This window comes from Mesobacillus maritimus, from assembly GCF_023715205.1.
Lineage (GTDB): Bacteria > Bacillota > Bacilli > Bacillales > Cytobacillaceae > Mesobacillus_B > Mesobacillus_B maritimus_C.
On sequence record NZ_JAMBNR010000011.1, the window covers coordinates 1 to 57,671 of the forward strand.

Annotated in this window: 57 protein-coding genes, 1 tRNA gene, 1 pseudogene and 3 riboswitches (1 of these 62 running past the window's edge); of the genes and pseudogenes, 35 read left to right on the forward strand and 24 right to left on the reverse strand. The window is 38.9% G+C overall.

What is annotated here, in order from left to right:
• On the forward strand, nucleotides 1-220 hold a 220-nt coding region (locus M3182_RS16090), incomplete at its 5' end, for an IS3 family transposase (RefSeq protein ID WP_251558963.1).
• Nucleotides 221-263: 43 nt separating this feature from the next.
• Here the strand turns inward: M3182_RS16090 and M3182_RS16095 are convergent.
• From M3182_RS16095 to M3182_RS16105, 3 genes are all read right to left on the reverse strand, one after another.
• Nucleotides 264-575 carry a hypothetical protein gene (locus tag M3182_RS16095; protein WP_251425978.1) on the reverse strand — a complete coding sequence of 104 codons (312 nt, stop codon included), beginning with the start codon at nucleotides 573-575 and terminating at the stop codon, nucleotides 264-266.
• 4 nt (nucleotides 576-579) lie between these two features.
• A complete protein-coding gene (locus tag M3182_RS16100) occupies nucleotides 580-768 on the reverse strand; it encodes a hypothetical protein (RefSeq protein ID WP_251425979.1) in 189 nt (62 codons plus the stop codon).
• A 532-nt stretch (nucleotides 769-1,300) separates the two neighbouring features.
• Nucleotides 1,301-1,471 (reverse strand): aspartyl-phosphate phosphatase Spo0E family protein, encoded by a 171-nt coding sequence (locus M3182_RS16105; protein ID WP_251425980.1) that lies wholly within the window; start codon nucleotides 1,469-1,471, stop codon nucleotides 1,301-1,303.
• A gap of 268 nt (nucleotides 1,472-1,739) precedes the next feature.
• On the opposite strand from M3182_RS16105, the gene M3182_RS16110 reads away from it, so the two are divergent.
• Nucleotides 1,740-2,447: a cytochrome c biogenesis CcdA family protein gene (locus M3182_RS16110; protein WP_251558965.1), complete on the forward strand. Its 708-nt coding sequence runs from the start codon at nucleotides 1,740-1,742 to the stop codon at nucleotides 2,445-2,447.
• A 101-nt stretch (nucleotides 2,448-2,548) separates the two neighbouring features.
• Entirely contained in the window at nucleotides 2,549-3,037 is a 489-nt protein-coding gene (locus M3182_RS16115) for a CcdC family protein (RefSeq protein ID WP_251425982.1), read from the forward strand.
• Between the two features lie 352 nt (nucleotides 3,038-3,389).
• On the opposite strand, the gene M3182_RS16120 is transcribed toward M3182_RS16115, so the two are convergent.
• The 3 genes from M3182_RS16120 to M3182_RS16130 all read right to left on the reverse strand — a co-directional run bounded on the left by M3182_RS16120 (nucleotide 3,390) and on the right by M3182_RS16130 (nucleotide 4,896).
• Nucleotides 3,390-3,704: a DMT family transporter gene (locus tag M3182_RS16120; protein WP_251425983.1), complete on the reverse strand. Its 315-nt coding sequence runs from the start codon at nucleotides 3,702-3,704 to the stop codon at nucleotides 3,390-3,392.
• Nucleotides 3,704-4,045, reverse strand: a complete 342-nt coding sequence (locus tag M3182_RS16125; RefSeq protein WP_251425984.1) for a DMT family transporter — start codon at nucleotides 4,043-4,045, stop codon at nucleotides 3,704-3,706. Before M3182_RS16125 ends, M3182_RS16120 begins: the two co-directional genes overlap by 1 nt.
• A gap of 75 nt (nucleotides 4,046-4,120) precedes the next feature.
• A riboswitch (guanidine-I (ykkC/yxkD leader) is annotated at nucleotides 4,121-4,222 on the reverse strand.
• 245 nt (nucleotides 4,223-4,467) lie between these two features.
• Nucleotides 4,468-4,896 (reverse strand): DUF2621 domain-containing protein, encoded by a 429-nt coding sequence (locus M3182_RS16130; RefSeq protein WP_251558967.1) that lies wholly within the window; start codon nucleotides 4,894-4,896, stop codon nucleotides 4,468-4,470.
• A 146-nt stretch (nucleotides 4,897-5,042) separates the two neighbouring features.
• Here M3182_RS16130 and M3182_RS16135 point away from each other — a divergent pair.
• The 6 genes from M3182_RS16135 to M3182_RS16160 all read left to right on the forward strand — a co-directional run bounded on the left by M3182_RS16135 (nucleotide 5,043) and on the right by M3182_RS16160 (nucleotide 9,904).
• Nucleotides 5,043-5,139: transfer RNA gene (locus M3182_RS16135), tRNA-Sec, on the forward strand.
• A 203-nt stretch (nucleotides 5,140-5,342) separates the two neighbouring features.
• Nucleotides 5,343-6,074: a metallophosphoesterase family protein gene (locus M3182_RS16140; protein WP_251558969.1), complete on the forward strand. Its 732-nt coding sequence runs from the start codon at nucleotides 5,343-5,345 to the stop codon at nucleotides 6,072-6,074.
• Between the two features lie 336 nt (nucleotides 6,075-6,410).
• Nucleotides 6,411-6,992 carry a hypothetical protein gene (locus tag M3182_RS16145; protein WP_251558970.1) on the forward strand — a complete coding sequence of 194 codons (582 nt, stop codon included), beginning with the start codon at nucleotides 6,411-6,413 and terminating at the stop codon, nucleotides 6,990-6,992.
• A gap of 319 nt (nucleotides 6,993-7,311) precedes the next feature.
• Nucleotides 7,312-7,467: a hypothetical protein gene (locus tag M3182_RS16150; protein WP_349775459.1), complete on the forward strand. Its 156-nt coding sequence runs from the start codon at nucleotides 7,312-7,314 to the stop codon at nucleotides 7,465-7,467.
• Nucleotides 7,468-7,744: 277 nt separating this feature from the next.
• Nucleotides 7,745-9,214: a S8 family serine peptidase gene (locus tag M3182_RS16155; RefSeq protein WP_251558974.1), complete on the forward strand. Its 1,470-nt coding sequence runs from the start codon at nucleotides 7,745-7,747 to the stop codon at nucleotides 9,212-9,214.
• A gap of 246 nt (nucleotides 9,215-9,460) precedes the next feature.
• Nucleotides 9,461-9,904 carry an SRPBCC family protein gene (locus M3182_RS16160; protein WP_251558976.1) on the forward strand — a complete coding sequence of 148 codons (444 nt, stop codon included), beginning with the start codon at nucleotides 9,461-9,463 and terminating at the stop codon, nucleotides 9,902-9,904.
• Nucleotides 9,905-10,357: 453 nt separating this feature from the next.
• On the opposite strand, the gene M3182_RS16165 is transcribed toward M3182_RS16160, so the two are convergent.
• Nucleotides 10,358-11,002: a response regulator gene (locus M3182_RS16165; RefSeq protein WP_251558978.1), complete on the reverse strand. Its 645-nt coding sequence runs from the start codon at nucleotides 11,000-11,002 to the stop codon at nucleotides 10,358-10,360.
• A complete protein-coding gene (locus tag M3182_RS16170) occupies nucleotides 11,002-11,829 on the reverse strand; it encodes a sensor histidine kinase (RefSeq protein ID WP_251558980.1) in 828 nt (275 codons plus the stop codon). The genes M3182_RS16165 and M3182_RS16170 overlap by 1 nt, the downstream gene beginning before the upstream one ends.
• A 420-nt stretch (nucleotides 11,830-12,249) precedes the next feature.
• Here M3182_RS16170 and M3182_RS16175 point away from each other — a divergent pair, with 420 nt between their 5' ends.
• The 8 genes and pseudogenes from M3182_RS16175 (at nucleotide 12,250) to M3182_RS16210 (ending at nucleotide 22,369) form a co-directional block, all read left to right on the forward strand.
• Nucleotides 12,250-13,521, forward strand: coding sequence for a right-handed parallel beta-helix repeat-containing protein (locus tag M3182_RS16175; RefSeq protein ID WP_251558982.1), 1,272 nt, complete (start codon nucleotides 12,250-12,252; stop codon nucleotides 13,519-13,521).
• Nucleotides 13,518-14,015, forward strand: a pseudogene (locus M3182_RS16180) (nitrous oxide reductase accessory protein NosL); the annotation flags it as partial. The gene M3182_RS16175 and the pseudogene M3182_RS16180, both read left to right, overlap by 4 nt.
• A 212-nt stretch (nucleotides 14,016-14,227) precedes the next feature.
• A complete protein-coding gene (locus tag M3182_RS16185) occupies nucleotides 14,228-15,040 on the forward strand; it encodes an ABC transporter permease (protein WP_251425995.1) in 813 nt (270 codons plus the stop codon).
• On the forward strand, nucleotides 15,037-15,732 hold the full coding sequence (locus M3182_RS16190) for an ABC transporter ATP-binding protein (protein ID WP_251558984.1): 696 nt from the start codon (nucleotides 15,037-15,039) through the stop codon (nucleotides 15,730-15,732). Before M3182_RS16185 ends, M3182_RS16190 begins: the two co-directional genes overlap by 4 nt.
• A 319-nt stretch (nucleotides 15,733-16,051) precedes the next feature.
• Nucleotides 16,052-17,989, forward strand: a complete 1,938-nt coding sequence (locus M3182_RS16195) for an IucA/IucC family protein (RefSeq protein ID WP_251558986.1) — start codon at nucleotides 16,052-16,054, stop codon at nucleotides 17,987-17,989.
• Nucleotides 17,990-18,130: 141 nt separating this feature from the next.
• Nucleotides 18,131-18,210: riboswitch (glycine riboswitch) on the forward strand.
• A 141-nt stretch (nucleotides 18,211-18,351) separates the two neighbouring features.
• Nucleotides 18,352-19,707 (forward strand): amino acid permease, encoded by a 1,356-nt coding sequence (locus M3182_RS16200; protein WP_251558988.1) that lies wholly within the window; start codon nucleotides 18,352-18,354, stop codon nucleotides 19,705-19,707.
• Between the two features lie 175 nt (nucleotides 19,708-19,882).
• Complete coding sequence (locus M3182_RS16205; RefSeq protein ID WP_251425999.1) at nucleotides 19,883-20,095, forward strand: hypothetical protein; 213 nt, start codon at nucleotides 19,883-19,885, stop codon at nucleotides 20,093-20,095.
• 69 nt (nucleotides 20,096-20,164) lie between these two features.
• Complete coding sequence (locus tag M3182_RS16210; protein WP_251558989.1) at nucleotides 20,165-22,369, forward strand: transglycosylase domain-containing protein; 2,205 nt, start codon at nucleotides 20,165-20,167, stop codon at nucleotides 22,367-22,369.
• A 144-nt stretch (nucleotides 22,370-22,513) separates the two neighbouring features.
• Here the strand turns inward: M3182_RS16210 and M3182_RS16215 are convergent, their stop codons facing one another.
• Entirely contained in the window at nucleotides 22,514-23,026 is a 513-nt protein-coding gene (locus M3182_RS16215) for a DUF2269 family protein (RefSeq protein WP_251426001.1), read from the reverse strand.
• A 346-nt stretch (nucleotides 23,027-23,372) separates the two neighbouring features.
• Nucleotides 23,373-23,924, reverse strand: coding sequence for a PepSY domain-containing protein (locus tag M3182_RS16220; protein ID WP_251558991.1), 552 nt, complete (start codon nucleotides 23,922-23,924; stop codon nucleotides 23,373-23,375).
• Between the two features lie 228 nt (nucleotides 23,925-24,152).
• On the opposite strand from M3182_RS16220, the gene M3182_RS16225 reads away from it, so the two are divergent.
• Nucleotides 24,153-24,998, forward strand: a complete 846-nt coding sequence (locus M3182_RS16225; RefSeq protein WP_251558993.1) for a sulfurtransferase — start codon at nucleotides 24,153-24,155, stop codon at nucleotides 24,996-24,998.
• Nucleotides 24,999-25,228: 230 nt separating this feature from the next.
• Nucleotides 25,229-25,603 carry a nucleotide excision repair endonuclease gene (locus M3182_RS16230; protein ID WP_251559157.1) on the forward strand — a complete coding sequence of 125 codons (375 nt, stop codon included), beginning with the start codon at nucleotides 25,229-25,231 and terminating at the stop codon, nucleotides 25,601-25,603.
• Nucleotides 25,604-25,701: 98 nt separating this feature from the next.
• Here M3182_RS16230 and M3182_RS16235 read toward each other — a convergent pair whose 3' ends face one another.
• Together M3182_RS16235 and M3182_RS16240 are read right to left on the reverse strand one after the other, a co-directional pair.
• Nucleotides 25,702-26,157, reverse strand: coding sequence for a GNAT family N-acetyltransferase (locus M3182_RS16235; RefSeq protein WP_432806714.1), 456 nt, complete (start codon nucleotides 26,155-26,157; stop codon nucleotides 25,702-25,704).
• A 57-nt stretch (nucleotides 26,158-26,214) separates the two neighbouring features.
• Nucleotides 26,215-26,667: a GyrI-like domain-containing protein gene (locus tag M3182_RS16240; protein ID WP_251558995.1), complete on the reverse strand. Its 453-nt coding sequence runs from the start codon at nucleotides 26,665-26,667 to the stop codon at nucleotides 26,215-26,217.
• Between the two features lie 293 nt (nucleotides 26,668-26,960).
• Here M3182_RS16240 and M3182_RS16245 point away from each other — a divergent pair, with 293 nt between their 5' ends.
• Nucleotides 26,961-27,179 (forward strand): hypothetical protein, encoded by a 219-nt coding sequence (locus M3182_RS16245; RefSeq protein ID WP_251558997.1) that lies wholly within the window; start codon nucleotides 26,961-26,963, stop codon nucleotides 27,177-27,179.
• A 94-nt stretch (nucleotides 27,180-27,273) separates the two neighbouring features.
• Here the strand turns inward: M3182_RS16245 and M3182_RS16250 are convergent, their stop codons facing one another.
• The 9 genes from M3182_RS16250 to M3182_RS16290 form a co-directional block, all read right to left on the reverse strand.
• Nucleotides 27,274-28,005 (reverse strand): YwaF family protein, encoded by a 732-nt coding sequence (locus tag M3182_RS16250; RefSeq protein ID WP_251426007.1) that lies wholly within the window; start codon nucleotides 28,003-28,005, stop codon nucleotides 27,274-27,276.
• Between the two features lie 245 nt (nucleotides 28,006-28,250).
• On the reverse strand, nucleotides 28,251-29,903 hold the full coding sequence (locus tag M3182_RS16255; RefSeq protein ID WP_251558999.1) for a LysM peptidoglycan-binding domain-containing protein: 1,653 nt from the start codon (nucleotides 29,901-29,903) through the stop codon (nucleotides 28,251-28,253).
• Nucleotides 29,904-31,056: 1,153 nt separating this feature from the next.
• Complete coding sequence (locus M3182_RS16260; RefSeq protein ID WP_251426009.1) at nucleotides 31,057-31,479, reverse strand: hypothetical protein; 423 nt, start codon at nucleotides 31,477-31,479, stop codon at nucleotides 31,057-31,059.
• A 285-nt stretch (nucleotides 31,480-31,764) separates the two neighbouring features.
• The gene (locus tag M3182_RS16265) at nucleotides 31,765-32,682 is read right to left on the reverse strand and encodes a nucleoside hydrolase (protein WP_251426010.1); all 918 of its coding nucleotides are present in this window, start codon (nucleotides 32,680-32,682) and stop codon (nucleotides 31,765-31,767) included.
• Nucleotides 32,683-32,989: 307 nt separating this feature from the next.
• The gene (locus M3182_RS16270) at nucleotides 32,990-33,919 is read right to left on the reverse strand and encodes a nucleoside hydrolase (protein ID WP_251559001.1); all 930 of its coding nucleotides are present in this window, start codon (nucleotides 33,917-33,919) and stop codon (nucleotides 32,990-32,992) included.
• 23 nt (nucleotides 33,920-33,942) lie between these two features.
• Complete coding sequence (locus tag M3182_RS16275; RefSeq protein WP_251559003.1) at nucleotides 33,943-35,124, reverse strand: NupC/NupG family nucleoside CNT transporter; 1,182 nt, start codon at nucleotides 35,122-35,124, stop codon at nucleotides 33,943-33,945.
• Between the two features lie 122 nt (nucleotides 35,125-35,246).
• Nucleotides 35,247-36,164 (reverse strand): pseudouridine-5'-phosphate glycosidase, encoded by a 918-nt coding sequence (locus M3182_RS16280; RefSeq protein WP_251426013.1) that lies wholly within the window; start codon nucleotides 36,162-36,164, stop codon nucleotides 35,247-35,249.
• A complete protein-coding gene (locus tag M3182_RS16285; RefSeq protein WP_251559163.1) occupies nucleotides 36,148-37,260 on the reverse strand; it encodes a PfkB family carbohydrate kinase in 1,113 nt (370 codons plus the stop codon). Before M3182_RS16285 ends, M3182_RS16280 begins: the two co-directional genes overlap by 17 nt.
• A 100-nt stretch (nucleotides 37,261-37,360) precedes the next feature.
• Nucleotides 37,361-38,296 (reverse strand): EamA family transporter, encoded by a 936-nt coding sequence (locus M3182_RS16290; RefSeq protein ID WP_251426197.1) that lies wholly within the window; start codon nucleotides 38,294-38,296, stop codon nucleotides 37,361-37,363.
• A 483-nt stretch (nucleotides 38,297-38,779) separates the two neighbouring features.
• Between M3182_RS16290 and M3182_RS16295 the strand changes: the two genes are divergently transcribed.
• Nucleotides 38,780-39,868 carry a PfkB family carbohydrate kinase gene (locus tag M3182_RS16295; protein WP_251426015.1) on the forward strand — a complete coding sequence of 363 codons (1,089 nt, stop codon included), beginning with the start codon at nucleotides 38,780-38,782 and terminating at the stop codon, nucleotides 39,866-39,868.
• Between the two features lie 221 nt (nucleotides 39,869-40,089).
• Here the strand turns inward: M3182_RS16295 and M3182_RS16300 are convergent, their stop codons facing one another.
• A complete protein-coding gene (locus M3182_RS16300; RefSeq protein WP_251559005.1) occupies nucleotides 40,090-40,632 on the reverse strand; it encodes a helix-turn-helix domain-containing protein in 543 nt (180 codons plus the stop codon).
• A gap of 289 nt (nucleotides 40,633-40,921) precedes the next feature.
• Here M3182_RS16300 and M3182_RS16305 point away from each other — a divergent pair, with 289 nt between their 5' ends.
• A complete protein-coding gene (locus tag M3182_RS16305; RefSeq protein ID WP_251559166.1) occupies nucleotides 40,922-41,701 on the forward strand; it encodes a DODA-type extradiol aromatic ring-opening family dioxygenase in 780 nt (259 codons plus the stop codon).
• A 36-nt stretch (nucleotides 41,702-41,737) separates the two neighbouring features.
• Nucleotides 41,738-42,148 carry a DoxX family protein gene (locus M3182_RS16310; RefSeq protein ID WP_251559006.1) on the forward strand — a complete coding sequence of 137 codons (411 nt, stop codon included), beginning with the start codon at nucleotides 41,738-41,740 and terminating at the stop codon, nucleotides 42,146-42,148.
• A gap of 328 nt (nucleotides 42,149-42,476) precedes the next feature.
• On the opposite strand, the gene M3182_RS16315 is transcribed toward M3182_RS16310, so the two are convergent.
• Both M3182_RS16315 and M3182_RS16320 read right to left on the reverse strand, forming a co-directional pair.
• On the reverse strand, nucleotides 42,477-43,388 hold the full coding sequence (locus M3182_RS16315) for a ferritin family protein (RefSeq protein WP_251559008.1): 912 nt from the start codon (nucleotides 43,386-43,388) through the stop codon (nucleotides 42,477-42,479).
• Nucleotides 43,389-43,515: 127 nt separating this feature from the next.
• Entirely contained in the window at nucleotides 43,516-43,905 is a 390-nt protein-coding gene (locus M3182_RS16320) for a DUF1259 domain-containing protein (protein ID WP_251559011.1), read from the reverse strand.
• 328 nt (nucleotides 43,906-44,233) lie between these two features.
• On the opposite strand from M3182_RS16320, the gene M3182_RS16325 reads away from it, so the two are divergent.
• The 12 genes from M3182_RS16325 to M3182_RS16385 all read left to right on the forward strand — a co-directional run.
• Nucleotides 44,234-46,165, forward strand: a complete 1,932-nt coding sequence (locus tag M3182_RS16325) for a TRAP transporter permease (RefSeq protein WP_251426022.1) — start codon at nucleotides 44,234-44,236, stop codon at nucleotides 46,163-46,165.
• 34 nt (nucleotides 46,166-46,199) lie between these two features.
• Nucleotides 46,200-47,189 carry a TAXI family TRAP transporter solute-binding subunit gene (locus tag M3182_RS16330; protein WP_251559013.1) on the forward strand — a complete coding sequence of 330 codons (990 nt, stop codon included), beginning with the start codon at nucleotides 46,200-46,202 and terminating at the stop codon, nucleotides 47,187-47,189.
• A gap of 555 nt (nucleotides 47,190-47,744) precedes the next feature.
• A complete protein-coding gene (locus tag M3182_RS16335; protein ID WP_251426024.1) occupies nucleotides 47,745-48,956 on the forward strand; it encodes a quaternary amine ABC transporter ATP-binding protein in 1,212 nt (403 codons plus the stop codon).
• Complete coding sequence (locus M3182_RS26210) at nucleotides 48,953-50,680, forward strand: glycine betaine ABC transporter substrate-binding protein (protein ID WP_285868502.1); 1,728 nt, start codon at nucleotides 48,953-48,955, stop codon at nucleotides 50,678-50,680. The genes M3182_RS16335 and M3182_RS26210 overlap by 4 nt, the downstream gene beginning before the upstream one ends.
• Before the next feature lie 348 nt (nucleotides 50,681-51,028).
• Nucleotides 51,029-52,207 (forward strand): glycosyltransferase family 4 protein, encoded by a 1,179-nt coding sequence (locus M3182_RS16350; protein ID WP_251559014.1) that lies wholly within the window; start codon nucleotides 51,029-51,031, stop codon nucleotides 52,205-52,207.
• A 315-nt stretch (nucleotides 52,208-52,522) separates the two neighbouring features.
• On the forward strand, nucleotides 52,523-52,705 hold the full coding sequence (locus tag M3182_RS16355; RefSeq protein ID WP_251426026.1) for a hypothetical protein: 183 nt from the start codon (nucleotides 52,523-52,525) through the stop codon (nucleotides 52,703-52,705).
• Between the two features lie 47 nt (nucleotides 52,706-52,752).
• A riboswitch (cyclic di-AMP (ydaO/yuaA leader) is annotated at nucleotides 52,753-52,891 on the forward strand.
• Between the two features lie 9 nt (nucleotides 52,892-52,900).
• Nucleotides 52,901-53,077, forward strand: coding sequence for a hypothetical protein (locus tag M3182_RS16360; protein ID WP_251559016.1), 177 nt, complete (start codon nucleotides 52,901-52,903; stop codon nucleotides 53,075-53,077).
• Between the two features lie 252 nt (nucleotides 53,078-53,329).
• Nucleotides 53,330-54,742: an alanine/glycine:cation symporter family protein gene (locus M3182_RS16365; protein ID WP_251559018.1), complete on the forward strand. Its 1,413-nt coding sequence runs from the start codon at nucleotides 53,330-53,332 to the stop codon at nucleotides 54,740-54,742.
• A gap of 257 nt (nucleotides 54,743-54,999) precedes the next feature.
• A complete protein-coding gene (locus M3182_RS16370) occupies nucleotides 55,000-55,182 on the forward strand; it encodes a Fur-regulated basic protein FbpA (protein WP_251426029.1) in 183 nt (60 codons plus the stop codon).
• 143 nt (nucleotides 55,183-55,325) lie between these two features.
• A complete protein-coding gene (locus M3182_RS16375) occupies nucleotides 55,326-55,697 on the forward strand; it encodes a hypothetical protein (protein ID WP_251559020.1) in 372 nt (123 codons plus the stop codon).
• Nucleotides 55,698-56,000: 303 nt separating this feature from the next.
• Entirely contained in the window at nucleotides 56,001-56,999 is a 999-nt protein-coding gene (locus tag M3182_RS16380) for a DnaD domain-containing protein (RefSeq protein ID WP_251559022.1), read from the forward strand.
• Nucleotides 56,996-57,671: the 5' portion of a replicative DNA helicase gene (locus tag M3182_RS16385; protein WP_251559023.1), read on the forward strand. 605 nt of this gene lie beyond the right edge of the window; the window shows 676 of its 1,281 coding nt (coding positions 1-676); the start codon lies at nucleotides 56,996-56,998; its stop codon lies off the right edge, out of view. Before M3182_RS16380 ends, M3182_RS16385 begins: the two co-directional genes overlap by 4 nt.

The following is a 57,671-nucleotide window of genomic DNA, read 5'->3' on the forward strand; positions in this document are numbered from 1 at the left end:
GTCACGTAAAGCAACTTGTGCAGACAATGCCTCGATGGAGAATTTCTTTGGTATTTTAAAGCAAGAAATGTATTATGGGGAAAAACTAGTCAGCTATGAAGAATTGAAAAGACGAATAGAAGAATATATCTACTGGTATAACAATGAACGATCAAAAGCAAAATTGGCTGGACTGAGTCCAGTAGAATACCGAATTCAATCTAGCCAATTAGCTGCATAATAAAACTCTAACTTTTTGGGGTAACCACCTAAACCCTCTTTTTTTATTCTGTATACTCTTTTCCATTTAAAATATAGGATTCTAATAAAACCTTATCTGTTTTACTATCTCTATAGTAATAATATTTTTTGTCATCTTCTTTTATTTTCACATAAACTAACCAATTTTTATCACCTTTCAAATTCGCAATAAAAGGATCTAATTCTTCAATATCTTCTTTATCAATATTTTGTTCATTTAATAAATAATCTTCAACAGCTTTTTTAACAGAATATTGCTTATAATTTATGTAACCCACAACACTACCTATCCCAATTAATAAAATTAGAATTATAATCATATATTTTTTTTTCACTAATTCAAACCTCTTTTCTATAAAAATCCTCATTTTTGGTACTGTACCCCTTATAAAGCTCTTTTTCTAAAAGGCTCATAATAAACTCCTTTTTACTTACCCCTTCCTCAATACACTTTTTTGCAAAATCTTTATATAACTGTTCAGGTATATCCGCACTTAGACGTTTAAACCTATTTGGTGCTTTAGGCAATTAGTTCCTCCCCCGTTTCGTGTGTTGGTGTATTCGTGTGTATAATATAACAAAATATTCTATAAAAAACAATTTTTAACAACATTATTTTCATGCCAATAACGCCTCATTATGTTAACTAGCACCTTATATTCTAAGATCACTGTATTACTCTGATCAATACAGTTAATAGACGCTTAAGATCGCCCTTTAAATGATTTTAAGGTTATATTGTTATTGAAATAAGAGAAAATCAAAACAAGCCCCTTAAAAAGCCAATATGGAGCTCTCAGAGGTATATTGAGATAAAAAGAAACAAATTTTTATAGGTACTTTTGACACACCCAGAGGGTCTTGGTGAGGTGAGTCTGTCCACTCCTTAATGCTCCTTCGGTCCGCTTACCATGGACAGACGCCATATAAGGCTCATATAGCCCTTTAAAGAAGTCGCCCCTTGTTTTATACAGCATTATTGTTTGTTCAAGTGCAACAAGTTTGAGAAAAGACAACTAAAAAAACAGCTGTGGGCCTTCACCGGCTTTCAGCTGTTTTTTTAGGAGGTTTTACTGGATTGGAGATATTTTCGGTTGTAGGTATTTAATAAATGATCAAGTTCTTGACTATAGCGGATTGCAACCGAGGAAGTTAATCCATTGGTAGACGCGACTTCGATGAGTTTGGAGCGTTTCTGCTCAATGAGTTTAACTAGTTCGTTTTTCGACATGAGGTTTCCTTTCTGTACAATATCCTTAAATCTGTAAATCTATTGAAAAAATTTGAAGAAATTGCAAGGCACGAAATCTAGTATAAGCTATAATTAGTTAGATTTCAAAATGTTTCTTTCGACGAATTATGAGGGAATCCGGCATTTTCCTTCAAAAACGCTCAGCTATGCATGTTTGCTAAATTGTTCACAGGTATATTGATATCTTTTAGACGTTGGATTTGTTAGAATGGTATGGAATTGATGGAATTAGGAGATGGATGTAACAATGACGGATGTAAACGTTTTGCTCGCATTTGGAGCTGGATTTCTAAGCTTTATTTCTCCATGCTGCTTGCCACTTTATCCAGCATTCCTATCTTATATTACGGGAATGTCCGTTGGAGAAATTAATAGTGAGAATGCCATGCTGCAAAAGCGAAGTATGCTTCACACGCTGTTTTTCCTAGTTGGTTTTTCAATTATTTTCATTGCCTTAGGATTTGCAACTTCTTTTGTTGGACAAATCTTCGGCCAATACAATGATTTGATTCGACAAATTGGTGCGATTTTTATCGTATTGTTTGGGCTAATGGTAATCGGAATCTTCCAACCGAAATGGTTGATGAAGGATCATAAGTTTGAATTTAAAAACCGCCCTTCAGGGTACGTTGGATCCGGTTTAATTGGAATGGCCTTTGCTGCGGGGTGGACACCATGTACGGGGCCGATTCTCGCATCCGTTATTTTGTTGGCTAGCTCGAACCCTGGGTCAGGAATGCTTTATATGATCGCCTATATTCTCGGATTTGCAATTCCATTCTTCATCCTTAGCTTCTTTATTGGAAAGATGCAATGGATCCGGAAGAATAATGTAAAAATCATGAAAATTGGTGGCTACATTATGATTGTGATGGGGGTTGTCCTCTACTTCGATTGGATGACAAGAATTATTGCATTTTTATCTCCACTATTTGGTGGATTTACCGGTTTTTAAGGGAGTAGGAGGGAAAGGCATCCATTGCTTTTCCTTTCTTAATTTTTAGTAGATATTACTGTATAATAATAGTGTAAACCTAACTAAAAGGGATGAAAACAATGGACTATGTTCTACTCTCGACGATTGGAGCAATTGGGATGGGTTCCCTTGCCTTTATTGTTCGAATGAAAGCAGCAAAAAAGCCAACAAATGCAAAAAAAATTATACTGCCACCACTATTTATGAGTACGGGTGCACTAATGTTTATCTTCCCGATGTTTCGTGTTGAGTTCCTCCAGGTCCTTGAAGCACTAACGGTGGGAATTCTGTTTTCGATTTTATTGATTAAAACATCCAAATTCGAAATCAAGGACAATGATATTTACATGAAACGTTCAAAAGCTTTCATGTACATCTTAGTAGGGCTGCTTGTCGTCCGATTGATAGCGAAGATGATTCTCAGTTCGTCGATTGATGTTGGCGAGTTAGGTGGAATGTTCTGGATTCTAGCCTTTGGGATGATTGTTCCTTGGCGAATTGCGATGTATCTTGAGTATAAAAAGCTTTTCCGTGAGTTGCATGGGAGTGGAAAAATTTCGACGATATAGAGATTGGAAATGACGTGCGGATCAACTCGGACGTTAATAGGAGGCTTTTTCTCAATCATTGTTGCTTTTTAAAGAAAATTTGGATGATTAGCTATGATTCCAAATCAAATTCGTTTATAAGAGTAGAAAAGAGCTTGAAAACTAAGTAGTATCGCAGAGAAAAGCTTATTTCTGTTAAAATCGGCTTTAGGATTTTAACAACAAACTTTACGAAAACAGCCTAATAGGAAAGCATACCTAAAATAAAAGCCAAATCATGAAGTCCCTTGATAGCAAGCTAGAAGGGAGCATTCATGATTTGGCTTTTTGTTTTGAACGGTGTTTTTCTTGATGCATGTTAAGTTAGATGTATTTACGAAACAAGCTTCAATCCAACTGCGGCACTAAGAACGATGGCAATAAATAGAATTCGTTTCCAGTCTTTAGACTCTCCGTAAAATAATATCCCTAGGAGCGCTCCACCAGAGGCACCGATACCGGTCCATATCGCGTAGGCAGTCCCCATCGGCAAGCTTTCCATCGCAACCGATAAGAAAGAGAAACTAGCACCAAATGCAATGATTAAAAGCAATAGGGAAAGCCATTTTCGATCCTTTGTGTATTGGTTCATCATGGCCACACCTGCCATTTCACAAATTCCAGCAATAATGAGTGATACCCATGCCATTAGGATTTCCCTCCTTCCACTGCTTTGTCATCGGTGACAAGTTTTAATCCAATCACACCGATTAATAAAAGAGCGATTAAGAGAACTTTTTCCAGTACAAAAGGTTCACCGAAGAAGAGAATATCTGCGGCAGTTGTTCCGGCTGTCCCAAGGCCAACGAAGACCGCATACACCGTCCCAACAGGTAAATTACGCCCTGCGTCAATCAGTCCATAGAAACTAACGATAATAGCAAGTACCGTTCCACTCCACTCAAGGAGACCATCTGCGTGTTTTAAGCCAATGACCCATAGGACTTCGAAAACCGCAGCAATCAATACTTTTATCCAATCGCGATTCATTTTATTTCCTCCTCATGCTTTTTAGCGTACCCGGGAAACAACAAAAAGCCCGGGAGATTCTCATGAAATATCAGAATCTCCCGGGCTTTTATCCCTCCGTGGCACAGGCAAGCTGTGAGTTTTCTCTCGGACCAGACCAAGGATCTCAAACCTTGCGGAACCCTAGAAAACTTTTAAGCTATGCAATTTATCGTCTATTATACAAGGTGAGTGGCGGAAGTTCAAAGGAAAATCCTTCATTTTGATAAAAAATGTTTCTCTGATAGGAATTAGTTTATAAAAGGTAGTCTGTTAAACAGAACATCATGATCCTTGTCCACAAATTAATAAAACAGCCTGCGCTCGGGCAATGGTTGTTTTTTATCCATTCAAAAATCAACAATTAAAGAGCCTACACAAAAAAACTACCCAAAGTGGATAGTTTAAAATAAATGTTCATATGGTTCTGTACTAATATTGCTGTCAGCTAATTTCTGACGTAAAAACTTGTGATCTCGTTTTGGTGTTGCCAAAATGTAACCACGAATGACTATGTCTTGTGTAATTTTAGAAACTTTTTCTTTTAGCGCAAGCTCGCCGATTTTTCCGGCAATTTTTTGTCGAGCAACATCACGGAAGAGCTCTGGTACAGGACTCACCAAATCTTCTAGAAATTCTTTCTGATCTTCAGACCAAAGGTGTGAGGTCTCTGTTACATAATATTCTTCCCAATCCATATCAGACCTGCCATCTTGTTTTGGTAGCTTTTTTAAGAATTTACGGAACATAAAAAAGCCGCCAATGGCCATTAATCCGACCATGACTATCGTCCAAAATACGATAAATAACATAAACCAACCATCAAGTTGCATGTTCCAATCCCCTCTGTATCACTAATTCTCTTATGTTTCATTATAATATCAGCATGTTCGATAAGACAAGTAAGGGAATTTATGTCTAATTGGTGAAGATGGTTGAAAAAAAGGCAGTGTCGAATTATAATAGATTATGTCATTACGGGGCTGGATGGGGTACTGGTGTCCTCCACGGTCTTCAAAACCGCTTGAGACCTGCGTGCCAGGTCTGGTGGGTTCGATTCCCACGCAGTCCCGCCAAAATCATCATACCGAGGATTTTCACGAATCCACTACATACATTGACCGAGGTGAACTCGGTCTTTTTTTTGTGCCTTTCATGGTGTTTTAGGATAGTTGTATGTTTGTTTAGATATTTTAATATTTAGAATTTATAGTATTATTATGTAATATAGAGTTCTACCTACAAATTATATAAATTCCCATATCGGGGAGGTGAAGGAATGAGACGAATCGCAATATCTGATATTCATGGTTGTGCAGTGGAGTTAGACCAATTGTTAAAAAAGACAAATGCACAACCAGAGGAAGTGATCTTCATAGGAGACTATGTTGATTCAGGACCTGATAGTATTGAAGTTTTGGATAAGGTAGCAGAATGGTGTCGCGAAGGTGCAACGGCATTATTAGGAAACCATGACGATTTGTTTTTGCAATGGCTTGATGAAAAGGAAAATATTCTTTATTATGGCGGTCGGAACGGTGGGATGGCGACGATCAATAGCTGCCTCCTTAGACTTGGGATGGAGAAGGTTGCAATTTCACAATTGCTGTCCGACGTTTTCAAGGAAAATCAAATTAGAAAAATAATCCAAGATCGGTTTCATGCACACATTTCCTTCTTACAATCCCTCCCGTTATATAAAAGAGAATCGGAACTGATTTATGTTCATGCTGGCATCAATCCGAGACACGGGCCGGAAAAAACGACGAAACTTGAGCTTCTCCATCTTCGTGATGAATTTATTCATGGATATAATCAGCCTGAGACGGTAATTTTCGGCCATACACGAACTAGAAACATCCATAATCAAGATAGCGTTTATTTTGGTTCAAATCGGGTCATTGGGATCGATGGGGGCTGTGCCTTCGGAGGTCAGTTAAATGCCTTAATCATCGATAATGGTGAGTTTCGTACGACATCAGTAGTAAAAAATGAACTCTACCATTCATGATGTCAACTGCATGAATGGTAGAGTTAGAGGGAATAACTCGCTATACTAATACCAAAATTGGTGATAGGAAATGGCACTATTCTGTTAAAAGTGAATTGTTTTCTTTATTCTTTTTCTTATTTACCATTCTAGCTTATTGCAGCCTTACGAGGACGTTTGGACAATCAAGCGTTCCTACATAAATTTGGGGTCCATTATACCAATTAACTACAGAAAAACTCGGTCTTTTTTAGTTTTGGTCCCTGTAAATAAAAGATCAGTTCAATTTGCAAAATTTGGGTAAATAGAACAAAATAGTACAGATGGAGTATGACATTTTCACGGGGGAACAAAACGATGAATGTATATGTAGACACCAATGAAAAAAGAGAAGAATTTATGAATCTATGGAGTCAAATTGCTAAAGAGAGAAAATATCAAGTAACCGACCTTAAAGAAAACTCTGAGGCTTTTATCCTAAAGGCGAAAGATGGGACAAGCATTGGAACCATTGAATTTGTTCCATGTGAAGAGAAACTGTTAGATATGAACGATTTAGTTGATATTTCCAATGATACCCGTATTTTGAACGATTTGAAGCATTCTTATCAGGTTCGAAAAATGGGCGTGAAAAAAGAGTTTGCAACGAAAAATGTTTTATTGGATTTGTTAAAACTGGCTGCCATGCATGCTAAAAATAACCAAGTTCACTATTATGTTAGTTATTTAGAGAAAAATCATTACAATAAATTAACGGAAAAGTTTAAATTTCGGATAGAAAAAGTTGGTGAGGATGTCAAGATGGGCAAGAAAACCTTCGTTCCGGCCTTTATTGATGTGGAGGATGCTATTAACAACACACAAGGATATCCAATCTACATTAAATCTATTGCCTATTTGGTGCAAGGAACGAAAAAGGTAAAAGCGTTTTTTGCGTAAGAATATCCTGCGAATTTTTTTGCAAGATAATTGAAGTTAACTCGTTACAAGCGGGCGTTTCCCATTCAAGGGATATGCCCGTATTTAGTTTAGAAGGAGTTCAATCACATAGGTGATAAAAGGAATTTTATTTTAAAATAAGCTATGGACAAATTCGCCCTCTCGTCTTTTAAGCAGGCAACATAAATTGATAGTAGCCTGTCTTAGATGAAGGGAGGGATTAGGGATATGGATCGACGCAGAAAAAAATCTAATGGTCTTTGTTTACCAGGTTATCGATATTGAGGGCCAGGTTGCAGTGGGCCGGGGGCTCCAATGAATGAGGTCGATGCTTGTTGTATGCAGCATGATCGATGTTATCGAAGGTATGGTCCATCTAGAAGATGTGATGAACTCTTTCTTAACTGTCTTCACTCAAAGATCAATCCATACAGTAGAACTGGAAGACATGCTAGGTTGTTTTACAACTTCATGAAACTCCGCAATCGTTTTCGTCTTGATTGAAGTTATTTCAATCAATCTTGTACCTAGTATACCTTGCCATTTTCACCGCACAGTGACCTCACTTGTGCGGTTTTTGTCCTTGTGGAACATTCAATCTGTGAAACAAGATTTTTCGGGGCGTCACAGTGACCTTCCATTTCGTTTATTACAACTGAAATGAGTTATCGCAAAATTTGAATAATAGAGTGATCTCTATTAAACTAGTATAGGTTGAGGAAAAATATCCCATTACGATAAGGAGGAGGACTATGAGGAAAAAAATATTAAAATCCTTGCTTTCTGTGACAGTTGGTTTTGGTTTATTAGTAGGTGGTGCAGCATCTAGTTTAGCTGTTGAACCTCAAGTAACAGAAGCAGCAGAGAAGAATTTGTATGTGGTTGCATTCAAGAACAATTTGCCCAAAAATTATCAGGAAGTCATTGAAAAAGCAGGAGGGAAAGTAGTAAAAGCCCTTCCTGAAGTGGGAGGAATCCAAGCACAGTCGGATGACCCTGCATTTCTAAAAAATCTCAAAAAAGTGTCATCCATTGAGGTTGCCAACAAAGAAATCCCGCTAGCACTAAGTCAACCAGCAACAGTTCCAAATGTAGCTGATACAAGTGCGGTGACAAATGAGGAAGGTAGCTTATGGGATGCACAATGGGACATCCAAAGAGTAACAAATGATGGAAAATCATACGAAATTGAGACCGGCGGCTATGAAAATGAAGCGGGGGAAAAAGTTCATAAAGCGGTTGTTGGGGTGATTGATACGGGGATTGACTCTACACATCCAGATTTACAGCAGAACGATCTTGGTGGACGAAATTTAGTCCCTGCTGGAATGGATGAAACCGAAACAGGTGATCCAAATGACATCATGGACCGAAACGGTCATGGAACACATGTTGCTGGAATTGTTGCGGCAAACGGAAAGGTCAAAGGAGTGGGACCAGACCTAGGAATTCGTACATACCGTGTATTCTATTCCGATTTAGCTCTCACTCTACCATCTTTTATTATTGATGGCATTATTGCCGCTACGAATGATGAAGTAGACGTTATCAATATGTCTTTAAGACTCTATAATCCTATGAAAACCATCATAGAAGGCGAAACCTATAAAGGAACGGCCGATACCTTATTATGGAAGCGTGCGATTCAATACGCTGTGAAAAACGACGTGACTGTAGTAGCGGCAAGTGGAAATGAAAGTTTAAACTTGGATGACAAGAAAGAAGTGACGGAATACTTAAATGCGCTCTATGAACCATTCGGGATTTCGATTAAAGGACCAACAACCGTTGTCCCATCGCAATTGCCTGGCGTAATCAATGTTTCTGCTTCAAACAAATGGTCTACTGAAGAACTAGCATTCTTCTCCAATTACGGAAACAGTGCGATTGATGTCGCTGCTCCTGGAGGAGACTTAGGGGCCAGATATGCAGAAACACTTGATCCAGAAACAGCTGATGTGACAAGTTTAATCCTTAGTACATGGCCAACCTACTTGGTAGAGGGAATGCCATATTCCTTTAACGCTGGTACATCAATGGCTGCTCCGCAAGTAGCTGGAATTGCAGGAGTCCTTAAAGCGGCAAACCCTCATTTAAAGCCATCACAAGTCTCAGCGATTATTAACCAAACCGCGATTGACTATGGAGAACCAGGGCAAGATGCCTTATTTGGTTCTGGGGAAGCCAACGCTTATCGCGCATTAATGAATATAAAGAAATAAAGATAGAGATCAAAAATACTATGAACAGGGCCTTTCCTTTACAAGAGGGAAGGTCCTGTCTTTGTTTGTGTCCGTGAAACATCTCTGTGAAACAAGATTTTTCGGGCTTCCCTGTGACTTTTATTTAGTCATACCTCAAATCTTAGTTTCATATAGTTATTATTGGGTCCATTAGGGGTAGGAATAGATCATTCATCTACTAAACCGCCTATACAACTTGATCATAACAAATGAGGTGAAGGAATCATGGAAGGGAAACATTCGATTGAATTGTCTATGTCGATTGAGGAGATATGGGCTTACATAAGCGATATTAATGCTTGGGCTTCTAGTGTTCCTGGTTATGTAAGTCATGAGATTATGAATGATAAGCATTCCAAATGGGCGATTAAAGGTGACATGGGAATTCTAAAGAAAACGGCTAACCTGCAGGTTGAGATTACGGAATGGACAGAGCCATGTGTGGTTGCTTTTCAGTTTAAGAGCATATCGGGGGATTTCTCTGGCAGTGGGCGGTATGAAGCCGAAGCAATAGCGGACAACCGTACTCGAATTACGGGGTTTCTAGAAATTAAACCTGAAGCAACTAGTGGTCCAATGGCAACGATGCAAAATAAGATTTTGAAGAAATTTGTACCGAAGACAACAAAGGAAATGACAGACGCGGTAGCTGGTCAAATTATAGCGTAATCTGCTTATTTTATTGTTGCACGGTCAGCTAGTTCCACTCTCGGTGACCGTTTTGCTTGTTTTCTCATCGAATGGTCAACGATAAAGCGGCCTCGTTACCCGTTCGGCTTTTGTAAATGGTCACATGGTCAACGAGGCGGTCACTCGTTACCCGTTCGGCTTTTATAAATAGCCACACGGTCAACGAGAAGCGGTCTCGTTACCCGTTCGGCTTTTGTAAATAGCCACACGGTCAACGAGGCGGTCACTCGTTACCCGTTCGGCTTTTATAAATAGCCACACGGTCAATGAGACGAGCTCTCGATTCCCCGAATCGCTTTTATAAATAGCCATATGATCAAAGAGTTCCATTCTCCGTGATCGTTCCTACTTTTTTACATGTACGCCTTTTCAAAGTTTCACTCTTTCCATAGGCTCTTAAAAAAGCGAGCAGTCGAATCATGACTGCTCGCTTTATTCATCCATCAACCCTTGTTGAAAAGCATAACTCGTGAGTTGAACTCGGTTATCTAAATGGAGTTTACTTAAAATATTTTTCAAATGGCTTTTAACGGTATGTTCCGAGATAAACAGCGCTTCGGAAATTTCTTTGTTGGAAAGTCCTTTGGCCACAAGTTGCAACACTTCTAATTCTCTTGTGGATAACGGGATGTTTTCTTTTGATTTGGTCTTGTTTTGTGGGAACTCTTTCAAAATCTGAAACGCAATTTCTTTGGACATTGGAACTTCGTCGATGGCAAAGGCCCTTAAATGTTCAGCCCACGCTTCGGATTCAAGATTTTTAACTAAGTAACCTTGAGCCCCTTTCTTTAAGGCATCAAACAGATCGGTGATATCATCGGACACCGTAATCATTACAATTTTGACATAAGGGAATTTGAGTTTGATTGTTTTCGTTGCTTCTAGTCCGTTCATGACGGGCATTTGAATGTCCATCAGAATAATATCAGGCATTAACTCTTCTGTTAATTGAATGGCTTCCTCGCCGTTCTTACCTTCCCCAACAATTAGAAAGTCTTCATATTCTTCTAGGATTTCTCGTATGGCCTCTCTTGCATGGGCATGATCATCCACAATTAAGATTCGAAAAGGTTGCATCACTTGTTCTCCTTTTTGATTTCAATAATAGTTGTATCCTCTTTTCTCTTAATCGAAAACGCCCAATTCATATCTTTGACTCGATCTTTGATGATTTGAAGTCCATAGCCATTGTTAAATGGAATCTTTTCAGTTGCGAATCCAATGCCCTTGTCTTTAATTTGGCAAACCCACCCGGTATCTAGTTCGTTTGCATAAATCCAGATTTGATTTGTCTTTGCGTGTTTTATCACGTTCATGACGGCTTCTTTTACACAAGCAAACAGTTCCACCTTCTCTTTTGATGATAAGGTATCTTCTTGAATGCCCCATTCTAAATGTACCTCCATGAAATGCTGCTTCTTGATTTCAGCGATAAACTGATGAATCATTTCAGTCCAACTCAGTGGCTCTTCATTTGGTGAATATTTTAAGTTGGTAATCGCTTGTCGGGTATCTTCGTGAACATGCTGCAAGGTTTGTTTAATTTTTTGAAAATCAGGGTCCTGTTCCAGTTGATTCTTCCGCCCAAATTTATTCATTTTTACCGATAAAAGAAACAGAGATTGAGCAATTCCGTCATGAAGTTCCCTCGCTAATTTTTCTCTCTCAATGAGAGCTGCTTTCTTCGTTTTCGTTTCTCGTAGCTCTTCTTGCATTCTTTCTAAAACAGAAAACAAATGTCGTAAGAAGATGAGTGTAACGAGAAAGACCAAGATAGGAGATAAGATATTTCCTAAGTCCATTGAGATATAAGGAAGAAGAAAGGCATGCCGAATGTATTCCCATAGAGCAATCGTAATGGTTGGCGTAAGTAAGATCAGCCATTTAATTTGTTTGTATTTCATGCCTTCTCCTCATTTCCATGGCTTTTTGAGTCTATTCATAATCGATAAAATTCCAACAAGTCAGAATGACCCATCTTGGTAAAGACAATAAGAGAATCACTAATCAAGAAGCTCCTGCCTTCCAATCCCCTTACTGAATCTAAACATCAATTTAATCGTACCAGCCTTTTCACATGTAAATGTGTCTATATTTTAACATCTAGGATAAAAATTATGATCATTTTGCGATTAAATCACTCTTAAGGGTTATTAAAGAGAAAAAACCTTATGAGTATAATGTTTTAGAAGAATTGGTCTGAGATTAAAAGGTTGAATGGAAATGTAAGATTGGGCCTCTTAGGTGATGTCTAAACCATCATACAATGAAATCTTTTAATTTGATAAAAATGTTTAGGATTTGAGAGGGAGGTGAGGATCAGGATGAAAAAGTTCACAATGGCTCTCTTGGTGTTCAGCTGTTTGTCTATTCCTACCGGTTCCGAGGCGTCAAGTCCGATACAATCCATCATCGACACAACTCCAGCAGGAGGAACAGTTGAAATTGAAGCTGGAGAATATGAGGAGACGATTGTCATTGATAAACCGCTCATAATCGTTGGAAAAGGGGACGTTCTGCTTCGCTCTTGTGAAAAAGAGCCAGTCGTGATCATTGCAGGTGAGGGTGTAAAGATTAAAAATATCACCCTCGAGCATTGCGGGGCAGAGGAAGAAGATACGGCGGTATCTATCACTGGATCACATCATCTTCTCGACGGAATAAAAATCGAGACGAGACGTTTTGGAATCATGCTTGTGGAAGTGAATGATGTGACAGTGCAAAACAGTGAGCTTAAAGGGAGAAATCGTGGAAACGGGATTGATTTATGGAAGTCCGACCAAAATCAGATTGAGAATGTGAAGATCACCAATGTGACGGACGGGATCTATCTAGAGCAAAGCCATGAGAATGTTCTTTCAAAAAATAGCATTGAAAATTCTCGTTATGGAATGCATCTTATGTATTCCAATCAGAACGTTCTCCAAGAAAATTCTTCAACCTCAAACATAACGGGAGCTATGCTGATGGAAACGGACAAAACTTCGGTTCGGCACAATATGTTTGAGGCAAATAAAAGCAATGTGAATGCGCAAGGATTATTGCTTTATGAGGCATACAATACCGAAGTGATCGAGAATGAAATTAGAGGAAATCGCGTTGGGGTCTATATCGAAAAAGCGGAAAAGAACCAGCTTGTTTCAAATAAAATCATCGACAATTTTATTGGTGTCCAATTTAAAAATGCCAATGAGAATAAAATCTCACAGAATACGTTCATTGGAAACGTCAATGAAGCACAAGCCATCGAAAGTTCGGCTAATAAAGTGGACAACAATTATTGGGACGCAGCAAGCCTGGTGGATATGGATGGGGACGGCAAAAGTGAGATTCCTTATCATGCTGACCCGTATTTCCTTACTCTGACAAAAAGTGTCCCAGAATATCAATTGTTTTTCCAAGCACCAGGATTAATTTTGTTGCAAAAACTGTTGAAAAGCCCAGATGATCAGCTATTAACTGATTCGGCTCCTTTAATGGAAATGAGTCTGACCGTTGAAAAAGAAACCACTTCAAGGGTTGGTTTATGGGTGATGAGCATCTTAATGATCATAGCTAGTACTAGTGTATTTATTTTAGGGAGGAAAAGAAAATGAAGAAAACATTCTTACGATTATTCGGTTTGGTGGGGTTGATTCTACTTCTTGCAGGATGTGGGAATGAGGAAGTCAAGCCAGTTGAGATCAACGAATCAACAGATACCTGTGAAGTTTGTAATATGATGGTTGCGAATGACCAACATGTGACCCAAATCGCTCTAGAAAGCGGTCGGACCTTGGTGTTTGACGATTTAGGTTGTATGTATGAGTGGCTGGATGGCCATGCTGAAGAAAAAATTGCGGCGGAATTTGTTCGTGATTATCACAATAAAGAATGGGTTTTAGTAGACGAGGCGACATTTGTTTACAATCAATCTGTTAAAACACCTATGGCGTACAATGTGATCTCATTCAAAGACAAGCAAACAGCAGAAGAGTTTGCGGCCGAACATGAAGGGAGTACCGTGATGACCGCAACTGAACTAGCTGAACATAGTTGGAAACGCAATCAAGAAATGATGATGAAAAATAAAATGGAGCACCATTCACATGATCAAGCCGAAGGAATGGATCATAGCGGTGAGACTGAAAATGATGACCCACAAACTGAAGAGAGCGATTCTTCTCATGGGGAGGATACGCATTAAACGGTTCATGCCTCCCTCTTTTTACTGAGATGGCGATGATTGCAAATATGGAGTCATCAAAAACACTCTTACAGGAAAGAGCCTTTTGAAAAGATTGTTGGAAAAGAGGAAAGTACATGTGGAATATATGGCGCTCTGAACTGCGCATGAGTTTACGGCAACGTTCCTATTATTCTTTTATCCTTTTATGGGTTGCGGTTATTTCTTTATTATTTTTATTGCAAGCAAGTGCTCCTTCGCTCACAGGATACACCAATATGACAGGGACCGTTGTGAATATTGCATTGTATCTCATCCCGTTGTTTATGTTGATTATCGGTTCCTTTTCAATTGCGAATGAGATGGAAAATGGCCAGTGGCGATTATTAACCACATATCCGTTATTTTCCCTTTCGTATATTGTGGGCAAAATCGGGGGCCAATTTACTTCTCAACTGATTGTGTTTACATTCAGTTATGGACTTAGCTTGGCAATTGGCTTGCTAAGTGGAAATGGTTTTTCTAGTGAATGGCTGTTGTCCATCTACTTATTTTCCATTAGTCTCTTATTTTTCTTCCTTGTGATTGGCGTTGTGGTTGGGTGTCTGGTGTCAACGAGGTGGCAGGCTCTTTCCATTTCAGTCAGTTTATGGTTTTTCCTAATTATGATTTGGCCGACTGCAATCATCGCACTGTTAGGCTTGGTCCCTTATACGTGGATTGCGCCGTTAATGGAATTTGCTTTGTTTGTCAATCCAGCTGAGTTTATTCGGGTTTCATTTGTTCTTTCCCTTGATGCTGGAGCGGTTTTTGGACAAACTTATGATTCGCTGATGACATTCTTAGGGTCTCCGTCAGGATTTTTAATTAAAATCATCTATTTCATCGGATTTATGACCTTTATGCTCTTATTTTCAATGAGCATGCTCGAATGGAGGAAAAGACGATGACCAGATTGTGTGTAGAAGATGTTTCAAAGGTTTATAAAAATAAGACCGCACTGCAACCTTGTTCATTTGTGGCAACCGAAGGAACTTGTGTAGTTCTTTGTGGGGGAAATGGTGCTGGAAAAAGCACCATGCTCCAAATCATTGCTGGGGTTCTTACTCCATCCAGTGGGACCACTTTAATCAATGAAATAGACATGAAGCATGCTCGCGAAAACTATTTAAAAGAAATTGGGTTCATGCCAGATGACTTCCATGCTCAAGAAATGATGACGGTTGAAGAATTTCTTCGTTTTTATGGATCGTTGCGAAAAGTGAGTCATGAACGAATCGACGAAGTGATTTCCTTAATTGGGCTACAGGAGAAAAAAACGGAATTGGTCAAACGTTTATCGAAAGGCATGAGACAACGATTATTATTTGGACAATCGATTTTAGCGAAACCGACTGTTTTATTATTGGATGAGCCGACGAACGGGTTGGACCCTTACTGGGTAAACCAGTTCGTGACCATTCTCAATGAGATGAAAAAAAGCGGAACTATTATTGTTTTTTCTACTCATATGATGGATGTCGCTGCTGAAACAGGGGATCTAATTTTGTTCATGCAACAAGGAGAAGTGATTCAAAAAATTCAAAATGACAACAACACCGTAGAAACAACCTTGAAACTGATGAAGCTTCACCGTCAATAAGGGAGAGATGGTTTCGAATTGGAATTTCTCATGGTCCTGTTTGCAAACAGGGCCATTTTATTATTTCCACATACAAAAGTGTTCAATTATTTCTAGGGAAATATTCCTACCAACATGAAGTTGACGTTCTAATCATAGGCAAACCATACATAGTTTAAAAAATAGGCAGGGCAGAAATTTTTCTATTTCTTTAAAGGAGAAGGGATGAAAAAAGAAGAATTATAATGTTTAAGGAGTCTTTCAATATAGCTCATGATTGTCGAATACCTGATGAGTTTTAAATGCAGAAAGAGATCATTTTACAGGCTGGAGGGAGAAAATGTTAAGTACAGATCTTAAGTTAGCGAAAGAAGAAACGATGATATATCAATATATTGAATCGAAGTTCCCTCATTTGGTTGATCAATATTTAGTTAGCGTACCAGAAGCACGGTTGATGATTATGGAAAGAATGGTTAACGCGTTGTTAAGGGAAGGTTTTTTTGAAACAGAGAAAATTGAACGGCAGTTTACTTCATCTAAACAATTAGAATTTTCATACATAAAAGGGAAACTCATTTTTCCAATTACGGAAAGGTGTAGTTTTAACAGATACAAGCTAGAAGGAAATCCGATTTTAATCACTGCAGATACGATGACTGAAATTCTCCATCCTGATGTTTTACTCAAAGTAATTCTAGGGGAAAAGAAAGAAGCAAACGTGTATACGAATATTCAGGGATTACAATCAGAGCTAGCAAACAGTGTGGCGAATATGGGGCTGGCCGTTTGGTTTCAAAAAGTGAGAATGGCAGAATGGGAGCCATTGATTGCTAACAGGAAGGTAACTTCAATTTTTGATTTGATGGAGGTTCTTAGCAAGCAGGATCCATCTTTTGATGAAGCGTTATTTTTTGAACAATTATGTGTGACCGGTCATCTGTTACATCCATGCACAAAGTCGAAAATCGGTTTGAGCATTGAAGAAGTCATGCGCTATTCAGCGGAGTTTGATTCAACGGTACCAGTCCAGTTTGTCGCGATTCATAAGGAGATTGCTTATCATAATCCGAAAGTCACGAGTGAAGAAATTCACCACTTTTGGCGAGCTGAATACCCTGGACTGCTCCAAGAATTGAAGAGATGCTGCAGTGAACACAACCAAGATTTTGAGAACTTTTTCTTGATTCCAATCCATCCATGGCAAAAGGAACATACACTGCATTCCCTTTATCCCGAGGAAATCGCAAAAGGTCAGATATTCTTTATTGACTATGAAATTGTCACAAAACCAACATTATCGGTTCGGACCGTATTGCCGCTACAGAAAAAGTTTCATTTTAAGTTGCCTATCAATGTACAAATGACAAGCGCTGTTCGAACGATTTCGCCTAACTCTGTACATAATGGTCCTGAAATCACCTTGATGGTTGAAGACATTTTAAAAAGAGAAGCTTATTTTCACGATACGTTGAACATCATTGGGGAAGAGATTGGGGTGCGCTTCCAATCAAATGACCAATCTGAAGTGAATTTTATAGACCGGAATAAAAACTTATCTTATCTTATTCGAAAAACACCTGCCGCTTTTCTCAATGAAGGAGAGCAAGCAATTGTTGCCTGCGCTTTGTTTAATGTTTCACCTGTTACCAATGATCTTTTACTATACGAAATGATCGAGCAATTCCATCTGCGGAATTCGGAGAATACTCTCATAGAAAATGTTGTTCTCTTCTTTAAAAAATATATGAAGGTCGTGCTAACAGGTGTCATTCCACTCATGACAAAATACGGAATTGGGTTAGAAGCGCATTTGCAAAATACATTAATCGTTTTGAAAGATTGGGAACCTGTAAAAGTCCTGCTTCGGGATTTAGGTGGTGTCAGAATTGATACCACTCGGTTGGAACGAAAAGGATATCAGGGCACCTATTTCCCTGGATCGGCGACGATTAATGAAGATGCAGTTGGGATGCAAAACAAAGTCATTCATACTGTTTTTCAAAGTCATATTGGTGAGTTAACAGCTAGTTTGGCAAGAAAATATGGAATCGGTGAAGCTACTTTTTGGAAAATCGTGAAAAGAATCTGTATCGATCTTTTCCGAGAGCTCAACAAAGATGAAAGGATTCAAGAAAACGTAGAAAGTGATATGGCTGCTTTATTAGGAGAGACCGTCCAAACAAAAGCGTTAACCCTGATGCGGTTAACAGGTGATGTGACAGACTATGCTTTTATCGATTTGCCTAATCCGTTGTGGGGCCTTGAGAATGAATAACAAGTTTGTAGTAGGGTGGATGAAAACTTGTAAACTATGAAAAAGACTCTTGACGAATGTGCACTTTCCTGATAGATTTTACTTTATCGCAAAATAATTTCATAAAAGCTAGCTATGAATGCTGTGGGTCAAACTATAGCAGGAGCGGCTTCTGGAGAGATCGCACGAAGATGCGGCGCCGAAGGGTTCACAATCTCAGGCAAAAGGACAGAAGAGTAACAACAACGTTTATTTTTATTATTGTTATTCTATGTTTACTTGAGGTTGGAGATTCTCCAACCTCTTTTTTGTTCTTTCCGGATTGTTCGGTTTATCACAAAAATGTTTTGCTGATGCGATAAACGGAAATGGAGGAATGGAAAGTGGCACAACAAGAGTTAAAACGAGAGTTAAAAAACCGGCATGTGCAATTAATCGCCATTGGTGGCACGATTGGGACAGGGTTGTTTTTAGGTTCCGGGAAAGCGATTCAACTAGCTGGTCCGTCGATCATTTTAGCGTACTTAATTGTAGGAATCGCTTTGTTCTTTGTGATGAGAGCGTTAGGAGAATTGCTTTTATCGAATGCAGGCTATCAATCTTTTAATGATTTCGCGGTTGATTATGTTGGCCCATGGGCAGGGTATGTGACCGGATGGACATATTGGTTCTGCTGGATCATGACCGCGATGGCGGACATTATTGCGGTCGGTGTTTATGTTCAATATTGGTTTGAGATTCCGCAATGGATTCCAGCGATTCTTACATTGGTGATTTTACTCTTTCTGAATTTATTGACCGTTAAATTATTTGGGGAACTAGAATTTTGGTTTGCACTGATAAAAATCATTACAATTTTAGCGTTAATCGTAATTGGTGTGGTAATGCTTGTGATGGGATTTAAAACCGATGCGGGTGTAGTGTCGATTCGGAATTTATGGGAATATGGAGGACTTTTCCCGAATGGAGTCACGGGATTTTTGCTTGCTTTCCAAATGGTCGTTTTTGCGTTCGTCGGAGTGGAATTAGTAGGGGTATCGGCAGCGGAAACTGCCAATCCACAGAAAAACATTCCATCGGCTATTAATAAAATTCCATTAAGAATTCTGTTTTTCTATGTAGGGGCATTAATTATCATTTTGTCGATTAACCCTTGGGAACAATTGTCATCATCGAGCAGCCCGTTTGTGCAGGTGTTTAGTTTAGTTGGCATTCCGGTTGCAGCCGGCATCATCAATTTTGTGGTGTTAACGTCTGCAGCTTCTGCCGGGAATAGTGGGATGTTTTCAACAAGCCGGATTTTATATAATTTAAGCAATCACAAACAAGGTCCTGCCGCATTTAAGAAATTAAGTAAAAATCATGTTCCGAGTAATGCACTTGTGACATCGGCTGTCGTTGTCTCTATCGGGGCTTTGCTAAGCAAGCTGCTTCCGGAACAAGCGTTTAGCATTGTAACGACGATTAGCGCGATTTGTTTTATGTGGGTGTGGAGCATCATTTTAATTTCACATATTCGCTATCAAAAAACACGGCCAGACTTAAGAGCAAAGTCAAACTTTAAAGCTCCCTTCACACCGTTTATCAATTATGTGGTGCTGGCGCTTTTTGCTGTTATTCTAATCATCATGTTATTCGCCGAAGCGACACGTATGGCCTTGCTAATGACGCCGTTATGGTTTATTCTATTATTTATTTTATACGGAATGAGAAAGAGAAAAATAGAGTCGAAGTTTTAAAGAGTGGGAACCATCCAAAAGGGTGGTTTCTTTTTAATTACGTTTTTGGTTTGGCAATGGCAAGAAAAGGATTCTTATGTCCTAGAAAAATCCCCCCCACAAAAAAGGAAATTTAGTCGAATATTATATAAGTATAAAAATTAAATGATTGATTGAAATAAGAAGGTGTTGTTATATGAAAAGATACCAAGTGAGTTATATTCTTGAGGATCATGTGAAAACGGAAAAGGTCGTAAAAGATTTGAACAGTACCGCTGAGCAGATTTTTGATGAGTTGATTCAAACTGTTACGACGACCAACTTTTTAAAAATCCGTTCGGAGCAAGGGCATGATCGCCTCGATACTTCGCTTATCCGTTATATTCGTGTATCTGCTTTAAATGATTAATAGATTTAAATTTGGCTATATTCTTTAAGTAGTCTTTGTAATTTTAAAAAAAGGTAGGATTTTTACATCATGACAGTTGCATATCAAACACGTGAAGAACGTAAGGCTGCTGAAAAAGCAACCAAACAAAAAAATCAAAAAAAACCACCGAAACTTTTTCAAAAGGTGTTCATCGGCTTTATTCTCATCTGCGTTGTTGGCTTATTGACCGTGGGAATTGGAGTTTATGCATTTATTCAGGATGCACCTGAATTAGATCCAGCTAAATTAGCAGACCCGCTGTCATCGAAGTTTTATGACAAAGATGGTCAGCTTCTCCACGAGTATGGAACCGAACATCGCACGAAGATCTCGTATGATCAAATACCAAAGCAATTGGAGGAAGCCATCCTAGCGACGGAAGACAATCGTTTTTATGAGCATAAAGGCGTCGATCTATTGAGAACAGCGAAAGCGATTTTTGTAAACTTAACAGGAGAATTTGGTAGCCAAGGTGGAAGTACGATTACACAGCAAGTAATCAAAAATTCCTTTCTAACCCCTGAAAAAACGATTAAACGGAAAGTACAAGAATGGTACTTGGCGTATAAGTTGGACCAACAGTATAGCAAACAAGAAATCCTTGCGATGTATGTGAATAAAATCAATCTTGGCAATCGTTCTTATGGAGTAGCTGCGGCAGCTGAAAATTATTATGGGCTAGGTGTGGATGAGCTGGACCAACTAACCTTATCTCAAGCAGCAATGATTGCTGGGTTGACGCAGAGTCCAAATAATTACGACCCGACAAACGAGGAAAATCAAGAGAGAGCGACTAATCGTAGGAATGTTGTCCTCATTTTAATGAATAAACATGGATACATTTCGAGCAGTGAAATGAAAGCAGCGCAACAAGTTCCGGTAACGGAAGGGATTGTCGAACAGACTGAAAAACAGGGCATGCCTTATGAAGCGTTTTTAGATGCCGCTGTAAAAGAAGTGGAAACACAGTTAAAGGACGTTGACATTACGAAAGATGGATTGAAAATTTACTTAACGCTTGACCCGAAAGCACAGCAGCTTGCTGATTCAATTGTGTCAGGCGAAAATGTTCAATACCCAAATGAACGGTTTCAAACGGCGTTTGTTTTGATGGATTCAAAAACAGGTGAAATCCGTGCGATTGGAAGTGGCCGCGAAGAGCATCAATCGACGTTCAGGGGACATAATCTTGTGACCAATTTGAAGCGTCAACCAGGCTCAACGTTTAAACCCATTTTTGATTATGGACCAGCGATTGAATATTTAAACTGGTCTACTTATCACCAAATTGAAGATGCTCCTTATCAATATTCAACAGGAGATCCGATTCGTAACGCGTATACGAATTATCGTGGGATGATGTCGATTCGGGATGCTTTAGTAGAGTCGAGAAATATTCCTGCGCTAAAGACTTTGGAGAGCGTTGGATTAGAGAAGGCCAAAACCTTTTCAGAAAATCTCGGGATTAGCTATCCTGGTGGGAAGGTATACGAATCTTATTCAATCGGAAGCAACGCTGTTTCACCTGTTGAATTAGCGGGTGCATATGGAGCTTTTGCCAACGAAGGAAACTATACAAAGCCACACTTTGTCGCAAAAGTCGAGTTCCCGGATGGGGAAGTGGTTGATTTTACACCGAAACCTAAGCGGGTGATGCAAGATTATACCGCTTATATGGTGACCGATATGTTACGAGGGGTGTTAAATGCGCCGAACGGAACTGGAAAGTTGGCGGCCATTCCTGGTGCAGATATCGCAGGGAAAACAGGAACCACCAATTTCGATGAAAAAACATTACGGAAATACGGTTATCCTGAAGATGCTACGAGCGATAGCTGGTTTGCCGGATATACGACTGATTACACGATGACCGTGTGGACTGGGTATGCTCAAAATGGTCAAGGCAATTATTTAACTAGGGAAGACACGAGAATTGCCCAATATATTTTTAAAGCAATGATGCAAAATTACGCCGCCGAGAGCGGTCGCTTTGTCCAACCTGATTCTGTCGAAAAAATCCAGAATGAATTGTATATAAAAGGTGTTAAACGAGATTTCGTGCCTCCAGTACCTGCACCGCCGAAAAAAGACGTGAAAAAAGAACAATCAAACAAGCAAAAGAAAGAAAACAAGAAGGGAAAAGGCAACGAGAATAAGGAAAATAAGGGGAATGGTAAAGGCAAGGGCAAGGATGAGAATGGAAAAGGAAAAGGGAAGGATCATAAGAAAGATAAGGAAATGAAGGATGATTAAAGGAAATCCTGACCTGAATGGACTTGGTTGACTAAAAAGCGGTCCCTTTTAAAAGAAAAGTACAAATAACACAATAAAATTGGATATACAACAAAGCGTGGTTCATTGAACCACGCTTTTTCGCATTATAATGACCAGTAAACATTAACTTAGTTTTGAAGAAAGTTTCTTCTTCTTCCAAGGTTTTAAAAACGAAATGATAAAGATGAAAATGGTAACAATCACTTGAAAATAGACCGCATATTGTCTTATCTCGTGATTTTGAATAAAGATTGGATTGCTCAATGCTAATTCTTTTTGAGTTTCCAATAATTCCATATTCGCTACCATTAAATTGTCCACAACAAAAATACCAACGATGGTTTGAATCATATACAGAACAAATTTCACTCCTACCCATCTATGCTTGAAAAAACCCCAGTTGGTAAAAAATCCGTATATGAAACCTATTAATAAAGTTCCAATTGCGCCCCATCTGACAATATGGTCGCTAATGATGATGATGTTTTTATAACCAAGATAGGACTCATCATATTTTGTGAAATCAATATGAAGATTTAACGCTATAGAACTTAAAATTCCTCCGAAAAATAATACCACAAGAAAAACGTGGATGATCTTCAGCCACTTCATCCCTTTAGGACCCATTTTTTTCATTTTCCTAACCCCCAGTTGTTTATTTTAAAGAAATATTTTTACATCCTTTAGGAGACATGTCCTGTCTCAAAAAAGTGTATGACCGCTCTGTGCAAGATTCATTATAATGGGGGGAAAAGAATCTTTTAATGAGCTCCAGTCTTAATTCTCTATACATCTGGGGTCTTATTTTAAAATAATTTCGTTTGTTGTTTTATGAGCTAATATAATATAAAGTGCAAATCAAGAAATATAAGAAGTCTAACAAAAAAGTACACCACTATAAGTGATGTACTAGTAACGAATATACGCTTTTGTTTGGTTTCCTCATTTCTGTGGATACAATAGATAGAAATGAGAAGGGGAATTAATCTTCTAAGTCGTCGATTTCTAATTCAAGAACTTTTCCAGTTACGGCATCAAGCTCTACTTCCGCTTCACCTTTGTTTGTCTTTAGCTCCAATTCGTAGTGATATTGGTTGTCATCTTCATCTAAATTGATCTCGGTTACTTTTCCGTTGACCGCTTTTTCAGCAATTTCAATGGCTTCTTGATGGGGGATAAGGTTCTGAGCGGAAACTACTTGATCACGATCGTCATCATTGTCATCATCTTCTTCGACTGAAAGGACTTCACCTGTGTAGGCATCAATGTAAATATCAAAGTCCTTACGCTCATTTTCAATTTCGACTTCATAGTAATGATTTCCTTTATGTTGGTCTAACTCGATTCCCTCAACAACTCCATCCGCTTTCCCTAAAGCAATTTGCTTCGCTTCTTCAACTGTAATCATCTCTTTAATATCGCTAACCTTCTGAGCAGTAGAATCCTGCTTATCCTTGTTCGTAGCACCAACAGCCAAAGCCCCACCCAAAATCAAACCAGCCGATAACACACCAATCATCAATTTCTTTTTCATTTTATATTCGCTCCTTTGTTCTTTTCGTTATCTTTAATATATCCCTCATAAATGATAAGAAAAGGAGAGGATTATGAGAATTTGATGAGAAAAAGTCACAGGGACGCCCCGAATTTTCTTGTTTCACAAAAAATGTTCCACACAGCTTTTAGTTGATGGGGCTTCAGTTTCCGCGTAACATGGTGCTTAGGTAGAAATATTTTCCTTAAACGGATGGGGGCGGTTAATATGAATTTCACTGTAAATAAGGAGTGGCTTGTTAAGCAATTAGAAAACACTGAAGTTAAGATTGTGGATTGTCGGTTTGAATTAGGAAAACCCGAGGAAGGGGAACATCAATACGAGACCAGCCATATTCCAGGTGCTTTTTATTTTGATTTGGAAAAACAATTATCTTCTCCAGTTGCAAAACACGGAGGAAGACACCCGCTTCCGGATATCGAGCAATTTAGAAGTGAGATAGAGAACGCTGGCATTGATCATACGAAAAAGGTCGTGGCTTATGACAGCGGGGAAGGGCAGTTTGCTTCTCGTTTTTGGTGGCTTCTAACCTATATTGGTCATGAAAATGTCTATGTGCTAAATGAAGGTTTTAAAGGATGGACAGAAGCCGGATACCCAACCAGTAAAGACGTACCTAAAGCTAAAGCTGCTACATTTGAAGTGAATCTTCAAAAAGAAATGCTAGCCTCGTATGAAGACGTACGGGAAATTGTTAGGAATAAGAGGAATTCTCCCGTTTTAGTGGATTCAAGAGACGAAGCCCGTTATTTAGGTGAAGTGGAACCAATCGATCGCGTTCCCGGACATATCCCTGGTGCCATCAATAAGTTTTGGGCAGAAGGAATGGAGAAAGGTTCATTTAAAGCTCAAGCAGAACAGCAAAAAAGATTTGCTGAACTGGACAAAGAAGAACCGATTATTGTTTACTGTGGTTCCGGCGTGACCGCCACTCCAAATTACATGGCTTTAAAAATGGCAGGATACCAGAATGTAAAATTATATGCCGGAAGCTATAGTGATTGGGTTTCATATGAAGAAAATCCGGTAGCAAAAGGGAAAGAAACTATATAGGTTTATCTCACCATCCTCATAAAGGATGGTCTTTTTATTGCCTTGGATTAACTAGTATAATTCGCTGATTTTGGTTCATATTACTTTACGAGTGAAGTCACAAGTGTAAATGTGATTTCGATAGCAGAAAGCCAATCAAATTGTCAGTATTATGGAACTTCATAATGTTTATATATTTCAACCAGATTGTATGGTACGATGTAAGTTATCCAAAAGAGGACGTGATGAAACTGATTAAAATTGAAATTCCTAAACCAGATCTAACCATTGTACAAAGGCAACAACAGCGTAAAGAAGATGAACCAGTGATAACACCTATTTATGGGTTTATCGATTTTCACCAAATACCACGGGACAAAGGTGGACTGATTCTATTTTACAATCGAAGCGATGAGCTTCTGTTTGTTGGGAAAGCACGAAAACTTCGTCAAAGAGTGAAAAAGCACTTTGAAGATAATGTAAGTCCTATCAAACACCACCGCGAGGAAGTTTATAAAATTGAAGTGATGGTTGTCGAAGATCCAATGGACCGTGAAATCTACGAAACGTATATGATCAATAAACTTCAAGCGAAATACAATGTGGACAAAGTGTTTTTTCGTTAAGCCGAAACACATTTTTTCCAAATAAAAATGGTCCAGTTTTTTGAACTGGACCATTACTTTTATTCTTTTTCAATCGATTCTTCAACTAGGCTGAAATGTTAAATCTTTTTCTCCATTACAATATCTGTTTCTAAATAACCAAGTTTCTCATATAAACCTCGTGCGACTCGATTGTGACCAAATACGTGAAGCTTTATACTTTTTAACCCTAATTTTCTTGCCACTTTTTCTATTTCAATCATTGCTTGTTTCCCATATCCACGACCTTGGTTCTCTTCCCGAATATTGATGTCATAAATAAAACCTTTATCGTTTGCGCGTTGTGCAAGCCAGATCATCCCTACTTCTTTGTCTTCATCCCGAATGGTGAATAAGGTATTATTCGCAGTTTTTTCCCCATCTGGTAATAACCTTTCATACTCTTTCGTTGCCTTGCTTAAGGCTTCTTGTTCATTCCAATTTCCAGCTTTAACATGTTCATCTGCATAACCTCTAATTGCATGACTTAGATACTGCTCAAATTCACTTGAGTTCATTTTGTCTAATTTAACCAAAGTTCTCCCCCCATAAGATCGCTAGGATACTATCCGTTTTTGATAAAATTATAATTATTACTTGTAAGCTTGAATGGGTAAGTAAATCTGTACTTCTTCCTCACCTTCCCCTAAAGGGTGATAGGTCTCGATGATATAAGAATCCAAATCTCTTTGATAACCTTGTTCTTCTGCCCAATTCAATAAATTCGAATGAAGTTTTCCCAAATTAGCTATATTCCCTTTTGTTGTGATATAATCTTTATTTGTTTCAATATATTCCATTCCTGTTGGTACTTCATCTAACTTTTCGCTTACAGTTAACCCTACATAATAATAACCTGTCCTATGGTTCTCATCTTTTTTAGGCTCAAATAATGCAATTTCGGTTTCGGTTGAATTTGGGATTTCATTTGAGCGACTTAATAATTGCTTTGCTAGTAAGGGTACTTCATGACCGAAATGAACAAACTCCCCACTACCTTTTATTCCAACAAGCTTAAATTCTTTATTAACCATCCTAAACGACATATCAACACTCCTAGCTAACTGGAAATTACATAACATTCTACCTTTAGTTATTCAACAAAAAACCCTTACTCCCTGCACCCGAAGTAAAGGCTTGATCCTAAATTATGTAACTCTGATTCCGATAGATAGAAAAGAGTTTATAGTGATCGCTCGTTTTTTACTAATACACACTGTACGTGTTTTAAAACTTATTTATTCTATTTATGTAGATAGTGTCAGTATTTGACGTACGATTTGAGATTGTCCTCGACCTATCTCATGCTTGATAATGATTGAAAAGGGGAGGGGATGTAGTGACAAAAAGTGTAAACAGAGTGGATTATTATTTAAAAGACAAACGCCTTTTGAGTACAGATATTGTCCATTGGAATCAATACATTACCGCGTTAAGAGCAAGCGATACGGTTACCATCTCAAAAACAGAATATCTCGTCAATAAAATTAATATGGTTCATGATTCTGCCAACCTTGTGTTAAAAGTAAGCGTCGAACCGTTTACCATGAATATTTGAGTATCCTTTTTAAGGGTGCTTTTTTTGTTTTTTCATGAAGTGTGGAGAGGCAATCCCTGGACACTCAAAGTAGGGACTACCTCCTCTTCACTTATTATTGTGAAGGTGAATGTTCTCCTGCGCGTTTCGCCCATTTTCGTAAAAAGAACCACGTGAGGAAGCTTAAAAGAATCAAGATACTTTCTAGGGAAAAGATGTACCAAGGATAGGGCCCTAGCACATCAAATAGACTTGGGCTTTTCGGTTTATAACGTAAAAACCAGTAATTCCCGTCTGCTTGCTTATTAATGTACAAGATTACAGGCAAGAGGATATTGATGAACAGAATGAGTTTAATGGTCGTTTGAAATGTTGGGAAATAACGTTTTACCCACATAAAATACAAGCTGACCCATACAATCACCATATGCGCATAGAAAAAGTGCAAAAATCGAAAGTGGGGAAATTCATAGGTTAAAGCAGGTGTAAAAATAGCTTGATTTGCCCCTAAAATCGCAATAAAAAATAACAGTTCAAAAATCACTTTTTTTCTCGTCAATAATAAAATCACACACAAGATAAGGCCAATATTACACAATTCTAGTGGCAAAGAACGCCCTACCTTCCAGATCCCATTCACGTACATCCATACCTGGTTGGTACCCTCGAACAAAATCAACGATATCGCGATGCCAATCTCAGTTCTTCGCCAATCTTTATTTTTCCACTTATTACGGTTTAGAAAAATGATGACCGACATGAAAAGATAAATCGCTAAGATAACCAAATGGCTTTGTGAATACATATCGAAATCCTTAAACTGATGACTCCGGCTAAACCAACCCAATATTTTCAACTCCTAGTCAGAAAAAGTCTAAACAATGAAGAGAGAATCGAAAATAAACATGTACCTTTAAATGAGTGGTTATATTGTTTCCTTAAAATTCCTTTTTATGAGTTTTTCTTGATAGAGGAGGAACATAGTGGACTTCGATTTAAGTATGTGAGGTTTTCATAATGAGAAAAAAGATCAACGCTCAACTAAAATCTGTTGGGCGTTGATCTAATTTTAGTGGTGGCAGTACTCGAGATTTAAGAATTTGGTAAAAGGGAAGTCAAAGTCATTTGTTGACCTCTTTTTCCTTCAAGTGTTAGGATGGCTTCTTTCCCTTGATGTTTAAATAACTCGTTCAGTATGTTTCCCGATGCTTTTGCGGCATAGGTGTTACCATTGTCGGTGATAAATCGGAATTTTCCATTGCGATCGATTCCAGTAATTTGGGCGGTCACTTTTAATTGACTTGTACTCATTGGAAGGCTCAGTTGTTGACCGACTTTCAGCTTTGTTGGAATGACCGACGGATTTAGTTGTTGAATAGAAGAGACTGAGATTCCGAATGCCCTCCCAATTTTCGAAAAGGTATCTCCTCTTTTAACAATATAAAGCGATGAATCTGTATTTGGATTGGTGTGATTTACTTTTGGTTCATTCGCGGTCAAATAACTTTCACTAACAAACGCTGGTTTGCCATTCAGAATGATTTCTGCCCAGCCATTCTTAGATGATTTCACATGTACTCGATCATTTAATTTTAGAGAACCCAATACTGTACTATTTGTAGAAGGTGCTTGCCTAATTTTCAATAATGTTGCTGTGACATACTTGGTTTTTGTTTGGTCTTTCACCGTAGCCGAAGTTGTAACCTTTGCAGGAAGGTTGATTTTTTGGCCGATTTTTAACGTAGCAGGGTCTACGGTTGGATTTAGTTGTTGAATAGAAGAGACCGAGATTCCGAATGCCCTTCCGATTTTTGAAAAAGTATCTCCTCTTTTAATAGTGTAAATAGATGAATCTTTATTTGCATGGTTATGTATTTTTGGTTGATTCGCAGTTAAATAGCTGTCACTCACATACGCTGGACGGCCATTAAACGTGATTTGAGCCCAGCCATTCACAGTTGCTTCCACATAAACAGGATCCTTTAATTTTAAAGAACCCAATATCGTACTATTTATAGTAGGGGCTTGTCTAACTCTTAATGATGATGCTGTAACATACTTTGTTTTTTTCAACGATTCTATATTAGGGGCGCTGCTTGCTGTCGGTGGTTCGGTAAGATAGTTGGTACTCACATAATAAACTCTTCCTTTTATTAAGATGCCAGCCCATCCGTTCTCTATATATGAGACTTTGACAACGTCCCCTTTTTTATATTTTCCTATGATCTTACTGTTTGTATTTGATTGCGCTCGGATATTTAATGCTGTAGCGGTTACAATTTTATCCTGTACTTTTGGTAATAAGATTTTCTTTCCATCAATCGAAGATAGCCCGTTCGCATCTAATACTTGTTGTACGGTTACTCCGTGCTCCTTAGCGATGGTTTCAACATTTTCACCACTTTTTACTTGATAAGTATATTCTGGAATAAATGCAGACGCTGATGTAGTCGCAAAAAAGCCAAAAACAACAGTGAAAATACCGGTTACAATCATCTTTTTTAATGGTTTTTGCTGAATCCATTGGTGAACCTGTAAAACGTATGTATTCCAATTTTCCCGAATATCTTTTAGGAACCCTTTTACATCGATGATATTGCGAAGATCAAAATGAGTGCTCTGATCATACTCTCTTTTTTCCATCCTTGATGTGAAAACAGGTTCCTCTTTCGGTTGGATGTTTTTTACGTGCGTTTCTTTACGAAACCGGGTTAATTCGCCATTAACAAATAATTCTTTCGTCATACGATCACTTTCTCCTATTCTCTCTTTTTATATAGGGTTATGAAGACGTCAGATTTTGTCGTCATTTATATGAATACGGATGCGTGTGTCATTTTTTGTCGCAAAAATGTTGTGAATAAAAAATACTTGTAATGTTTTAGACATGAAAACATAGAAAAAGTGCAACCCGCTGTGAGATTGCTTGGATTTAGGCATTAAAAATAATTTTATTTCAGTCGCAATGTCACAATGAAAAGATCAAGCTCAAATAAATTTTTTAACTCCTGCTCAACATTGGAACATTGGGCTCTCTACGTTTTGCCGAAAGAATCTTTCATTCAGTACTTCCTGGCCAATTACTAGGGATGAAAAAACACTTCAGTACCCTATTGTGTGGGGATAATAGATTAGGTTGGTGGATAAAAGATGTTAGTTTTTAAAATTTAGAGTTTTTAACATTTACACCATGTTAAAATGAAAAGATAGATATGAGGTGTAGATATGCGGTATTTTTTCATAGGATTTTTGCTTGCCATTCTATTGTTTCTAGATGCTTTTCCAAACTTCGTTTTGAAAAGTTCTCAGCACTTTCTTTCATTTTGTGTAGGGTTCGGAATTATATTTCTGATCTTTAACTATATAAATAAAAAAAAGGAAAAGGAAATAGTGAAAAAAATTATAGCCTATAGCTTTTTAATTCTCTTTCTTTTCTTTTTGAATTTCTTCGGAAGCCAATCTAGTAGAGGATTCTCTATAGATGAAGGGGAATTCTGGTTCATTATTTTTTTGGGGATTCTAGCAATCTTAAAAGATATCATCATATTAATTAGGAAGTAGCTTTGCAGTGAAGGGCAGGGATTAAAAACTGTCTTTAGTTCGGACCAGTGGTAAAGAAGTACTCAAAACAGCGTCGGGTCGCACGAGAAATCCGATTAAAAACAAAGGGTTTGAAAGACAGAAAGGGGTACCCGAGTGAGAAAAGTGTCACCCAACCGGCGTTTGAAAGACAGAAAGGGGTGCTCGAGCGAGAAAACTGTCTCCCAGCAAGCGTTTGCTAGACAGAAGGAGCCACTCGCCCGAGAAAACCGTCTTAAAAGCGACGGATGGTCGTGAATATTAGGTCTGTTTAAAACCAACGAGGGAGTACCGAGCCGATTTCATCAGAAGCGACAATCTAAAAATTCGGTATATGTACTTTTTCCAGATCTCGAACTTGATCATACGAATCGATAAGTTCTTCTGGCACCAAGGTTCTTCCATAATCCCAAGCGTTTGTTTCAATTTGAGCGGTTAGTTGTTTGATCTCTTCGTCTTCTCCATACATAAGCGTGCGTAAGTCGTACCTGTTTTTCTTATAATCTAAATAATAGCCAATCTCATGATAAACAAGGATTTTTACTAAGTTTTCTTTGGTTTCCTTCACTTTAACCCGGCTGAGAAACCCGTTCACTTGGATATAGTTAAACTTGATTGTATTGGTTGAAACATTGAAACTCATGGGTGCTTGGAGGTCGTTGTTAATCTCATAGTTTAATTTTAAGTTTGCTTCAAGTAAGGTATCTTGGATGATCTTTTCAATATCCCTGATATAAAGCATTTAAATCACACCTTTTTGCTTATTTGAGGACCTTTCAACACTTTAGTATACAGGAAATTGTATAGGTAAAAGGAAGTGTTTCTCTTTGGATAGAAGTGAATACTATTTTTAAGGTATGTAGGTCTTTTTGTAAAGTAAACACTTGAGAGTTTAAAATAACCTGCAAGAGTCAGGTAGTAGGAATTCTTTCTAAATAACGGGGGATTCTTAAAGAAAAAAAGGGTGACTTTTATTTCCTATCAAAAAGTCCGCCTAAAAAAATTTCAGGCAGACTTTCATTTAATCCTATCCTATTACTCTACTTAAAAAATGGTCTAGGAATCGGTTGGCTTCAACTTCTGTACAAACTTGAATTTTTGGATCATCTTCAACGTTTCCGACTGTTCTCCCAACTTCTTCTCCTTCAGTGACAACTTTGATATTCATTGATTCCGTCACCACAAAACTCGGATCGATTGCAATCCCTACTGCAAGCGGGTCATGGAGCGCACAGCCTCCAATCCCTGGATAATTGGATTCATAGAATCCAATATAAAACTCGGTCATATCTGCAAAGAATTTAGCTGCTTTTTGTTCCGTTGCACGCCATTCTTTAAGTTTCGTTTTAGGTAATAATGTTTTCATTGTGACATCAAGTCCTACAAGCGTGACTGGTAAACCTGAAGAAAAAACAACCTCAGCAGCTTCCGGATCGGCAATAATGTTTGCTTCAGCATAAGGACTCGCATTCCCTGGAACCTTTACTGCACCCCCCATAATCACAACCTCTTTAACAAGCGGAATAATCTCTGGTGCTTTTTTGATTGCAAGCGCCAGATTGGTTAGCGGACCAACAGCAAGAATCGTTATATCATGGGGGCGATTTTTTACTTGCTCAATCATAAAATCTGGTGCAAATTTGCTTTCAGCTTGAGCCATTGGGGCTTTCTTCAATGTATTGCCTAAACCATCTTCTCCATGGACATGTTTTGAATTTCCATCTTTCTCCCCACGCATAAGTGTTTGTTTGGCACCCATGTAGACAGGGACCTGTTTACCTACTTTTTCTAAAACCGCAAGCGTATTACGAGTAGCCTCTACAACGGATACATTCCCAAAGCAGGTTGTAAAACCGAGCAGGTCTAATTCAGGAGAGTTTAATGCGTATGCCATTGCTAAGGCATCGTCAATCCCTGTATCAACATCAAATATAATTGGTTTCACATTACAACACTCCGTTCAATAGCATTCATTTACTAAGGTCGCTTCATTTTATTTTATTTTATATCAATTATTCAATAGACATTCATTGCAGCTAGGATTACAACACATACGCTTGAGAGAAATGGATTGCCCCAAAAGGAAGTTGAATAGAATCATACCTATTTAAAACACTCTTAAATGGAGTAAATGGAACTCCTTACTTCACAACAATCCACTAATAAACAAGAGCAACTCGATAATTCTTTTCTCTTTGGGGCGTTTTTTTAAGTAATAGCCTACATCCATTTTATTCTCTCTATAGGAGATGCTAATATTTTTTAAGAGCTTCAATCATGAGCTTCCAAAAACCGTCAACATCAAGCTCCATACCAAATTTTGCATTGATTTCTCTGCCAGTCACTCCGTGCAAATCGACACAGGTTGTTCCTGCAGTGAACTCGCCTTTCGTTTCTACGGTAATATGAACATCTTTCATCTTGAACAATTCTGGAGCAACAAGATAGGCGACGCACAAGACATCGTGTACCGGTGCTCCATCGAAATCAAACATTTCTTTATAAGTCGAGGCGAAGAAAACTAATAATTCGCCGACAATCTGGGCCACCTGATTATCGATTTGGTTTACTCGTTCAATCACGTCTTTTGTTGCCAATGCTTGGTGGGTGATATCGAGTCCCATCACTACGATCGGCAAGCCGCTATCAAATACTTTTCTAGCTGCTTCTGGGTCGGCCCAAATATTAAATTCTGCCGTAGGCGTCCAGTTGCCAAACGTTCCGCCGCCCATTAGAACGATTTCTTCAATATTTTCTTTGATTTCCGGTGCTTTTGTTAACGCGAGACCGATATTGGTGAGTGGACCAGTCGGTACAAGGGTCACCGGTTCGTTTGACTCTTTTATCAGTCTGATAATTGTATCAACGCCATGCTCATCGCTCCAGCTGCGAGATGCTTCTGGGAACTCAGGGCCATCTAAGCCTGACTCCCCATGGATGCCCGGTGCGTTTTCGCGTAGGCGAACCATTGGCTCACTTGCTCCTTTGGAAACAATCACATTGTGTAAGGAAACTAAATCACAAATTTTTAACGCATTATCCGTTGTTTTTTCAATCTCAGCATTTCCAGAAACGGTTGTAATTCCTAAGATCTCTAATTCTGGCCGTGCTGCGGCTAAAATCATTGCAATCGCATCATCATGTCCAGGATCACAATCCAAAATAATTCTTCTTTTTTCCATGATTATTCACCTCTACTATTCTATTACATGACAAGCCCCATCATTGTTCCTGAAATGACAGAGGCTAATGTGGCACCTAACAATAACTTTAACGAATATTTGGCAACATAACTACCTTGCTTTTCACTGATGGATTTGATGGAACCTGCAACAATTCCAACCGTTCCAAAGTTCGCAAAACTAACTAAATAAACCGATACAATCGCAACCGTTTTATCAGAAAGACCACTAGCAATATCACCAAAACTCAACATCGCAACAAATTCGTTTGTTACAAGTTTCGTAGCCATAATGCCGCCAGCTTGTACTGCTTCTGCCCAAGGAATCCCCATTAGGAAAGCGATTGGAGCAAAAATATAACCAATCACATTTTGGAAAGAAACATCAAACACGCCTAGGAAAATCACATTAATCAATTCCATCAAGGAAATAAATCCTAATAGCATTGCAGCAACGACGATCACAATTTTAAAACCGTCCATAACGCTATCCCCAACCATTTGGAAGAATGGAACTCGTTCATTTTCTTCAACTTTAATTAGATCTTCAGTCTCTTCTAAATCATATGGGTTAATAATATTTGCAACGATTAGCGCACTGAAGATATTCAATACGACAGCGGTTACAACGTATTTCGGCTCTAACATCGTCATATAAGCCCCAACCATTGCCATACTGACCGCACTCATTGCGGACGTACAGATCGTATAAAGTCTTTTCTGAGAGAGGAGGGGAATTTGTTTGATAATCGTCAAGAACACTTCAGGTTGTCCAAGTGCAGCCGTTGATACAGCAAAATAGCTTTCTAGTCTTCCCATTCCTGTAATTTTACTTAAAATCAACCCAATATATTTGATGATGAATGGCAAAACTTTAATATAATTCAAGATTCCGATTAAAACGGACATGAAAACAAGTGGCAGTAACGCGACAAAGAAGAAAGTGGTTGCGCCTTCATTTACCATACCGCCAAAGACGAATTCAATACCCGCATTGGCAATTCCCATTAAACTCTCAAAGAAAGTACCCACTTCGGTCAGAACATTGAGTCCAATACTTGTATTCATCATGAAAAACACTAAGATCAATTGCACGGCTAACATAATCAGTATGCGTTTATACTTAATATGTTTTCGATCGTTACTAACTAAAAAGCCAATCGCAAACACTAGCAAAATTCCTGTTAAGAGGAATATAAAATTCATGTGAAATCTCTCCCTTTTGATGCGAGCGTTTTCATACTTCTAAAAAAAACAACTTCTATAAAGTCGAAGAAACTAGCAATCTTCCTTTATAGAAGTTATCCAATTATTAGGTGAAAAAAGTTTTACTTTGTAATTTGATTATAGCTTACTGCGATTTGGCTTCCGACTTTGGCATTGTGTTTCACTAATTCGATATTGGCAACAAGGCTCTTGCCTTCTGTCAATTCTTTGATTTTGCCAAGTAAGAATGGTGTGCTGTCTTTTCCTTTAATGTTGTTTTCTTCTGCTTCTTTGACCGCTTGAGCAATGATGCCATTGATATAATCTTCATCCATCGCATGCTCTTCTGGAATTGGGTTCGCAATCACTGCGCCACCTTGAAGGTTTAGTTCCCATTTCGTTTTCAATGTTTCAGCAATTGTCTCGATTGAATCAGTAGAGAAGTTTAATTTATGTTCACTGCTTCTAGTGTAGAAAGCTGGAAGAACTTCTGTTCCGTAACCGATAACAGGAACGCCTTTTGTTTCAAGGTACTCAAGTGTAAGAGCTAAGTCTAAAATTGATTTTGCACCTGCACAAATAACCGCTACATTTGTTTGTGCTAATTCGTCAAGGTCTGCTGAGATGTCCATTGTTGTTTCAGCGCCTCTGTGAACACCGCCAATTCCACCTGTAACAAAGATGTTAATGCCTGCTAATTCAGCACAGATCATTGTAGAAGCAACAGTTGTTGCACCTAGTTTTTTTGTCGCAACAATGGCAGCTAAGTCACGTCTTGATACTTTTGCCACATCAGAGCTTTTTCCGAATAGTTCAAGCTCTTCGTCTGTCAAACCAATTTTAATTTTTCCGTCAATGATGGCAATGGTTGCAGGAACGGCACCGTTATCACGGACGATTTGCTCAACCTCACGAGCCATTTGCACGTTTTGCGGATATGGCATACCGTGTGAGATGATGGTTGATTCCAATGCGACAATTGCTTTGCCTTCTTCTTTAGCTTTTTGTACCTCAGCGGAAAATTCAAGATATTGTTTCATTTAAATAGCCCTCCATATCTAGTTTGAATTGTTTTTGTGATAATTCTTGTCGAACCGTATACTTTGACATAATGGTTTTATGGGAATTGACCAAGCCCGATTTGATTATCGTTTCGGTGTCTTGCTTCTGCAGCCAGGAATAGATAACAGCGGAGCAGAAGGAATCACCTGCACCTGTTACATCCACTACATTCGGTGTTTCGATTGCCGGAAAATAAAGAATTTCTCCATTTTCTCTCCCGACCATGACGCCTTTGGCTCCACTTGTGACAATGACATTTTTAACTCCTAATTCCAGCCACTTTTTGACGGAATCTTTCCAGTCTTGCTCGTCGTTGATGTCAATATTTAAAAAGGTTTCGGTTTCATCTTTATTGACGATGAGCCAGCTGACTGCATTCAACGATTTTGGAAGTCGACTCATCTTTGGAGACGAAACCGGAATAATGACTAATGGAATATTATTTTTCGATGTGAAGAAACAAAGAAAATCAATCGTTTCAGACGGGCAGTTCAAATCGACAATGATACATTTTGCTTTTCTGAGAATCGCGCTGTTTTTGATCAATAGCTCAGGTGTGATCTGATCAAAAACATCCATGTCTGCTAAAGCAATGTTCAAATCCCCGTTCTGATCCAGAACAGCTGTATAGGATCCTGTTGCGGAATGATCAAACTTTGTGACATGCTCCAAATTCATGAAGGGTGAGGATAATTCATATATCTCTTCCCATTCAGAATCGTTGCCGGCTGTTGAAATAAACGTCACTTCTTCTCCTAGTCGTCCGAGGTTTTCTGCGATGTTTCGTGCAACCCCTCCAACGGATCTGGAGGATTTTACAGGATTAGACGTTTCAGCCGTAATGTCACTTTGTGCATAGAATTTCCTATCAATGTTTGCTCCCCCAATACAAATGATCGGGGCTGTTTCATTTAAAACGTAAGCCTTACCAAAGACATGCTCTTTCTTGATTAGGCCAGAAAGAATATTCGCAAGGGAAGATTTGGACATTCCAATCATTTCTGATAATTCTTCCTGCGAAATAAACGGATTGTCTCTAATCACCCTTAAAATGAATTCTTCTTGTTCATTCAAATGATTAGTCATCATGACACCTCCCAACCCAACAAATGTTTATGTCCTAAACACATGTTTAGTATACGTTTTCATGTCGAAAAATGTCAACATATTTTTATCAAGAACTTTTTTTCAGCTTATAGGAATGTTGCTTAGACAATGCTTTAGAAGGGTTATTTTTATTTAAAATTTTTCGATTTCGTAGTGTTGGCAAACTCATACCGAGAAGAATAATCACGATGCCAACGATTTGCAGTGTGGTCACCGTTTCACTTAGCAAGATGACGGACACCATCACCGCAATCGGCAATTCAATCGCACTTAAGATCGAGGACGTACCCAAACCAACTTTTGGAACGGCAATCGAGAATAAGAAAACCGGAATAACGAGACCAAATAAACCTAGAGCTAGTCCATATATCCATAGTCCCTCCATAAACAAAGTGCCGTTCCATATGATTTCTGGCGATTGAAACGCTGCTGTTACCATAAATGCAAAGAAAGATACCAATACTAATCGGTTGGAGGTACTCATGTTCGCGGTTGCTTTCCCATTCACAAATAAAAACAAGGAATAACAGAGAGCGGCTGCTAACCCCCATAACCATCCTTGGAATGGGATATTCGAGAGGTCAACATCAATTAAGCCAGCTGCCGGTATGGTTCCTCCAACGAGGATAATCAGGGAGATTAGTTCAATTCGACTTGGGAGCTGTCGTTTTGTAAGACAAGAGATTAACATCCCAATCCATGTGAATTGGAAAAGAAGCACGACTGCTAATGATGCAGGCAAGTAATTTAATGATCGTCCATAGACAATATTGGTTAACCCAGTAAAAACACCCGCGAGAATCAGAAGTTTCATGCCATTAAAACTAAGTTTTCCTCGGTTTGTTACAAGGAAGATACACACAGAGAGGCAAAAGCCGACAAAAAATTGGCTAGTCACAGCCTCTGCGGCAGTAAAACCACTGCCCATCGCCAGTTTGATAATCGTTGATACGACCCCATAACTACTAGCTGCAATCATTACTAACAGGGGATATAGATACATTTTCATAGTGTTAACGCCTCCTACTTTTTGGTGTTAAATAGAATGATTTTTCCTTGATAAAAGGCTTTTCTCAAAAATTGTTGCTTTTTAAGGACAATATAGAATGATTCGCTATGATCCCATTCCAAATTCGTTTATAAGAGGAGAAAAGAGCTTAAAACTAAGTAGTATCGCAGAGAAAAGCTTATTTCTCGTTAAAATCGGCTTTAGGATATTAACAACAAACTTTACGAAAACAGCCTTATAAAAAAATCATAATCTCCAATATAATTCAGAGGGTGACTTTATGACAAACCATTTTTTTGGTATCAATCGCTTTTTTATGTAAAATAAAGCCATAGCAAGACAGATTTTTACGGGCTTAAGATCGGGTATAAAACATTGGTATAATGGGGTTTATCACAAAAAATAAAAAACGGTTAAGTGTTTATAAACAATGTTTTTCAGATTAAACTTTTGTTTGATGGGAGATGAGGGTGTTCGATGGATAAAGAGAAACAAATTTTACATTATATAAAAATGAATCCGTTTATTTCACAGCAGGAATTATCAAAGAAAGTCGGGTTATCGAGGCCTGCGGTTGCCAATTATATTGCAAACCTGACAAGACGCGGTGAAATCAAAGGACGAGGCTATATTCTCCGCGAAGAATCATCCATGGTCTGTATTGGCGGAGCCAATATTGACCGGAAAGCGAAATCGAATCAGAAGGTTCGTTTGTATTCATCGAATCCAGTGAAAATGGCCGAAGTTTGTGGTGGAGTGGCCAGAAACTTTGCGGAAAATATCAGTCGGTTGGGGCTTAGTGCTTCGCTCATGGCTTGTGTTGGGGACGACAAAGAAGGGAATTGGATTTTGCAGGAAACGAAAGGCCAAGGAGTGGATATTAGCCAGGTATGGATATTACCGTCAGAAGGGACAGGAACGTTTACCACTTTGTTAGATGTGGATGGTGAAAGCATTGTCTCAATGGCTGATATGAGCATATACGAGAAATTAACTCCCTCGATGATTGAGGAAAAATGGTCGCATATCGCTGCCTCACAAGGTGTTTATTTGGACACGAATATTTCTAAGGAATGCATTCGTTATGTGATCAAACGTTGCAAGGATGAGAAAATCCCTTTGTATATTGATCCTGTTTCTCCGGCTAAAGCTCAAAACCTTCCTTCTCGTTTGGATGGAGTAGAATTAATCCTCCCAAATCGTGAAGAAGCAGAGGTCCTTGCAAAAGTAAAAATTGACTCCATTGCCGATTGCCAGATTGCCTGTGAGAAAATAAGAGATCTCGGCGTGAACAAGGTAATCATCACAATGGGGGACAAAGGGGTATACTATTCTTCTCCAGAAGAATCAGGACATCTGCCTCCGATTCAAACGGAAGTTGTGGACCCAACAGGTGCTGGAGAGGCATTTGCTTCCTGTGTAATATACGGAATTATGAACGATGAGTCGTTAATAAATGCTTGTCAATTAGGCCTTGCTGGAGCAGCGCTTACGCTGCAAACAGAAAAATCAATCTCGCCACTTTTAAATTCTGATCGAATCTATGAATTGGTAAAAGAGTCGTGATAAGAGGATCGTGATGCCCAAAGCCATTTCAGCATGGGTTTTCGATTTTACACGAACAGTAGGTATGTGGTTTAATCTCCGGAAGTTTACATAAAAAACACCCAAAAAAGTGCCAGGCACCATCCAAAAAATGGATGGTGCCTGGCACCTTCCATTTTATTTCCTATTATGGGCCGGCTTTAAAGCTTTTTTATTATTCACTTATCGATGAGCGCTTTGTTTCAACCTAATATGTCCCTTAATTCCGTATCGGAATAGACGGCAATTAACACCACGGCTTTTTGGTCCCCGATATTTTTCACATAGTGGGGGACACAGGCATTCCAACTGAAAGAATCTCCTTCTTCGACAATGGAACGATCCTCTCCTTGCTCGGCGAGAAGTTTCCCTTCAAGTACGAGATGGGTTTCGACCCCTTCATGGGCGTTTGGTTCTCCCATTGACGCTCCGGGAGGGAATTCTACCATTCTCAAATGTAATCCTTCTTTTGAAGCTAAATGCTCCACCTTCAACCCATTATAGGAAGTAATAGTTCTTGAATCCTTTTTAACGACTCGCATTTGCTGGTCCTTTTCTAACAATAAGTAAGGCAAAGGAACTTTTAAAAAACTTGCAATCGTTTGCAAAGTGCTGATCGATGGGGAAGTATTGTTGTTCTCAACATTACTGATAAATCCTTTTGAAAGCCCAGTTGCATCACACATTTGGGCAATCGTGATTTTTTTTCGATTACGGATGTCCCGAATCTTTGAACCGATTTCCATAGTAGCCACCTCGAATGTTTTCAAATAAAAAACATATATCTATATTAGCAAAAAAAATATTGACAATCCATACCTACCTTGTTACTTTATAGATAACAAATATTCATATAAGGAAACAAACAAACCTTGAGAAAGGTATTTATTTTTGTTTATATGTTTACTTATATGAATATTTTATTCTTATGTAGATATTCCAAGGGTAATAACCTTTCATTAGTGATTCATTTCTGCTTGAGAAAGAAAAGTTATCCTAAAGATACAATCACTGAGAGAGGAGGTAATTTTGGAGATGATTCCATCTTATTTTATTGCACACGGTGCTCCACTTTTGGCCATTGAGGAAAACGAATATACCAAGTTTTTAAATCAGTTAGGTCAACATGTTCCTAAACCAAGGGCGATTGTGCTGTTTTCAGCTCATTGGGTTTCATCCGTTCAATATGTAAGTGAAGTGGATCAATATTCAACGATTTATGACTTTGGTGGGTTTTCAGAAGCTTTGTATCAGATTGAATATCCTGCCATCGGAAATAAGCATGTAAGTGAAGAAATCAAAGACTTATTCACAGTTGAAGGGATTCCTTATCAAACGGAATCAAGTCGTGGTCTGGATCATGGAGCTTGGGTTGTTCTGAGAATGCTTTATCCAAATGCGGATATCCCTGTGATTTCAATGTCTGTGAATCCAGAGTTAACACCTGAGGAACAGTATAAAATTGGAAAGTCACTATCAGAGCTCAGGAAAAAAGATGTCATGATCATTGCCAGTGGAGGAAGTGTGCATAACCTCCGGGCGTTGGATTGGCGCGATAACGGGGAAACAACTCCGTGGGCCTTGCAATTTGATGAGTGGCTAGAGAAACATTTAAAAGCATGGGATACACAGTCTTTATTTCAGTATGACTCCCTTGCTCCTTCTGCACAGCTGGCAGTCCCCCCGTATGGAAGGGAGCATTTTATCCCAATCTTTTATTCAATGGGGGCAGCGGATGATGAGCAAAAAGCAACCTTGTTGCACCGCAGTTATCGATATGGAAGTTTAAGTCATAGTATTTGGCAATTTGGCTAATAAAAAATTTTAAAAATTATTTGGAGGTAATGAAGAATGAATAACAAATTAGCATGGAGCACATTGATTTTACGAGTAGTATTAGGGATTACATTTTTCCTACACGGTTTAGATAAATTTAGTGCAGGAATTGGAAATACAGTAGGTTGGTTTGAAAGCATTGGACTACCTGGAAGCTTAGCTTATGCGGTAGCCGTGATTGAATTGGTTGGTGGATTGTTATTAGTTGTTGGTTTGGGTTCAAAAATTGTATCTGCACTATTAGCTGTCATCATGCTTGGCGCAATTTTTACCGCTAAATTATCAATGGGCTTCTTAAATGGTTATGAGTTTGACGTTGCACTATTAGCCGTAGCATTATTTATCGCGGTAAACGGAAGTCAAATGTGGGCAATCGATTCTATGTTTGCGGGTAAAAAAGACCAAAACCATTCACAAGCAGCATAATTTACAAAAAGCATCCAATGATTTGGGTGCTTTTTTATTTCCTTATTTAAACCTGCGACTAAGGGAATGAATATTGAAGGTTCTTTTTAAAGGTCAGCTTAAATGTGTTGAAAAAACGGAGAAATCGTACAAGCAAGGACTTGTGGTCGCAACACTTTCTGAAAGGAGTGATCTTTTTAACATGTTGTGAATGGTGAATGATTGAAAATCATCAAGAATTTTATGGTTTAAAAGAGTAGGAATTGTAATAGAACAAAATGGATATTTTTAGAGATTATCTCTTCTACGCAAGAAAAAAAGGAGGGCAGTAAACGCCAGGGTGAGTAAACTAACTTCTAGCCAGCCCTCTTTCGAATGCTGCTAAATGGTTCAAAGAGGCATTACGTACTTGAGTGAAGACCGTTCTTACATCATTAGGGATGTTAAGTGTTAAAAATTTATTGTACATCGAAATGTTGTCAATTTCTCCTTGAACACCTGCAGCATATGCAGCCTTTACCGATCCTGGAGTGGTCACAAACGATTGTGAAAGATCGGTAGGGATTGGTACTTGATAACGTTCAAAAAGTGGTAATAAGGCACTTATATGTCTCATTTCTGCTTCTTTAATCTGTGCAAAAGTCCGTATGTTCCCAAAGGTTTGGAGAATGTTCGTATATCTTGCTTGGGCCAAGAACTCATCCTGCAGAGCATAAGTTAACATTTGCGGCAATGTTAATGAAGCAGCACTTAAGGCTCCTTTAGCACCATAGGAATCAATTTGTCTATGGGTATGGGACCCCTTTGAATGTTTTGAAATAAAAAATAAGAACCAAACCGCGTGATTTTGTTCATCTGATGCTGCTCGTCGAAATCGATCTTTGATTGTAAAATCCTGTGCTTGATCTGAGATGTCTAAATAAGAGTCTACAGCCTCTTGCTCATCTTTTAGGGCAAACTCAATTCCTGCTTGGTAATTGTCTGGGCATTCCTCAATGATTTGAAAAGTTGGCTGCCTCCCTGTTAAATGGGTAAAAATTCTACTGAATTCATGGAGATGTCGGTTTTCGTCTTTCTGTATTTCAAGTATTTTGGTTCGTTCCTCTTGTGTGGGGGCCATTTTGGCTAATTTCTCATAACAAGCAATCGCACTATACTCAGCATGAATGGCTTTTTGAATAGCATGTAAAAGCTGTGTATTCGGTGTCTCCCGATAAAAATTAGGATAAGAAGAAACGGAATAGGGTTGATTTAAATTCATGATTGTCCTCCTTCTTTCAAACATTCAACTTATTGTATGTGTTGCAGTTGGACCGATGTGCAGGTGAAATGGGATTTTATGATGATACAAAATAGAAAAGAATAGCCCACATAGTCATATGGTTTCTTCACTTTAGAACTTTCATTGCTTCCGCAACTTTATGGGCAAAATGCAGTGGTGGTTCAACAGATTGGAAGTGAAGGTATAGAATGGTTGGTTTTGTATACAGCCAATGATTATGAATGGCGCTAATGATGATTCCATTTCGAACTAATATATTTGTAAATGCAGGAATTTCTTCTTCAAGTATGACGGTTTCTCCAAGATTAAGTGCATTACCTTCATGATCCAAGGATTCGAACGATAGTCCCGCATGAAGTTCCCCACGACTAGGACGACCTTGAATGGTCACATTTAAATGACGTTCAATTTCTACAGAGCATACACCATTTTTTATTTTGGGTTTTTTATTTAAAATTTGTCCGTATTGCTGGCATAGTGTATCGAAATGATGCATTCGTCATCCCCCTCGTTATTTATTTCTTTAATGTATGCCTCAGAAAAATGTTTCGAAACTTGTATAGCATTCTGATGTGCATGGCTCAGCCCCACAGTCTAGGAACGAATTGGAGGGTCTGAACCTGATTTTTTGCCCCGGATAGATAAACTTCCAAAGCCCCCCTCTGCTCCGAACTTTTAGATAAAAGTAGAATACTAGATTCCCATAAGACAATAGACGACCATTTTCGTGCTTCTTCGGATTGACGTGCTAAAGAAACTAAACTATTATATTTTATAATCATCAAAAATATTTTAATATTTTAACAAAACAAGGAGGTGTTGTTTTGAGCACTGAAATGGAATTAGTAGAGAAAGTCGATAGTGAGTTTCGTGTGCGTACATATATTGGAAAGGCAGCAAAGGTCCTTACAGCCATTGCGGTCATTTGGTCCCTTTTTCAAATCTTTGCTGCAGGTTCAGGTGTTTTTGATGCGATTACGTTAAGAGCATGGCATATGATGTTTCTACTTGTTGTTACCTTCCTGTTGTATCCGATTACAAAAAAAGGGAAACGGACCGTAAAATTCCCGCCGGTATTCGATCTTATTTGTATTTTGTTGAGTATTGCTTCAACCGGTTATTTATTAGTTTCCTATCAAACCATTGTCCTAAGGGGAGGTTATTTATTACTTCCGGATTATATTTTTGGTGCGATTGGGATTTTGATGATTTTTGAAGCGGCGCGCCGGGTAGTTGGGAATCTAGCAATCTTAGCTTTTATCTTTTTACTTTATAATTTTCTCGGTTCCTACATTCCAGGAATTTTTGGACATGGTGGCTTTAGTGTCAATCGCGTGATCGATTATTTATTTTACGGAAGTGAAGGGGTTTTTGGGATCGCCATTGGGGTTTCGGCTACATTTGTGTTCCTCTTTATCTTATTTGGAGCATTTTTAAGCCGGAGCGGGTTTAGTCAATTTATTAATGATTTCGCATTAACGATTGCCGGACGCTCTCCAGGAGGACCAGCAAAGGTAGCGGTGATCGCCAGCAGTTTAATGGGGATGATCAATGGTAGTGCCTTAGCCAATGTGGCAACAACAGGGACACTGACCATTCCACTTATGAAAAAGAATGGCTATAAGGCACGGTTTGCTGCCGCTGTAGAAGCGGTTGCTTCAACAGGTGGTCAATTTGCGCCGCCAATTATGGGAGCAGCAGGATTTGTTATGGCGGAATATTTAGGAGTTTCCTATACCGTTGTAATGGTAGCGGCCATCATCCCTGCAATTCTTTATTATTTAACCTTGATCATGGTTGTTCATTTCGAAGCTAAACGCTTAGGGCTAAAAGGTCTTTCGAAAGAAAACATCCCTAAAGCCATGGATGTACTGAAGAAACAAGGACATCTATCCTTACCATTAATTGTTTTAATGGGGCTGCTGTTTATGGGATATACCCCATTATATGCCGCTGTCTTTTCCATCATTGCTTGTGTAGTCGCAAGCTGGCTGCGCAAAGAAACAAGAATGGGACTAAAAGAAATCATCCTTGCACTTGAAGAAGGAGCAAAAGGTGCTGTGGGAGTGGCTGTTGCCTGTGCTGTAATTGGTGTGATCATTGGGACTGTTTCTTTAACAGGTCTAGGTCTGAACTTTGGCTATGCAGTGATGAACTATACAAATGATAGTTTACTCATTGCAGGTTTACTCGTAATGTTGATGAGCATTATTTTGGGGATGGGCGTCCCAGGAGTGGCTGCCTATGTTATTGTGGCAACAGTTGGTGCACCTGTATTAATCAACCTTGGTGTTACACCGCTTGCGGCCCATATGTTTGTTCTCATTTATGCTTGTTTATCAAATATCACACCGCCGGTTGCCCTTGCGTCCTATGTCGCTGCCGGAATTGCGGGTACCAATCAGAATCAAGTTTCGCTGACAGCTGTAAAGCTTGGATTAACCGGCTTCATCCTGCCGTTTTTCTTTATTTTTAATCCGGCGTTGTTGCTTGGTGCTAATCCTTATTCTGAGAGTATCATTCCTGCGATTACCGCCATCATTGGCTGTATCTCGCTTGCAGCTGGGTTGCAGGGGTGGTTTTTGATGAAAGCCAATTTAATTCAAAGGATAATTTTTACGATTGTTGGGGTTTTAATGATTATCCCTGGCAGCTTAACAGACTACGCTGGCATTGGTTTATTAGGGATTGTTTTAGCCTGGCAGTGGGTCGTAAAGAGAAAACTGGCTCCGAATGAAATGAGTCAGTCGATCTAGTAAACATTCACATTTAAAAGGGGGAGAAAGCAAAATGAACGGAAAGAAAAAAAGCTATGTATTATTCTTGTGTTTGCTTAGTATGGTTCTCGTGCTAAGTGCTTGTGGGGGAGAAAAATCATCAAATGGGGAAAGGCAACAAAATTTAAACTTTCCAACAGCATCGACAACTGGAACCATCTATCCGTTAGGTTCAGCAATGGCCAATCTTTGGGGAACGGAAATTGAAGGAGTCCGCGTGAACGCACAAGCGTCAAATGGTGGAGTGGACAATTTGAACCAAATGAAAGCTGGAGAAGCTCATATTTCTTTTGCGACTTCCGGAATCATCTGGGAAGCTTATAACGGAGAAAGAGGATTCAAGGATCGCAAATATGAAGATGTTCGGATTGTAGCGGGTCTATACTATAACCCAAATCAATTTGTGGTGCGTAAAGGTTCAGGGATTGAATCAATCGGTGATTTAAAAGGAAAGAAATTTGCTCCAGGAACGACAGGAAGTACTCCTGAAGTAGAATCAAGCATTATTTTACCAGCTTATGGAATCGAATATCCGGATGGAATTGATGCCAACTTTGTTGGGTTCACAGAAGCGATTGATTTAATGAGAAATAAGCAAATTGATGGAGCATTAATCCAAGCGGGTCTTCCGACTGCTGCGGTTACCGAAATGACTTCCACAGCGGATGGAGAATTGATTGGCATTGAACCGGAAATCCGTAAACAATTAATGGAAGAATATCCTTGGTATTCTGAAATGACCATTCCAGCTGGAACGTATGAAGGACAAGAAGAGGACGTCGATACGCTTGCGATTAAAATGATGCTAATGGCGGATGCATCTGTTGATGAAGAAACCATTTATCAAATGACAAAGGTGTTCTGGGAGAACTTAGACAAGCTAGAATCTTCCCATTCCATCGTCCAACAAATGGATATCAAAAATGCCGTAACCGAGCTTGCGGGCATTCCATTGCATGAAGGTGCAAAGCGCTATTATGAAGAAAAAGGGTTACTAGACTAAACTAAAAACGATTGGGCCAGAACAGCGATGTTCTGGCTTTTGCTTTTTTAAAGGTTAAAAAGATTGTTGTTTAAACTTAACGCAACATCAGCATTACGCAAGATGTACTTAGGTTTGCGAGCTCTTTCTTTTAGGTTCTTTTCTCAAACTTTGTTGCTTTTGACCAAAAAATACGTCTGAATAAGCCAGGTTATCCAAAAAATTCGCTACATTTAGGAGAAAAGAGCTTGCAGGCTAAGTTTAAACAGATGAAATGGCTTCTATATCGTTAAAATCGGCTTAAGGATTTTAACAACAATCTTTTCGAAAACCGACTTCTTCTTTTAAAAATGGGATTGATCAGTATGACATAGCTCATTCAGTTGCGCAGATCAACAAAGTTTGAAAAAAATAAAACAGGGTAGGCAATCTCAAGGCTTTTTAAAGAATCAGAGCTTTAGGTGACCCAATCACAAAGCAAATGATTGAAATGTTAGCTTTTAGCCGAAACGTCCTCATATATATATGGTTTTATGCAAAAAATACAACGGGTGCTAAAAAGAATGAGGTGAATAAATGAAACCATATGTAGAGGTCAGGAATGTCTCTAAGATTTTTGGTTCAAATCCTAAAGCGGCGATTGATTTATTAAAGAAAGGCAAATCAAAGAAGGAGATTTTAAGGGAAACTGGACAGACGGTTGGGGTAAAAGACGTTTCCTTCGAAATTTATGATGGTGAAATCTTTGTCATCATGGGTTTATCGGGAAGTGGGAAATCGACCTTGATTCGAATGTTTAACAGGTTGATTGATCCAACAATTGGTGAGATTTTGATCGAAAATGAAGATATTGTCAAAATGAGTGAAGCACGACTCAGGAAAGTCAGACAAAAAAAGATTAGCATGGTCTTTCAGAACTTTGCTCTCTTCCCACATAAGACCATATTGGAAAATACCGAGTATGGTCTGGAAATCAAGAAAGTCCCTGCTGAAAAGCGGCGAGAAAAAGCCATGCATGCACTTGAGACCGTTGGATTAAAAGGGTATGAAAATCAACTGCCTAAACAATTGAGCGGTGGGATGCAACAACGGGTAGGACTGGCTAGAGCATTAGCCAGTGATACAGATATTATTTTAATGGACGAAGCCTTTAGTGCTCTTGATCCGTTAATTCGGAAAGATATGCAAGATGAGTTATTACAAATTCAAGAACAGTACAAGAAGACGATCATCTTTATTACGCATGATTTGGATGAAGCCCTCCGAATCGGGGATCGAATTGCGTTGATGAAAGATGGAAGCGTCATTCAATTAGGGACACCTGAACAAATCTTGATTAATCCAGCAAATGAATTTGTTGAAAGGTTTGTGGAAGATGTTGATTTATCCAAGGTTTTAACCGCTTCCCATGTGATGAAACGTGGAGAAAAAATCGGGGTCGATCGTGGACCAAGGGTAGCGCTTGAAATTATGAAACGTGAAGGATATTCCAGCATCTTTGTAGTTGACCGGAAAATGAAGTTGTTAGGAGCGCTTACGGCGGAACAGGGACGTCAGGCAGTCGATCAAAACCTACCCATCTCTGAAGTGATGACAACGGATATTCCAACTGTTTCAGAAGATACATTATTAACGGATATGTTGGACGAGATGGCCACTTCCAATATCCCGATTTCCGTTGTCGATGAAGAACATAGATTAAAAGGAATTGTGATTCGCGGACCTGTCATTGCAGCTCTAGCAGGAAATAAAGATTCCTTGAATGAGTTGGAGAGTGTTGAGTCATGAATCTACCAAAAATTCCACTAGGAGAATGGATTGATGCGTTCGTTGAATGGATAACGGTCGCTTTTGCTGGATTTTTTACGATCTTAACCAATTCAATCGATGGTTTATTAAATATCATTGTGGATGTATTAAGTGCAGGGCCACCGATTGTGTTAATTATTATTTTAGCGCTATTAGTAACCTATACGGGTAGATGGCCACTTGGAATCTTTACGTTGATTAGCTTACTTTTAATTGAGAATCTAGGCTATTGGGAATCCAGTATTCAGACGCTTGCCATTGTTTTATTATCCGGTATCCTAACCATTGTCATCGGCATCCCAATTGGAATCTGGTGTGCCCAAAGTAAAACGGTACAAAAAATTGTTACCCCGATTTTAGACTTTATGCAGACGATGCCAGCCTTTGTTTATTTAATACCATCGATTCTCTTCTTTGGAATTGGAGTCGTTCCAGGAATTATTGCGTCCTTTATCTTTGCGATTGCACCAACAATACGGATGACAAATCTTGGGATCCAAGAAATACCGAAAGATTTAATTGAAGCGGCAAATGCATTTGGTTCAAGCAGAAGCCAAAAGTTATTCAAAGTGCAATTGCCGTTGGCGACTCCAACGATTATGGCGGGGGTCAACCAAAGTATTATGCTTGCTCTCTCGATGGTGGTCACCGCTTCGTTAGTTGGAGCACCTGGACTTGGAGCAGATGTTTATCGAGCAGTAAGTAAAATTGATGTCGGGCAAGGGTTTGAGGCCGGGTTATCGATTGTAATTATAGCGATTATTCTCGACCGCATCTCGCAAAATTTGCAAAAACCGGCATATGCGCATCTCGTCAGTCGGAAAATCGTCTATTCTTTAGTGACAGCACTTGTCCTAATTACAGCAATCGTTGTGGCCATTCAAAATGGAATCAATAAAAATGAGAATGCGACTGGTATTGGTGCTGAAACAGATTATCAAATTATTGGGATTGAACCAGGAGCAGGGATCATGAGTCAAGCTAATCAGGCATTAACCGATTACCAGCTTGATGATTGGGAGTTGGTTGAAGGATCTTCCGCTGCCATGACGGCTGAACTGAGCAAGGCCTATAATCAGCAAAAACCAATCATTGTAACAGGATGGTCGCCGCACTGGAAGTTCTCCAAGTTCGATTTGAAATTCCTTGAAGACCCAAATGGTTCTTTTGGGGAAGTGGAAGAAATCCATACAATCGTTCGGAAAGGTCTTGAACAAGACCTACCAGGAGCGAATACCATCTTAGATCAATTCTCTTGGGAGCCAAGTGATATGGAAAATGTGATGGTTAACATTAACGAAGGATTAGAAGCAGAGAAAGCGGCTGAAAAATGGATTGAAGAAAATCCTGACAAAGTAGCTAAGTGGACAAAGGGAGCTCCATCAGGGAACGGAGAAGAAATCAAAATTGTATATGTCGCCTGGGATTCAGAAATCGCCAGTACGTATGTCATAGCAAAAGTACTGCAACAACAAGGATATGATGTAACGTTGAGACAGGTAGAAGTGGGACCAATGTTTGCGGGAATCGCAAATGCAAGTGCAGACGCCATGGTCGGAGCTTGGCTCCCGAGCACCCATGTTGAATATTACGAAACCTATAAAGATGATTTTGTTGATCTCGGTGCAAACCTTCAAGGCACAAGAAATGGACTAGTTGTACCAAAATATGTCGAAATCGATTCAATTGAGGATCTAAAATAAAGTGAGTTGTGGGACAGGGGGACAGGCCATGTCCCACAATTTTTGGATTTTTTTACAAATGTTAGTTTAAGTATAAATGCGATTGGAAAGACTGCCCTTATTTTTTTGAACGATAAACAGCAGTTTAGAGGGATCTTTTAGTATTTTAAGAACGACATACATAGTAAACAAAACGCTTTTTGTCAGAACCTTAAATGGCTAACTGCCTTTTAAGGTTTGCCTTTTTGAGAAGCTTTAATAAATTACATAAGATTAAAACAATCTTAATATGTCTCTAACCCTCCACCTTTACAATAAATGAAGGTAGCTTTACTTACTAACAGATTAGGGTAGAGGAGAGTGGTGTAGATGAGAATTGGTCTTTTTACAGATACCTATTTTCCACAGATAAATGGAGTGGTCTCATCCATCTGTATGTTAAAAGAGAATCTTGAAAAGTTGGGACATCAAGTTTTTGTTTTTACCATAACAGACCCTACGGTAACAAAGGATGAACCGAATATTTATCGAGTTCCCAGTCTGCCATTTGCAAAGGCTTGGCGGTTAGGAATGTTCTATCATCCCCGTTTAGCAAGAACAATTAAGAGGCTGCAGCTGGACGTCATCCATACACATACTGAATTTTCATTAGGTATATTTGGTAGAGCTATGGCTCGAGAATTACAAATACCCCTTCTACATACTTACCACACAATTTTCGAGAATTATACACACTATATCGTTAAGTTTCCGGCTCTCGAGCCAATTGCTAAAAGTGCAGTTAGGAAAATCAGTGCCAACTTCTGTAATGCGGTTGATCGAGTGATTGTCCCCACAGAAAAAGTGAAGGATTTGCTTTTATCTTATCAAGTGAGGCAAAAGATTTCTGTAATTCCAACAGGGATTCAACTACATAAATTTTCTAATGCCAAAGGCAAATCAAATGCCATTTTAAAAATAAGGGCAGATTTAGGAATACGACAGACTGATCGCGTGCTTCTATATGTCGGAAGGTTAGCTGTAGAAAAAAATATAGGAGAGCTCATAGAATCCTTAAAGTCGTATTTGCATCAAAAGCAAGAGATGAAATTTGTTCTAATTGGTGATGGACCCGCCAAAGGGGATTTAGAGGAGATGACTAAGAGTTTTGGAATTCAAGAACAAACCTTCTTTGTTGGAGAAAAACCTTATGCTGAGATTGGCGACTACTATCAATTAGGAGACGTCTTTATTAGCGCTTCCCAAAGTGAAACGCAAGGGCTCACCTATATTGAAGCGATGGCATCTGGTTTACCCGTTGTCGCAAAAGCAGACCGTTGTTTAGACGGTGTGCTTGAAAACAATGTGAACGGGTTTACTTTTCGTGACAAACACGAACTTCAGTCCGCTTTAGATTGGATCTTATCCAATGATTTTGAAAAAGAAAGATTGTCGCATGGAGCGATCCATTCAGTTGAAAAATTTTCTGACGTGTATTACGCGAAAAAAATTGAAGCGATTTATCAACATGTTTGGAATGTTCATGTCATAAATAAAAAAGTTTCATAGAATAGAACGGGAAGTCCTCTAGGTTACGGATGTTAAAAATTGAAACAAATTTGTTAAATGGTTTTTCAAACAAATCAGTAAAAATGAGGTACAATATCATATGTAGTCGGTAAGCCTATTTCAAAAATAGGATGATTTATGAAAATGGGTGAACGGCTTAAGACCTTGTCTTGGTTTAAGGTTGATTATTTGAATTCAGGTAAAGGAAGGAGGAGATGAAGGGAGCGCTTTAGAAAAAATGAAGTTGGATAGATTGGTGTTCGCCATCAGATCATTTCATGTGAAATCAAAGAATAAAAGCGAGGGAACTTTATAATGTGGGTAATTACTGTGTATACAAAAAACGATATTCAAATGTACGAATTTGAAAATCAAGAAGAGGCAAAAGAAACGTTTAAGAAACTAAAAGGAAACAAAGTTCTTAGTGAGGTCATCTACTACAACGACTTTGATGAAAACCTTATTGAAGAAGCTTATCTAAACTCAAAAGTATCTTAAAAGAGATATGCCTTTTTACTTACCTAATACCAACTAAAAAGTTTCCATTTTCTAAATCGCCGAAACCACAGTGTGCGGGGGACCCATCTGGATTCATGTGGATCCAAGGGGTGAATCCTTTTATAGGTAGGGCTACTCATGGCCCGAACCCGACAGCTAACCTCGTAAGCGTTATAGAGAAGGAGTGTGGAGCTTATGCTATCCAAAGGGATGTGTCTACAAGTCGTCATGATTGATGAACTTGTAGACACTTTTTTGTTTTTTGGACAAAGGGACAGGCACCATGTCCCGCTGTTTTTTGATCGATTAATGGGAACCGAACTTGATGACCATTACGGATCTGTTGTTGATTCCACCGATCATTCTCCCTAACTACTTCCCCCCTCGATATTACAAGCATCATATAGATTAGTAACTGTCTCAAGAAAAACGGAGAGAAAATACTAGTTCCATTTTATCAGTTGAATAAGGTTGACGTTCGATAAAAACGGTTCAAAATGATGATTATTGCATCTTCCATTCACTTTCGAGTAGATGTACAATTAAAGAATGATTTTACAAACTTTTTACATAAAATGTAAAATTATAAACTCAATGTAAGGCGTCTTCACAAGGAGTGTTAAGATGGATCTATTAGAAATTTTGAACAAGGTTAATGGGGTTTTATGGGGAACACCAAGTTTGGTCCTTTTATGCGGAACAGGTTTATTATTAACGATTCTGTTAAAAGGACTTCAATTTCGAAAGTTATTGTATGCATTTAAATTAGCTTTTACGAAAGAAGGGAATTCTAGCTCAAGTGACGAAGGGGATGTTAGTAATTTTAAGGCGTTAATGACGGCCTTAGCGGGAACCATTGGAAATGGGAACATTGCTGGGGTTGCGACGGCGATTACAATCGGTGGCCCTGGTGCGATTTTCTGGATGTGGGTTGTTGGTTTAATCGGGATGGCGACGAAATACGCAGAGGCCTTGCTCGCCATGAAATATCGTGTGAAAAACGCAAACGGTGAGTATTCTAGTGGTCCGATGTATTATGTCGAAAAAGGACTAGGAAAAAAGTTTAAATGGTTGGCTGTCGCCTTTGCTTTATTCGGTGCGTTTGCTGCTTTAGGGATCGGGAATAGTGTGCAGTCGAATACCATTGCCAACGTAATGGAATCCTCGTTTCATGTGAGCACTATTGTCACTGCTATTATCTTAGTTATACTTGCTGGGTTGATAACGTTTGGTGGGATTCAACGGATTAGTACTGTGGCAGGATTTTTCGTTCCAGTGATGGCTTTTTTATACATCGGTGGGTCATTGATTATTTTAGGGGTCAACTATGACCAAATCCTTCCTTCCTTTAAATTAATTTTCTTTTATGCGTTTAATCCAGTTGCAGCAACTGGTGGTTTTGTTGGAATTGTAGTCGCTGAAGCGATTCGGAATGGAGTTTCCCGTGGGATTTTCTCCAATGAGGCCGGTCTAGGTACGGCTGCATTGATTGCAGGAAATGCGAAAACGGACCATCCGGTAAAACAAGCCCTTGTTGCGATGACAGGGACGTTTATCGTCACCATCATTGTTTGTACCATGACAGGCTTAGTCTTGGTGATCACGGGCTTCTGGGATTCAAGTGGGGGACTCATTTCTGGGGTTGCACACAATGCAGGACTTGAAGGTGGAGCACTGACACAAGCTGCCTTTGCTTCCGTGTTAGGTAAAGTAGGAGAATATATTGTTGCCTTTTCCGTTATCTTCTTTGGATTCTCAACCATTATTGGTTGGTATGTTTATGGGGAAAAATGTTTCGAGTACTTAGTCGGCGTAAAAGGAATCATGGCTTATCGAGCCGTTTACATCCTAGCAACAGGAATTGGCGCGGTCGCAAACCTAGCCACTGTTTGGGCATTTGCTGATATGGCGAACGCTTTGATGATGATCCCGAACTTAATCGCTCTTATTCTATTAAGCAAGGTCGTTGTGAGAGAAACAAATGATTATTTTGAAAATCATTATAAAATGGCAAATTCCCAGAGGAAAGTAAGTTGAATGACGTATAAAAATATGTAGAGGTACAGAACAAAATTCGTTCTGTATCTCTTTTTTATTTGTTGCCAAAGATAATGTGATCGTTGGCAAAAAGGAAAGCATTTGATTTCAATAAGTTTTTCCCTTAAGACCAATCTATCTTTTAATTCATACTTTACAGGTAGGAATTGTATGGTATAATGAAATTAAGTTAATAAAACTAAATGAAAAGATTCAGACCGATATAGAAACTTTTTAAAACCGAAGGAGTGGTTCTGATGAAGAATGATAAAGAAAAAAAGCGACAAAAGCTTATCAATAAACTAATTTTACTAAACGTATATAAAATAGAAGATAAACAGCTTTATGAAATGACACTGGCAAAATTAGATTATGAATATAGAAAATATAAATCTCAAAATCATCCCCATGGTGAGTTTGGCTCAATTCAATGGGTATAAGTTAATTAGATAATACTGATCTCTTTAAAATGATTAGACTGTAGGTGCTTTGCATCTGCGGTCTTTTTCTTTTTCTAGTGAGCCGTTGCTGGAAAGGGAACGACAAGGGTTACGAGATTACGAGATCGTGCGTGGGACACGAAATGGAGTGGAAGAAAGAGAAAAGTGCTTCAAGAAAATTTTTTGAGACACCGACGGAATCCATCACCGTGCGTCTCGGTGCCCGTCGGCGAGGCAAAAAGCAGTCAACGGAAATCGAGAGGGCGTCTCGGTGCCCGTCGGTGAAGAAAAAAAGGCTCAACGGAAATCGAGAGAGCGTCTCGATGCCCGTGGGCAAAGAAAAAAGCAGTCAACGGAAATCGAGAGAGCGTCTCGGTGCCCGTGGGCAAAGAAAAAAGCAGTCACCGGAAATCGAGAGAGCGTCTCGGTGCCCGTGGGCAAAGAAAAAAGCGGTCAACGGTAACCGAGAGAGCGTCTCGGTGCCCGTGGGCAAAGAAAAAAGCGGTCAACGGTAACCGAGAGAGCGTCTCGGTGCCCGTGGGCAAAGAAAAAAGCAGTCACCGGTAATTGAGAGAGCATCTCGGTGCCCGTCGGCGAAGAAAAAAAGCTCAACGGAAATCGAGAGAGCATCTCAATGCCCACCTGAATAGAAAAAAGCGTTCAATGGTAACCGAGGAGTCACCCTGTTAGAAAAAGAAGGTATAAACCTTGTCATAAAACATTCACAAGTTCATTAGAAACACCCTAACCAATTCAGTCCCTCAACCCTATTTTAACAATGAAAGGAATTTTCATAGTTGAAAGGGTTGTGGTGAAGGATGGCAAAGTATCGTATGGTGCGCACTGAATTTTGGACGAATCCGATTGTTTCGGAGGAGATGACTCCGGAGGATCGCTATTTTTATCTTTATCTGCTGACAAATCCCCATACGACTCAAATCGGGATTTATAAAATAACGAAAAAACAAATCGCCTTCGATATGGGCTATTCGATTGAGAGTGTTCAATCGTTAATCGAGCGTTTTGTCTCGCATCATAAACTAATCCGGTACAATCCAGAAACAAGAGAACTCGCAATCAAAAACTGGGGGAAAGAGAATCTTCATAAAGGCGGGAAACCGGTTATCGATTGTATTTCTTCAGAATTAAAAGAGGTGCAGGATCATTCGCTGATTTTATATGTTGCTGAAGACATCCATAAACAAGAAATCAAGGACCTCTACGAATCCTTTTGTAAAAAAGAACAGAAGATGATTCCATTGAATAGCAATCAGCAAGAAGAAAATCAATCATACATAACAGAAGAAAATGAAATGGACGATCCGTTCCCGTGTCGTTTTACGATACGTGGGCAAAAAGAAAAAGAAAAAGAAAATAAAAAAGAAAAACAACAACAAAAATCCTTTGATCCGAGTATAGCGAGGAACCTAAGTATGGATCCCTATTTGCAAAATGTTCCAGATGCAAAAGAAATCATTGAGTTTTGGGATTCTAATGGATTTGGATTTTCAAACATCCATGCGAAACAGCAGTTGTTGTCGTGGTTAGAGGATTCTCGCTTTTTACAACCAAAAGCAGTGATTTTAAAAGCGATGCAGATTGCATGTATCAATAACAAACGAAGGCTGAACTACATCGTTGGGATTCTGAAAAACTGGCAAGATGAATCATTGCTAACCGTGGAAGAAATCGATTCTTATCAAAAAAACGAAAAGCCGGAGAACCAATTTAGATCAGCAACACAACCAACATTTCCAACCGGAAGAGCCATTCCAGGTCTATTTACGCTTGATCTAACAGCAGGTGAAGAATCATGAGTATCGTTGAAAAAACGTTTTTAGGCAGCTTGATGAAGGCAGAGTATTTGATCAAGGATACAGTGATTCAACCTGAACAACTAGAAAGTACAAGGCATAAAGAATTAATGCGAAAAATGGTGGAATTGAACCGAGCTGGGAAGAATATTGATTTACTGCACTTAACCACTTTCCTTGACCTCGAGTCATTTGGAGGCATTTCCTACCTATCCGAGCTGTTGTCGTTTTCGGACGTGGAGAAATTTGATAGAACGGAGAAACTCATTCTTGAACTGTGGAAGGAGCGGGAAAAGAAGAATATCCTGACAATCGCTGCCTTGAATGATTGGGAGATTGCCAAAGTTATAGCTGAATTGGATAAAATCAACCAAGGGAAAATGGAGGATCACACCGCCATCCAACAGGCCTTAGCAGCCATCTATGAGGCACCGTGGGAAGATCAAGCAGCTTTGAAAACAGCGACAACTGGTATCAAACAGCTAGACGAAGTGACAGGAGGTTTCCAGGACGGGGAAGTGACCATTCTAGCGGCTAGACCTTCGATGGGGAAAACCGACGTGATGCTACATTTTGCCAAAATGGCAGGTTGGGCAGGTTATCTCCCTATCATTTTTTCATTGGAAATGCCTGAAAAACAAATCACGTCCCGGTTAATCGCTTCAACTGGGGGCT

Coding starts and splice junctions, on each gene's coding strand:
- M3182_RS16105 (WP_251425980.1), bottom strand. CDS start 1,471: ATGTCGAAAAACGAACTAGTTAAACTCATTGAGCAGAAACGCTCCAAA.
- M3182_RS16110 (WP_251558965.1), top strand. CDS start 1,740: ATGACGGATGTAAACGTTTTGCTCGCATTTGGAGCTGGATTTCTAAGC.
- M3182_RS16115 (WP_251425982.1), top strand. CDS start 2,549: ATGGACTATGTTCTACTCTCGACGATTGGAGCAATTGGGATGGGTTCC.
- M3182_RS16120 (WP_251425983.1), bottom strand. CDS start 3,704: ATGGCATGGGTATCACTCATTATTGCTGGAATTTGTGAAATGGCAGGT.
- M3182_RS16125 (WP_251425984.1), bottom strand. CDS start 4,045: ATGAATCGCGATTGGATAAAAGTATTGATTGCTGCGGTTTTCGAAGTC.
- M3182_RS16130 (WP_251558967.1), bottom strand. CDS start 4,896: ATGCAACTTGATGGTTGGTTTATGTTATTTATCGTATTTTGGACGATA.
- M3182_RS16140 (WP_251558969.1), top strand. CDS start 5,343: ATGAGACGAATCGCAATATCTGATATTCATGGTTGTGCAGTGGAGTTA.
- M3182_RS16145 (WP_251558970.1), top strand. CDS start 6,411: ATGAATGTATATGTAGACACCAATGAAAAAAGAGAAGAATTTATGAAT.
- M3182_RS16150 (WP_349775459.1), top strand. CDS start 7,312: ATGAGGTCGATGCTTGTTGTATGCAGCATGATCGATGTTATCGAAGGT.
- M3182_RS16155 (WP_251558974.1), top strand. CDS start 7,745: ATGAGGAAAAAAATATTAAAATCCTTGCTTTCTGTGACAGTTGGTTTT.
- M3182_RS16160 (WP_251558976.1), top strand. CDS start 9,461: ATGGAAGGGAAACATTCGATTGAATTGTCTATGTCGATTGAGGAGATA.
- M3182_RS16165 (WP_251558978.1), bottom strand. CDS start 11,002: ATGCAACCTTTTCGAATCTTAATTGTGGATGATCATGCCCATGCAAGA.
- M3182_RS16170 (WP_251558980.1), bottom strand. CDS start 11,829: ATGAAATACAAACAAATTAAATGGCTGATCTTACTTACGCCAACCATT.
- M3182_RS16175 (WP_251558982.1), top strand. CDS start 12,250: ATGAAAAAGTTCACAATGGCTCTCTTGGTGTTCAGCTGTTTGTCTATT.
- M3182_RS16185 (WP_251425995.1), top strand. CDS start 14,228: ATGTGGAATATATGGCGCTCTGAACTGCGCATGAGTTTACGGCAACGT.
- M3182_RS16190 (WP_251558984.1), top strand. CDS start 15,037: ATGACCAGATTGTGTGTAGAAGATGTTTCAAAGGTTTATAAAAATAAG.
- M3182_RS16195 (WP_251558986.1), top strand. CDS start 16,052: ATGTTAAGTACAGATCTTAAGTTAGCGAAAGAAGAAACGATGATATAT.
- M3182_RS16205 (WP_251425999.1), top strand. CDS start 19,883: ATGAAAAGATACCAAGTGAGTTATATTCTTGAGGATCATGTGAAAACG.
- M3182_RS16210 (WP_251558989.1), top strand. CDS start 20,165: ATGACAGTTGCATATCAAACACGTGAAGAACGTAAGGCTGCTGAAAAA.
- M3182_RS16215 (WP_251426001.1), bottom strand. CDS start 23,026: ATGAAAAAAATGGGTCCTAAAGGGATGAAGTGGCTGAAGATCATCCAC.
- M3182_RS16220 (WP_251558991.1), bottom strand. CDS start 23,924: ATGAAAAAGAAATTGATGATTGGTGTGTTATCGGCTGGTTTGATTTTG.
- M3182_RS16225 (WP_251558993.1), top strand. CDS start 24,153: ATGAATTTCACTGTAAATAAGGAGTGGCTTGTTAAGCAATTAGAAAAC.
- M3182_RS16240 (WP_251558995.1), bottom strand. CDS start 26,667: ATGTCGTTTAGGATGGTTAATAAAGAATTTAAGCTTGTTGGAATAAAA.
- M3182_RS16255 (WP_251558999.1), bottom strand. CDS start 29,903: ATGACGAAAGAATTATTTGTTAATGGCGAATTAACCCGGTTTCGTAAA.
- M3182_RS16260 (WP_251426009.1), bottom strand. CDS start 31,479: ATGCTTTATATCAGGGATATTGAAAAGATCATCCAAGATACCTTACTT.
- M3182_RS16270 (WP_251559001.1), bottom strand. CDS start 33,919: ATGGAAAAAAGAAGAATTATTTTGGATTGTGATCCTGGACATGATGAT.
- M3182_RS16275 (WP_251559003.1), bottom strand. CDS start 35,124: ATGAATTTTATATTCCTCTTAACAGGAATTTTGCTAGTGTTTGCGATT.
- M3182_RS16280 (WP_251426013.1), bottom strand. CDS start 36,164: ATGAAACAATATCTTGAATTTTCCGCTGAGGTACAAAAAGCTAAAGAA.
- M3182_RS16290 (WP_251426197.1), bottom strand. CDS start 38,296: ATGTATCTATATCCCCTGTTAGTAATGATTGCAGCTAGTAGTTATGGG.
- M3182_RS16295 (WP_251426015.1), top strand. CDS start 38,780: ATGGATAAAGAGAAACAAATTTTACATTATATAAAAATGAATCCGTTT.
- M3182_RS16300 (WP_251559005.1), bottom strand. CDS start 40,632: ATGGAAATCGGTTCAAAGATTCGGGACATCCGTAATCGAAAAAAAATC.
- M3182_RS16305 (WP_251559166.1), top strand. CDS start 40,922: ATGATTCCATCTTATTTTATTGCACACGGTGCTCCACTTTTGGCCATT.
- M3182_RS16310 (WP_251559006.1), top strand. CDS start 41,738: ATGAATAACAAATTAGCATGGAGCACATTGATTTTACGAGTAGTATTA.
- M3182_RS16315 (WP_251559008.1), bottom strand. CDS start 43,388: ATGAATTTAAATCAACCCTATTCCGTTTCTTCTTATCCTAATTTTTAT.
- M3182_RS16320 (WP_251559011.1), bottom strand. CDS start 43,905: ATGCATCATTTCGATACACTATGCCAGCAATACGGACAAATTTTAAAT.
- M3182_RS16330 (WP_251559013.1), top strand. CDS start 46,200: ATGAACGGAAAGAAAAAAAGCTATGTATTATTCTTGTGTTTGCTTAGT.
- M3182_RS16335 (WP_251426024.1), top strand. CDS start 47,745: ATGAAACCATATGTAGAGGTCAGGAATGTCTCTAAGATTTTTGGTTCA.
- M3182_RS26210 (WP_285868502.1), top strand. CDS start 48,953: ATGAATCTACCAAAAATTCCACTAGGAGAATGGATTGATGCGTTCGTT.
- M3182_RS16350 (WP_251559014.1), top strand. CDS start 51,029: ATGAGAATTGGTCTTTTTACAGATACCTATTTTCCACAGATAAATGGA.
- M3182_RS16355 (WP_251426026.1), top strand. CDS start 52,523: ATGTGGGTAATTACTGTGTATACAAAAAACGATATTCAAATGTACGAA.
- M3182_RS16360 (WP_251559016.1), top strand. CDS start 52,901: ATGCTATCCAAAGGGATGTGTCTACAAGTCGTCATGATTGATGAACTT.
- M3182_RS16365 (WP_251559018.1), top strand. CDS start 53,330: ATGGATCTATTAGAAATTTTGAACAAGGTTAATGGGGTTTTATGGGGA.
- M3182_RS16370 (WP_251426029.1), top strand. CDS start 55,000: ATGAAGAATGATAAAGAAAAAAAGCGACAAAAGCTTATCAATAAACTA.
- M3182_RS16375 (WP_251559020.1), top strand. CDS start 55,326: ATGGAGTGGAAGAAAGAGAAAAGTGCTTCAAGAAAATTTTTTGAGACA.
- M3182_RS16380 (WP_251559022.1), top strand. CDS start 56,001: ATGGCAAAGTATCGTATGGTGCGCACTGAATTTTGGACGAATCCGATT.